Origin of the sequence: Streptomyces sp. NPDC046759, assembly GCF_040645475.1 — a bacterium.
Taxonomy (GTDB): Bacteria; Actinomycetota; Actinomycetes; order Streptomycetales; family Streptomycetaceae; genus Streptomyces.
Genome location: NZ_JBEYYJ010000013.1, coordinates 171,848 through 226,276 on the forward strand (window position 1 = coordinate 171,848; position 54,429 = coordinate 226,276).

Here is a 54,429-nt window from a genome sequence, read left to right on the forward strand (position 1 = left end):
TGCTCTGCAGCGGACTGTCCCAGCCGAAGCCGTAGGTGGCCAGGTAGAGCACGCCGTTCTCGATCACCAGGCCGATGGCGCTGAAGAAGAGGAAGAGGGTCAGCTCCCTGGTGCGGCCGTTCTTGTCGCGGTCCCGGTACGTCCAGTAACGGAACCCGACGTAGTTGAAGACGATCGCGACCACCGTCGCGATGATGCTGGCGCGCACCACCGGAAGGTCGGAGACGTGTCGGACCAGGTTGAAAACGCCGAGATTGACAAAGATCCCGACGCCACCCACGACGCCGAACTTGGCCACCTCGCGTACGAGCCGTTGCAGCCCCGAGGAACGAGGTTCCATGGCTGTGCAGCTCCCGTCGGTAGGTTTTGTCAGCCCAGCCATGCTATCCAGGTGAACCGGTCGCCGCCTGCCCACTGGACGAAGGCCGGGAAACAGGTCGGGAAGAGGGTGGAAAGCGACGGGTAAGAGATCGTGAGAGGGATGCGATCCGGTCGCCCCGGCGTGGCCGATACGCTATAGGTGTGACGTTCCCGGTAGTCGGCATGGTCGGCGGGGGGCAGCTCGCGCGTATGACGCACGAGGCGGGCATCCCGTTGGGCATCAGGTTCAAGCTCCTCAGTGACACTCCTCAGGATTCCGCGGCGCAGGTCGTGAACGATGTCGTCATCGGCGACTATCGCGACCTGGACACGCTGCGTGAGTTCGCGCGCGGTTGCGATGTGATCACCTTCGATCACGAACACGTACCCACCGAGCACCTCAGAGCCCTGGAGGCGGACGGCATCCCCGTGCGTCCAGGGCCCGACGCGCTGGTGCACGCCCAGGACAAGGGGGTGATGCGCGCCAGACTCGACTCGATCGGCATCCCGTGCCCCCGGCACCGGCTCGTCGCCGATCCGCAGGACGTCGCTGCCTTCGCGGCGGAGGGCGACGGCTTCCCGGTCGTCCTGAAGACCGTCCGCGGTGGCTACGACGGCAAGGGCGTGTGGGTCGTCGACTCCGCCGAAGAGGCCGCCGAGCCGTTCAAGGCCGGCGTGCCCGTCCTCGCCGAGGAGAAGGTCGACTACGTCCGCGAGCTCGCCGCGAACGTCGTCCGCTCCCCGCACGGCCAGGCCGTCGCCTACCCGGTGGTGGAGTCCCAGCAGGTGAACGGCGTCTGCGACACGGTCATAGCCCCGGCCCCCGACCTGGACGAGGACCTCGCGCTCAGGGCGGAGGAGATGGCCCTGACCATCGCCAAGGAGCTCGGCGTCGTCGGGCACCTCGCCGTGGAGCTGTTCCAGACCCGCGACGGCCGCATCCTCGTCAACGAGCTGGCCATGCGCCCGCACAACTCCGGCCACTGGACCCAGGACGGCGCGATCACCTCGCAGTTCGCCAACCACGTCCGCGCCGTCCTCGACCTCCCGCTCGGCGACCCGCGCCCGCGTGCCAGGTGGACCGTGATGGTCAACGTCCTCGGCGGCGACTACCCGGACATGTACTCCGCCTACTTGCACTGCATGGCCCGCGACCCCAAGCTCAAGATCCACATGTACGGCAAGGACGTGAAGCCCGGCCGCAAGGTCGGACACGTCAACACCTACGGCGACGACCTGGACGACGTGCTGGAGCGCGCCCGTCACGCAGCCGGCTATCTGAGAGGCACGATCACCGAATGAGCCCCGTTGTTGGCATCGTCATGGGTTCGGACTCCGACTGGCCCGTCATGGAGGCCGCCGCCAAGGCCCTGGACGAGTTCGAGATCGCCTACGAGGTCGACGTCCTCTCCGCGCACCGCATGCCCCGCGAGATGATCACGTACGGCGAGCAGGCCGCCGACCGCGGCCTGAAGGTGATCATCGCGGGGGCCGGGGGCGCCGCCCATCTGCCGGGCATGCTCGCCTCCGTCACCCCGCTGCCGGTCATCGGCGTGCCGGTGCCGCTGAAGTACCTCGACGGCATGGACTCCCTGCTGTCGATCGTGCAGATGCCGGCCGGTGTCCCGGTCGCCACCGTCTCCGTCGCCGGTGCCCGCAACGCCGGTCTGCTCGCGGCCCGCATCCTCGCCGCGCACGACGAGGACCTGCTGCACAGGATGCGCGACTTCCAGCAGGACCTCAACGACCAGGCCACCGAGAAGGGCAAGCGGCTGCGCTCCAAGGTCGAGAGCCAGGGCCACTTCGGCTTCGGGAAGTGACGTCCGTGACCTCGCTGGACGAAGTCCGCGCGCTGCTGCGGGAGTTCCCGGTGGTCGACGGCCACAACGACCTGCCGTGGGCGCTGCGCAAGGCGGCGGGCTACGACCTGGACAAGCTGGACATCGCCGGGCACCAGGGCGCGCACCTGCACACCGACCTGCCGCGGCTGCGTGAGGGCGGGGTGGGCGCCCAGTACTGGTCGGTGTACGTGCCGGCCGAGCAGCCCGAGCCGGTGGCGGCGACGCTGGAGCAGATCGACTGCGTACGGCAGATGCTGGCCCGCTATGCGAAGGAGCTGGCCCCGGCCCTGACGGCCGCCGACATGGAGGGGGCCCGCCGGGACGGCCGTATCGCCTCGCTGATGGGCGCCGAGGGCGGCCACTCCATCGCCAACTCGCTGGGCACCCTGCGCGGCCTGTACGCGCTCGGCGTGCGCTACATGACGCTCACCCACAACTCCAACGTGGACTGGGCGGACTCCGCGACCGACGAGCCGAGGGCGGGCGGCCTGACCGCGTTCGGCCGTGAGGTCGTCCACGAGATGAACCGGCTCGGCATGCTGGTCGACCTCTCGCACGTGGCGGCGACGACCATGCGGGACGCGCTGGACGCGACCGACGCGCCGGTGGTCTTCTCGCACTCCTCGGCCCGCGCGGTCTGCGACCACCCCCGCAACATCCCGGACGACGTCCTCGAACGCCTCCCCGCCAACGGCGGCGTGGCCATGGTGACGTTCGTGCCCAAGTTCGTCCTCCAGGCGGCCGTCGACTGGACGGCCGCGGCGGACGACAACCTGCGCGCGCACGGCCTGCACCACCTGGACACCAGCCCGGAGGCGATGGCGCTGCACCGTGCCTTCGAGGAGCGCACCCCGCGCCCGATCGCCACGGTGTCGACGGTGGCGGACCATCTGGACCACATGCGCGAGGTGGCCGGCATCGACCACCTGGGCATCGGCGGTGACTACGACGGCACGGCGTTCACCCCGGACGGCCTGAACGACGTCTCCGGCTACCCCAACCTGCTCGCCGAACTGCTCGACCGCGGCTGGTCCAGGTCCGACCTGGCCAAGCTGACCTGGCAGAACGCGGTACGGGTACTGGGCGCGGCCGAGGACGTGGCCCGTGACCTGCAGGCGACCCGTCCGGCCTCCCACGCCACCATCGAGTCGCTCGACGGCTGAGCGCGCGGCCCGGCGGGGCGGGCCGGCCGGTGTGACCGTTCGTTCCGCCTGGGTTGTCAGGTGCCGGTACCGGACCGGCTGAGGGGTGCGCCGAGGACCAGCCGCCCGGCCGGCTCCGGCCTGCCGAACGCAACCAGGTCGGCGCCGGCCGCCCGTGTCCCCGTCCCCCAGGTCGACCGTCCGGTGTCCCCGTCCCCCCGGGGCCGGCCGTCCGGGGGCCTGGCCCGGCCCGCCGAGGGGCACCGCATCGGCCGCGTGACCGGCGGCGCGAGGCGGTCCCGGAAGCCCCTGGACCAGGCCATCCGTACCACCCGGGAGGCCCGATCGGTCGTACCCCCGAACGCCCCACTCACCAGGAAGCCCTCGTCCCCTCCGTGCGACCGTGGCGATACGCGCCACCACGACGTAGCTCACGACCGACGTAAGCGACGACGACGTACGGAGCCCGCCATGGCCGACCTCCAGGACGACAGCCCCATCACGACCGAGGCCGGCGAGGGCGACGGACTGCCGGACGACCCCTTCCCCCAGGAGCCGACGTTCCTGGAGCGGGCCCACACGCTGCTCGCCGCCCACCCGGTCGCCGACGGCTACAGCGGACTGCCCTGGGCCCTGCGCCATCTGCCCTGGTACGACCTGGAGCTGGGGGAAGCGGCCGTCGACACCGACGTCCCGCGGCTGCGCGAGGGTCACGTCGGCGCGCTGTTCTGGTCGCTGCACCTGCCCGAGGGCCCCGGCGGCGGCCGGGCGATGACCGCGACCCTGGAACAGCTGGACCTGGTGCACTCGGTGATCGAGGCCCATCCGGAGGGCCTACGCCTGGTGCGCACCGCCGGACAGATCATCGACGCCCGCAACCACGGCCGGGTCGCCGTGCTGCTGGGCCCCGCCCACGCCACCGCGCTCGACGACTCCCTGCGCATCCTGCGCATCCTGCACACCCTGGGCCTGCGGGTGCTCACGCTCGCGGGCACGGCCTGGGCGGGGGAGAAGGGGCTCACCCGGTTCGGTGAGGAGGCGGTGCGCGAGATGAACCGGCTGGGCGTGCTCGCCGATGTCTCCGGCGCCTCCCCGGCCACCGCCCGACGCGCCCTCGCGCTGTCCAAGGTCCCGGTGCTGTGCACCCGCTCCGCCGCCCGGGCCCTGCGCCCACACCCCGCCAACCTCTCCGACGAGCTGCTCGCCGCGCTGGGTTCGGCGAAGGGCCTGTGCATGGTGCCGCTGACCGCCGAGCAGACCGGGCCGACCGTCCATGACGTAGCCGACCACCTAGACCATGTGCGGGACGTGGCCGGTCCTGAGTGCGTCGGCCTGTCCGGCACCTACGACTCCGGCGCCGTCCACCCCCGCGACCTCGCCGACGCCTCCCGCTACCCGCACCTGATCGCCGAACTGCTCCGGCGTGGCTGGTCCGAGACCGAGCTGGCCCTGCTGACCTGGGGCAACGTCCAACGGGTGCTGCGCAGCGCGGACTTCACCGCCCGGGCCGCACAGCACCGCAGGGAGGCCTCCAACGCCAAGATCGCGGAGCTGGACAACTCCTGACCGGCCGCTCGGCGCCTCACGGACGATCGATCCGGCACAGGCAGAACGGATGCCCGGCCGGATCGGCGTACACCTGGAAGTCCTTCTTCTCGCGGTCCTCCAGGTCCAGCGGCCGGCCGCCCAGCGCGAGCACCCGCTCATGGGCCGCGTCGACCTCCGCCCAGGTCCGGCCGGCGTCGAAGTCGAGATGGAACTGCTGGCCGTTGCGGTCCGCGCGCGGCCACTCCGGCGGGGTGTGCCCCTCGGCCCGCTGGAAGGCCAGCCGCGGCCCGTCCGGCACCTGCAGCACCACCCAGTCGTCGTCCTCCCCCTCAGCGGCGCCTTCCCCGGAGGGGGTACCCCCGGCCACGGCCGCGTAGAAGCCGGCCAGCGCCCAGGGATCGGGACAGTCGAGCACGACGGAACGGAAACGGGCCACGGATGCCATGGGATCCTCCCTGGTTTCAGCAGGCGCACAGGCAGAACGGGTGCCCTGCCGGGTCGGCGTACACACGGAAGGTCCGCTCGCGGTCCTGTGCGTCCAAGGGCTTGGCGCCCAGCTCCAGCACGCCCTTCTCCGCCGCGTCGAGGTCCTCCACCACCAGGTCGAGGTGGAACTGCTGCGAGGCGTCCGGTGCGGGCCACTGCGGCGGCACGAACCCCGGTGCCCGCTGGAAGGCCAGTGCCGGGCCGCCGGGCACCTTCAGGTCCACCCAGTCGCCCTCGTCCTGGACGGTGCCGCCCAGCACCTGGGCGTAGAAGCCGGCGAGCGCGCGCGGGTCGGGACAGTCCAGCACCACGACGCCGAGCCTGGCGAGAGCCATGACTACCTCCTTGTGTCACGGACAGCGTTACCCCTAAGGACGGGTAACCGGTAACGGTTACTGCATGCTCCCCCATAGGAGGTAACGTCGCAAGCATGAATGACAGATCGGCCGCTCCCGGAGCCCTGGCGCTGGTCGAGTCCCTGGTCAACACGCTGGACATGGAGACCGGCGCCGACACGCTGGACACGGCGGAGGGCCGGGGGCGCTTCGGGATCGCCGAGGACGGGCTGGAGGAAGCGCGACAAGTGCGGGAGTCGCTGCGGGCCGTGCTGCTCGCGCACGCCGGCCACCGGCCGCACGACGACGTGACCCCGCTCGGCGAACTGCTGGCCCGTGCCCCGCTGTACGTCGCCGTCGACGAGCGGGACGGCTCCGCGTCCCTCACCCCCGCCCTTGACGGGCCGCTGCTCTCCCGCGTCGCCGCGGCCGTCGCCGAGGGGCTGGCGGAAGGCACGTGGATGCGGCTGAAGGCATGCGAGGCCGACGACTGCCACTGGGCCTACTACGACCGCAGCCCCGCCGGGCGGGGCCGCTGGTGCTCGATGCAGGTGTGCGGGGCGCGGGCGAAGATGCGCCGTTACCGGGCCAAGGAGGGGTAAGACACAGGCAGTTCAGCGGCCACGTATGTGTGCGGTGGTGCAGAATGCGAAAAGACGCCGGTTCGGCCGACTGAGCCTCGGCCGAACCGGCGTCACCTTCCGGCTGCTCACGCCGTCGGGCGGCCCATCGCCCGGAACGTCCAGCCCGCCCGCCGCCACTGCTCCGGGTCGAGCGCGTTGCGGCCGTCCAGGATCGTGCGGGCCGCCGCGACCTCGCCGAGCGCCGCCGCGTCCAGCTCCCGGAACTCCCGCCACTCGGTGAGGTGCAGGACGACATCGGCGCCCCGCACGGCCTCCAGCGCCGTACCGGCATAGCCCAGGGTGGGGAAGACCTTGCGGGCGTTGTCCATGCCCTTCGGGTCGTACACGGTGACCTGGCCGCCCTGGAGATGGATCTGGCCGGCCACGTTCAGCGCGGGCGAGTCGCGCACGTCGTCCGAGTCGGGCTTGAACGTCGCGCCGAGCACCGCGACCCGCTTGCCGAGGAAGGAGCCGCCGCCGAGCGCCTCCCGGGTCATCTCGACCATCTGGCCGCGCCGGCGCATGTTGATGGAGTCGATCTCGCGCAGGAAGGTCAGCGCCTGGTCCGCGCCCAGCTCACCGGCCCGCGCCATGAAGGCCCGGATGTCCTTCGGCAGACAGCCGCCGCCGAAGCCGATCCCCGCGCGCAGGAACTTCTTCCCGATCCGGTCGTCGTGCCCGATGGCCTCCGCCAGCTTCGCCACGTCACCGCCCGCGGCCTCGCAGACCTCCGCCATCGCGTTGATGAACGAGATCTTCGTCGCGAGGAAGGAGTTCGCGGCCGTCTTCACCAGCTCGGCCGTCGGGAAGTCGGTCACGACGAACGGCGTGCCCTCGCCGACCGGGGTCGCGTACACCTCCCGCAGCAGCTTCTCGGCCCGCTCGCTGCGCACGCCCACCACGATCCGGTCCGGGTGCAGGGTGTCCCGCACGGCGAAGCCCTCGCGCAGGAACTCCGGGTTCCAGGCCAGCTCCGCGTCGCCGCCCGCCGGGGCGTGCTCGGCGAGATGGCGGGCCAGCCGCTCGGCCGACCCCACCGGCACGGTCGACTTGCCGACGACCAGCGCCGGGCCGTGCAGATGCGGGGCGAGGGAGGAGACCGCGGAGTCGACGTAACTCATGTCGCAGGCGTACTCGCCGTGCTTCTGCGGGGTGTTCACACACACGAAGTGCACATCGCCGAACGCCCCGACCTCGGCCCAGTCGGTGGTGAACCGCAGCCGCCCGGTGGAGCCCTCGATACCCGCGACGTGCCGGCGCAGCAGCTCTTCGAGACCCGGCTCGTACATCGGGGTCTCGCCGCGCTCCAGCATGGCGATCTTCTCCGGTACGACGTCGAGCCCCAGCACCTCGAAGCCGAGCTCGGCCATGGCCGCGGCGTGTGTGGCGCCGAGATAGCCGGTGCCGATCACAGTGATCTTCAGGCTCATGGGTGCGCTCCAGCTAGGGGACTCTCTCGTGCGGTGCCCGAGCATAGCCGGGCCGGTCACGGGGCAATTTCCCCGCTGTCGCGTAGCTCACGTAGGCGTCCCACGGACGGCCCTCTAAAATTTGAGTTACTTAACGGTAATTAGCGTCAGTATCACTGCGTCTTTGGAGCGTGAGAGACCGTGGCCGGATCGGCTGACTTCGACCTGTACCGCCCGTCCGAGGAGCACGACATGCTCCGCGACGCCGTCCGTTCCCTGGTCGAGGCGAAGATCGCGCCGTACGCCGCGGCGGTGGACGAGGAGGCCCGCTTCCCGCAGGAGGCCCTCGACGCCCTCGTCGCGGGCGACCTGCACGCGGTGCACGTCCCCGAGGAGTACGGCGGCGCCGGTGCCGACGCGCTCGCCACGGTCATCGTGATCGAGGAGGTCGCCCGCGCCTGCGTCTCCTCCTCCCTGATCCCCGCCGTGAACAAGCTCGGCTCCCTCCCGGTGATCCTCTCCGGCGGCGAGGAGCTGAAGAAGAAGTACCTGACCCCGCTCGCCAAGGGCGACGCGATGTTCTCGTACTGCCTCTCCGAGCCGGAGGCGGGCTCGGACGCCGGCGGCATGAAGACGAAGGCGGTCCGCGACGGCGACCACTGGGTCCTCAACGGCGTCAAGCGCTGGATCACCAACGCGGGCGTCTCCGAGTACTACACGGTCATGGCCGTGACGGACCCGGGCAAGCGCACCAAGGGCATCTCCGCCTTCGTGGTCGAGAAGTCCGACGAGGGCGTCTCCTTCGGCGCCCCGGAGAAGAAGCTCGGCATCAAGGGCTCCCCGACCCGCGAGGTCTACTTCGACAACGTCCGCATCCCCGCCGACCGCATGATCGGCGAGGAGGGCACCGGTTTCGCCACCGCGATGAAGACCCTGGACCACACCCGCATCACCATCGCCGCCCAGGCCCTCGGCTGCGCCCAGGGCGCCCTCGACTACGCCAAGGGCTACGTCCAGGAGCGCAAGCAGTTCGGCAAGCCGATCGCCGACTTCCAGGGCATCCAGTTCATGCTCGCCGACATGGCGATGAAGATCTCGGCGGCCCGTGCCCTCACCTACCAGGCCGCCGCCGCCTCCGAGCGCGGCGACGCCGACCTCACCTACCTGGGCGCCGCCGCCAAGTGCTTCGCCTCGGACGTGGCGATGGAGGTCACCACGGACGCCGTCCAGCTGCTCGGCGGCTACGGCTACACCCGCGACTACCCGGTCGAGCGCATGATGCGCGACGCCAAGATCACTCAGATTTATGAGGGCACGAACCAGGTCCAGCGGATCGTCATGGCCCGCAACCTGCCGTAACGGTCCGGGTCCGCAGGCTCTTGCGTGAAGGCGCCCCCGGGGGGCGCCTTCGTGCTTTCCGGCGCCTTCGCGTTTCCTCGGGGCACCTTACGACCGGTCGGTCACATGCGGGCCCGGCCGGGCCGTCGTAGGACGGAAGCACACGGGACCCGCCCCGGGCCCCCGCTCCGAGGAGGAGCCATGACCCAGTCCCAGATGATGCCTGCCCTCACGCAGCAGATGCAGGACTGCATCGAGGCCTGCATGAACTGCCACAGCATGTGCGAGGAGGCCATGAGCTCCTGCATGCAGAAGGGCGGCCAGCCGCAGATGCAGGTCATGCGCGCCCTGATGGACTGCTCCGAGATGACCCGCATGTGTGCCGACATGATGATGCGGCGCTCGCGCATGTCCGCCGAGATGTGCACGCTCTGCGCCAAGGTCTGCGAGATGTGCGCCGAGGCATGTATGTCCATGCCGGACGACCAGCAGATGATGCGCTGCGCGGAGGCGTGTCGCCGCTGCGCGGAGACCTGCCGGGCCATGGCGGGCGCCGGCATGTGAGGCCCCGTCCGGCATAGTGCCGTACCGCGCGTACGGGTTCAGTCCTTGGTCATCCAGACCCAGGGGAAGCCGAATCCGTATGCGCGGTCCATCACTTCGTTCACCGACTGGTGTGGCGTGCCGGCGAACCACCGGACCTCCCGGCGGACGGTCAGCGCACCCGCTTCCGGAACGGCCAGGGCGATCGCACAGCCGTTCACTCCACCGGGGGAGTCGTCCAGGGCGATGCGGAACCCTCCGGACGGCGCGGTGACCGTGGCGACGGCACCGAGGCTGCGGAAGTCCACGGCACCGTCGTAGACGTACACGTAGAAGAGCAGCCGGCGGAAGTGCTCCCGCCGGCCGAGGTTGACGCGGACCGTCTCCCCGTCGGAGGAGGCGCCCGTGCGGTCGTCCTGGTCCAGCTCCACGTACGGCCACTGGCCCAGGGAGCCGAACGCCCTGCCGAGCGGTTGTACGGCCACGCCCCTCCCGTCGGTGCACGAGACCATGCAGCCCAGGTCCAGGTCGGCCCCGGCCGACTCCGGCCAGTTGAGGTTCACCTGCAGGATGCCGCGGCCCGTGACCCGGGCCCGGGGAGCCTGGCGGGTGAGCACGGCGTCCCCGGGCGGGACGCGGCGCGGCCGGGCGTCCGGCCGGAGATCCGGGAGGGGTGCAGTATCGGGTGCCGTCCCGGGCGCCGTACCGGGCTTCAGGCGGATCGTGCCCCGGCGGCGGTTGTCGTTGCTCAACGTCCCCTCCTCGGACCGCCGTTCGCACCTCCGGCGTGATCCCCGAGTGTATGACGGGCCGTGGGATTCTGGAGTACGCTCGGTTGCCTTGGTCACACGTACGGTGCGTGGGACCGTCGGGGGCGGGGCACGCCGTCAGGGTGGGGATCCACGCGTGCCGCCGATGAGCCCCCCGGGTACGTCGCGCGGTGGGGGTGGGTATGCCGGCTGGCGCCCTGATGGACCGTCATGTAGTCGCCAAGAGTCTGAGAGACATGGCCGAGCTGCCCGGACTGGGCGCCCGGCGCGAGGAGTTGACCGCCCTTGCGGACGCCCTGGGCGCGCGGGATCTCGCCGCGCTCGAGCCCTGGGCGGAGCTGGACCTCCTGGCCGCCTACGCGCGGCCCGAGAGCCTGCGGCAGGCCGGGAGCGGCGCCGCGCCCGAGCACCGGGCCTGGTCCTACGCGGAGGCGGCGCTGGGCGCACTCGTCTTCCTGCCGCTCATGCTCACCTGGTACGGCCTGACCAAGGCCTCGAGTGCCTACGGGGCACTGACCGGGGACGACCCGAAGGCCGCCTCCCGGCCGTTCCTGCAGCTGTGGCAGTCCGGCTTCGAAGGGCACCTCACCGGCGCCTTCACCTTCGGGCACGTGGCGATGAGCGCTACGGCGGCCATCACCGTGCTCTTCACCCTGGTTCTCGTGCACGGCGTCCGCCGGGCCACCCTCACCCGCCGCGAGGAAGCGGCCGGCCGCTGCGCCGAGGACCTCATGGCCCGGCTCGTCCCCGTACTGACCCGGGCCCAACTGGTGCTGAACGAGCAGCGCCGCAGTTCCCCGCAGCGGTTCACCGCCGAGCTCACCGAGGCGGCCACCACCCTCAACAAACTCGGCAACAACGCCGTACGCGCCCACAAGCAGCTCACGTCGGCCGCCGGCGTGGTCTCCGACGCCGTGGAGGCCGCGGAGCGCCGGCTGGCCGGCGTGGACGGCGCCGTGCAGCCCCTCGAAGCGGCGGCGGCCCGGATCGAGACGGCCGTCCAGGACGGCGCGGCACGGGTCGGCGGCGCCCTCGACGACGTCCGCGGCGCCCACGGGGACATCCGGGAGGCCGTGCAGGGCGCGGGCGACCGGGTCGAGGAGTCGGTGACGGTGCTCGCGGCGTCCCAGCGGGCCTACACCACGGGCATCGAGGTGGCCGCCGATGTCGTCACCCGGCTGCTGGACTCCGTCGGTGAGATCACCGACAGCACCGCCCGCGCCGTGGCCGAGTCCCAGCAGGCGGCACGCGAGATGAGGGCGCAGACCGAGGCCCTGCGCTCGGCGGCCGAGCGGTTCGCGAGCCTCGCGGACGGGCTCAGGAGCGTGCGCACGGCCGACCGGCCGGGGGAGCACCCCGTCGACGGTCCTCCCGGGGATGGGCGTCGAGCGCCGGACGGCCACCGCGCCGAGGGCGCCCCACGAGCCGAGGACGCCCCACGAGCCGGAACGGAGCGCGAACCGGGTCCGGTGCCGTCGGCGCTGAACGAGGCGCTGTGAAGACCCGCAGCCGGTTCCAGCCGCTGCACCTCGCGGGCTGGCTGTTCGCCGACCTGCTGCTGGTGCTCGCCCTGGTGGCCATGGGCGACCAGGGCGACCCCCTGGCGGCGCGGCCCCATGCCCCCACCCCGTCCCCCTCGGCCGGGCATCCGAAGCCCCGGCACAAGGGGCCGCGTGCCGTCGTCCGCACCCCGGTGAAGATCGCGCTGGACGCGGCGCCCGGCGACGAGGACGCCATCGTGCGGGGCCTGCGCAGTGCGACGAAACGGTACGACGGGCGGCAGGCCGCCTTCGTGCTGACGTTCGGGCGCAACACCGACCCCGGCGCGGGCGGTGCCTATGCCCACCAGGTCAACACCCTGCTGGACAAGGCCAGTCCGGACATGTTCCGCGGCGCCACCACACGTGACTTCTGGAAGGGCGGGGCCTCCACCGGCCACGCCGACCTCGAGATCTACTTCTACACCTACTGAGCGACCAGGCGGGCGCTCCCCCGTGGAGCGCCTCGTCCGCGCACTTCGTCCGCGCACTTCACCGGAGGTACCACCTTGCAGATCCTTCCCTTCTACCTGCTGTGCGACGAATCCGGGTCGATGATCGGCGAGCCCATCGACTCCATCAACGGCGCGCTGCCGGGTCTGCACCACGAGATCAGCACCAACCCGACCGTCGCCGACAAGACGCGGTTCTGCCTCATCGGCTTCTCGGACACCGCGACCGTCCTGCAGCCGCTGGTGGACCTCAGCGACATCGAGGAGGTGCCCGCGCTGGCCGCCGGCGGGCTCACCTCGTACGGCGAGGCGTTCCGCACCCTGAAGCGCTGCATCGAGGACGACGTGGCGGCGCTGAAGGCGCAGGGGCACGAGGTCTACCGCCCGGTGGCCTTCTTCCTCTCCGACGGCATCCCGACCGACGAGGACTGGGAGCAGGCCTACAAGGAGCTGAGCCAGTCCAGGTTCTGCCCGAAGATCATCTCCTTCGGTATCGGCGACGCCGAGGAGGCGACGATCGCGCACGTCGCGAACTTCCGCGCGTTCATGCAGAAGGACTCGAGCGTGACGCCCTCGCAGGCGCTGCGCGAGTTCGCCACGAGCCTCACCCGGTCGATCGTCCGGTCCGCAGCCAGCATCGCCGCGGACGGCGGCAACGGGTTCACGCTGGCCGTGGACGACACCGTGCCGGGTTTCTCCACCGTCTCCCTCGACAAGCTGTGAGCGGTGCGATGCGCCGGAAGACGAGGACGGAAGGAGCGCCGCGCCCATGAACACCGGACCGTTCCAGTCCGACACCGCTGACGCGCAGTGGCCCGAGTCACGGCCGTCCGGCCACCGGGAGGCCTCCGATCCGCTGGACGAGACATGGCGGACGGCCGACCAGGTGGTGTCCGGGCGACCGGACCCCGCGCCGCCGCAGCCGGAGACCACATCGGTTCGGCCGACGACGCCCGTACAGGACACGGCGGTTGAGCCCACGCCGGTCGAGCCTCCGCAGGGCCGGCCTGCGCCGGTCCAGCCTCCGCAGGACCGGCCCATGACGGTCCACCCCGTACCGGTTCAGCCTCCGCAGGGCCGGCCTGCGCCGGTTCAGGCTCCGCAGAGCCAGGCCGTACCGGCTCAGCCTCCGCAGGTCCAGCCCGTACCGGTCCAGCCTCCGCAGGACCGGCCCACGCCGATACAGCCCACGCCGATACAGCCCATACCGGCCCAGCCTCCGCAGGGCCCGCCCGCGCAGGTGCAGCCGGAGTCGGCGGAGCCCGCTCCGGCCGGGCCCCGGCCGGTGCAGACCGCGCCCGTCCACTCCCCGCCGGTCACCGTGGTCCCGGTCCGGCAGGCACCGGTGCCACCCTCGACACCCGACGCGCCCCCGGCGCAGCACGTCCCGTCGTCCCCGGAGCCGCTCGCGCCGGAGCCGACCGCGCCGGCACCGCACCTGCCCGCACCGGATCGGCAGCCCCCGCACGCCCAGGACCCGGCGGGCTCCGACGGGCCCCCCGTCACCACTCTCGGCGTGCCCCCGCACTCCGGCAGCAAGCCCCCGCTGTATCCCCCGGAACCCGCGGGGACGCCCGCCGTCCGGTCCGATCCGTCGGCCGCGCTGATCCCCGACATGGTGGTGGACGGCGCCGCCCACGGGCCCCTCACCGTGCGCGCGGCCTCCGTGCGCGGCGACTCGCACCGCTACCAGAGCGAGCCGCGCCAGGACTCGCTCGCCGTGACCCGTATCGGCGCACCCGGCGACGAGCTGCTGCTCCTCGCCGTGGCGGACGGCGTGGGATCCGCGGCGCGCTCGCACGTAGGCTCCCAGCAGGCCTGCCAGCTGGCGGCCACCAGTCTCGACGCGATGGCCGAGCAGCTCGCTGCGGCCCTGCGCGCGAGCGATCACGCCGGCTTCGCCGAGCTCGCCGACCGCGCCGTGCACCGGATGGCGACCGTCCTCGCGCACGACGCGCAGCAGCGTGGGGTCGACCCCGCCGCCTACGCGACCACCCTGCGGGTGCTGCTCGTGCCCCTGGACCCGGCGGTGCGGATCCGCGGGTTCCTCGCCGTCGGTGACGGGGGCACGGCGCTGCTGCGGGAGGGCCGGTGGTACACGGAGATCACCGAACCGGACCAGCCGCAGCACGGGATGATCGACACCCGTACGGCCGCGCTGCCGTACAGCCACACCGCGCAGACCGTGCTGGTCGGCCCCGCCCGCCCAGGGGACGTGTGGGTGCTGTGCACCGACGGCCTGTCCACGCCGCTGTCGGGCGACGCGGGGATGCGGGACTTCCTGGGCCGGGCCTGGGGCGGCCCGCAAGCGCCGGCCCCGGCGGACTTCCTGTGGCAGGTGCAGTACCGGGTGAAGTCGTACGACGACGACCGCACCGCCGTCGTCCTGTGGGAGGGCCCGCGGTGAGCGCGCACGACGGCGCCGACGTCCCGCTCGGCACCCTGCGCCTGGGCGACAAGGTCGGGGACGGCGGCCAGGGCGAGGTCTTCGAGGTCGGCGGTGGCGAACGGCTCCTCTACAAGAGCTACCGCCAGCCGCACATGGTCGACGGTGACGAACTCGCCGGCCTGGTCGCCCTGCGCCAGGGGCTCGGCGCCGCCGAGCGGGCCCGGCTGGAGCAGGAGACGGCGTGGCCCCTGTGCCGGGTGGTGGACGGCGGCCGGGTGTCCGGTTTCCTGATGCACCGCGCGCCCGACTCCATGACCTGGCGGACGTCTCGCGGTGACACTCGTCTGACGGAGCTGTCGTACCTGTTGCGCCCGCCCAAGGCCGCCTGGCAGGCCGTACCGCAGCCGACGCCGGCCGAGCGCTTCGCCCTGGTCCTCGCCATGGTGGAGCTGTTCAGCCGGCTGCACGCGCTGGGACTGGTCGTGGGGGACGTGTCGCAGGCGAACGTGCTGTGGACCGTGCGACCCGCACCGGCGGTGTATCTGCTGGACTGCGACGGGGCCCGGCTGGCCGGGCGGGCCCCGGTGCTGGACCAGGCGGACACCCCCGACTGGCTCGACCCGCTGGCCCCGCCGGGAGTCGTCACGGTGGACAGCGACCGCTACAAGGTGGCCCTGGTCGTCGGCAGGGTGCTCGGCCAGGATCCCTACGCGGCACCCGGCGCGGCACTGCCCCTGCTGCCGGGGGTGCTCGACGAGCGGCGGGAGCGGGCGGTGCTGTCCCTGTGGGAACAAGCGGCCGGCCCGCGCGGCGGCCGGCCCCACCTCGGACAGTGGCGCACCGCCCTCGCGGGCCGCGAGACGATCAAGCTGATGGCCGCCGAGCCCGCCCCGAAGCCGGTCGTGGACCGTTCGAAGTTCGACGGTCCACGCCGGCGGGGGCGGATCAGCCTGCGGGACTGACGGCCGGGTCAGTTGCCGGAGACGGTGACCTGCTGGTCGTTGTTCAGCTCGTCCACCAGCGTCTTGACCTTGGCCTTGTCCCAGACGAGGTTGCCGCCGACGGAGCCGGAGATCGGCATGTTCATGGACTTGCCGTCGCCGCCGCTGACGCCCTTCATCGCCCAGAACATGGAGGCCAGGTCCCACAGGGACATGTCCTTGTCGACGATCAGGGAGTCCAGGCCCGCGCCCATGGTCGGGTAGAACTTGAAGGGGTTGAGGATCGTGGACGGGGTGGCCACCTGGTGGGCCAGCGCCGACAGGAACTTCTGCTGGTTCTTGGTGCGCTGCAGGTCGGACGCGGCGAACGCGTGCCGGGTACGGACGAAGGCGAGGGCCTGCTGGCCGTTCAGGGTCTGCTTGCCCGCCTTGAAGTCGGCGCCCGAGTACTTGTCCTTGAAGCCCTTGTCGATGTCGATGGTGACACCGCCGACCGCGTCCACGATCTTGGCGAAGCCCTGGAAGCCGATCTCCACGTAGTGGTCGATGTGCAGACCGGTGTTGGCCTCGATCGTGCGGACCAGCAGCGTCGGCCCGTCCTCGGCGTAGGCGGCGTTCAGCTTCTCCTGCCGGCCCCTGGCCGGGTAGACCTTCCCGGACGTCGAGCCCTTGTACGACGGGATCGTGACGTTGGAGTCGCGCGGCAGCGAGACCAGCGTGTCGCCGTTGTCGCCGACGTGCAGGATCATCATCGAGTCCGTGCGCTTGCCCTCGGCGGCGCCGGTGTGCAGCTGCTTCTCCTCCGCCTTGGTCATGCCCTCGCGGCTGTCCGAGCCGACGATCAGGTAGTTCGTGCCGGACCCCGCCGCCGGACGGTCGATGACCTTCGACAGGTCGACCTCGCGGCGCAGCTTGGAGTCGGCCCAGAAGTAGGTCGCGACGGACGTGACGACCAGCACGGTCGCCAACGTGATCGCGGTCCACTTGATCCGGCGCCGCCAGTTCGGGCGCGGCCGGTACCGGTCGAGTTCCGGGTCCTGGTCGTTGTCGTTGGGTACGAAGCCGCCGCCGCGGTGCCCGCCGCCGTACACCTGGCCGGTGTTGTAGCCGCTGTCGTAGTCGCCGTGGCCGGCGCCCTCGTCGTATCCCCGGCCGTCCACGTACGACGGCTGCTGCGGGACACCGGCCCCGTACGGCGGCGCCGCCGGGCCGGGGTCGCCGTAGGAGCGCTGGCCGGGCGGTACCGCCGGGCCGCGCCGCACCTGACGCATCACGCGGGCGCTCTCCGGCTGCGCGCCGCCACTGCCGCGTCCGTACCGCGGGCCGCGGTTGTCGTCGGACCATCCCTCGGGCCAGTCATTCATGCGCCCCAGTGTGCAGGGCGCCGCCGTGTGCCTTACAAGGGCTGTCGGAAAATAAGGGCGGCGCTGTTGCGAAGCTGACACAAATTCCGCGATTGTCACTTCGGCATAAGGTGGAGGGCATGACAGACCAGGCCACGGACGTGAATCCGGACACCGAACCGGAGATTCCGGGCAAGCCGACGTCCGCCTCGCGCACCACGCTCAGCCACATCATGACCCACAACGACACCAACCTGCTGGGAACGGTGCACGGCGGGGTGATCATGAAGCTGGTCGACGACGCGGCGGGCGCCGTGGCCGGCCGGCACTCCGGCGGCCCCGCCGTCACCGCGTCCATGGACGAGATGGCGTTCCTCGAGCCGGTGCGCGTCGGCGACCTGGTGCATGTGAAGGCACAGGTGAACTGGACCGGCCGTACCTCCATGGAGGTCGGCGTCCGGGTCCTCGCCGAGCGCTGGAACGAGTCGGCCCCGGCGACCCAGGTCGGCTCGGCCTACCTGGTCTTCGCCGCCGTCGACGCCGACGGCAAGCCGCGCCGGGTGCCGCCGGTCATCCCGGAGACCGACCGCGACCGCCGCCGCTGCCAGGAGGCCCAGATCCGCCGTACCCACCGGCTGGCCCGCCGCCGGGCGATCCGCGAGCTGCGCGAGAAGCGGGCGGCTGAGGGCTTCGAGGACTAGCAACTCCCTTGTTCTGCCGGAGGGTTGTACGGCAGTGGGAAAGGTCACGAAGCGTTATCCGGCGGTGATCTGTGTGGATACTGTAATGGCGTGGACATACCAAGCCCAGGCCCTGAGGGCGGCATCGACCCGGCGGACCGGTGGGTGCGCGATCCGCACACCGGGGAGTACGAGCTGCGCGCCGCCCCGCCCGCCGGGCGGCCGGCCGTGCCCGGGCCCCGCCAGGAGTCCGTCGTCCCCCGGGCCCGGGAGGGGCGCCGACGCGCCGCGGGCCGGGACCGGCGCAAGGAGGGCAAGGGGAAGTCCACCGGAAAAAGGATTCTGCTGTGGACCGCCGGCACGCTCACCTTTGTCCTCGTGGTGACCGCCGTCGGCGGCTATCTCTACCTCAGGCATCTCGACGGCAACATCAGCACCACCGACACCGCAGGTGCCACCAGTGACTCCTTCAGCAAGGACAAGGCGTTCAACATCCTGCTGATCGGCACCGACAAACGGCAGGGCAAGGGCGACACCGGCTACGGCGACGCCGAAGACGGTCTCGGGCACGCGGACACCGACATCCTGCTGCACGTCTCTCAGGACCGGACGAACGCGACCGCACTCAGCATCCCGCGCGACCTGATCACCGACATACCTGACTGCCCGACCAGGCAGCCCGACGGCACGATCAAGACCATCCCGGGCACGCGCCACACGAAGTTCAACGAGAGCCTCGGCCAGCTCGGCCGCGACCCCGGCTGCACCGTCCGCACCGTGGAGCGGCTCGCCGGGGGCATGAAGGTCGACCACTTCATGATGGCCGACTTCAACGCGGTGAAGACACTGACGACGGCCGTCCACGGGGTCCAGATCTGCCTGGCGCACGCCGTGAAGGACAAGGAGTCGCACCTGGACCTGCCCGCCGGGCCGTCGACGGTCCAGGGCGAGCAGGCGCTGGCCTTCGTCCGCACCCGGCACAGCTGGGCCCACGAGAGTGACCTGGACCGCATCCAGGCCCAGCAGCAGTTCCTCGGCTCCCTCTTCCGCAGGATGAAGTCCGACTCCACGCTCACCAGTCCGACCACGCTGCTGGACCTCGCGGAGGCGGCGACCAAGGCACTCACGGTGGACAAGGGCATCGGGCACATCAGCACGCTCAAGGACGTGGCCCTGGAGCTGAAGAAGGTGCCGACGAAGAACATCAGCTTCGGCACCCTGCCGGTGCTGGACAACCCCGCCGACGGCCCGGTCCACCAGACGGTCGTCCTCAACGAGGGTCCCGCCCAGCAGGCCTTCTCCATGATCAAGAACGATCTCTCCTTCACCGAGGTGAAGAAGAAGCAGAAGGCGCAGGAGGCGGCCAGGCTCAAGGGCCCGCGCTCGGCACCCGGTGACGTCCGCGTCGACCTCTACAACGCGGGCGCGCCCTCCGGCTCCGCCCAGACCGCCCTGGCCTGGCTGCAGACCGAGAAGGGCGTGACCAGGTCCAGCCAGCTCGGCAACACCGGCACCCACCAGCCGAGGACCACCCTGGAGTACGCCGCCGCCCAGGCCGACCAGGCCCGCGAGCTGGCCGACCTCATGGGGCTGCCGGCCGCCGCGCTCAAGCCGGGCAGGAGCGAGAAGAACGCGCAGGGCCTCCCCGCGATCGTGCTGCGCCTCGGCGCCGACTTCCAGGGCGCGGGCGTCCCCCTCACCGGCCCGGCCAAGACCCCCGACGTCCAGAAACACACGGCCGACCAGGTCAAGTGCGCCTCGTGAGCCAGTGCTGCGACCGGACTAGGTGCCCGCGCAGGTCACCTCGTTGCCGCGCACCACGGTCTGCTGCGGCTGGTTCGGGTCCTCGAAGCGCACCTTGTGGACGTCCTTGAAATCGGGACCGGCGGTCACCTTCAGCAAGGGCCCCTGGCCCGGTGCCACGCGCAGCTCGGCGCCCGGAAGGGCGGCCGCCAGGGCACGGGCCGAGCGGTCCCAGCGGGGGTCGTAGGAGATGACCGTGCGCGGCACATGGGCGGGGGCGGTCACCGGCCGGTGGGTCGTGGCGAAACCGGTCGCCGCGAGCGCCGCGTCGAGCCGTTTGCCGAGCCCGACGGTTGCGGTGCCGTTCGCCACCAGGACGCGGACCTGCCGGGGATCCACCTCCACCGGCGCCGGGGCGGGGCCGTGGCCGCGGTCCGGGTGGTCCGCGGTGAGCGGCTTGTCGTCGCGCACGGCCGCGAACAGCTGGTCGGCCTTGGCCTGGTCCCACTTCAGGGTCGAGCCGAGGCCCTTGACCTCGTAGTTCACCTGCGCGACGGGCACGGTGGTGAACTCGGAGGAGGACGGGGAGAAGTTCCGCATGGCCCGGCCGAGGTCGAGCAGCTCGTCGGTGCCGAAGCCCTTGTCGGCACGGACCGAGCCGAGCACCGCGCGGGTCACGTCCCTGAACCGCATCGGGTTCAGCAGAACCCCGGACGAGGTGGTCCTCTCGATCAGCGCGGCCAGGAACCGCTGCTGCCGCTTCATCCGGCCCAGGTCGCTCGCCGCGTCGACGTGCCGGGCCCGCACGTACTGCAGGGCCTGCCCGCCGTTGAGGACGTGCGTGCCGGGCGCGAGGTCGAGACCGGTGTACGAGTCCTTCAGCGGGGTGGGTGTGCAGACGCTCACCCCGCCGAGGACGTCCACGGTCTTCATGAAGCTGGTGAAGTCGACCTCCAGATAGTGGTCGATCTTCACATGGGTCATGTTCTCGACCATGCGGATGGTCAGCTGGGGGCCGCCCTCGGCGTAGGCCGCGTTGAGCTTGATCGGGTGGGCTCCCAGCTGCTGCCCGGTCCTCTGGTCGGTGCGCGCGGGCACCTCGGCGTAGGAGTCGCGCGGCAGGCTCACCACGGTGGCCCGGTCCCGGTTGTCCGAGACGTGCACGATCATCATCGTGTCGGTGCAGTGGCAGGGCGCCCCGCCCAGCCGGTACTTCCGCCGCTCCTGCTCGGTGATCCTGTCGCGGCCGTCGGTGCCGACCAGCAGGATGTTCGTGCCGTTGCCGGCGCGAGGCCGGTTCTTCATGTCCTTGAAGGCGTCGATCCGGGTGATCCCCGCGTCCAGGCTGCTGATCACCGCGTGCCCGATCCCGGCCGAGGCGAGCACCACGACCGACAGCGTGGTCACCGCCCGCATGGCCCAGCGGGGCCGCCTGGGCGGCCGCACGGACCGCACGGGACGCTCGGGCTGGCGCGGCACACGGCGGGGCGGCTGCGGTCGGCGCTGCGGACGAGCGGGGGACCGGGGCGGGCTGGACAAGGAGGACACCTCCGGACGAGGCCGTACGTGGGATCCGTGAGCACCGTAGGCCGATACGATCTCCAGCCCGGCTCTGCGCCCCGGCGGCGCGCACCGGTGTCCCCCGTTCGCGGTAACGTGAGCGTCCTATGAACGCCAAGCCCGACGTGCGACACCCCGCCGTTTCTGTGATCATGCCTGTCCTCAACGAGGAGCGGCATCTGCGCGGGGCCGTCCAAGCGATCCTCGCGCAGGAGTACGCCGGCGAGCTGGAGGTCGTGATCGCCCTCGGTCCGTCCACGGACCGCACGGACGAGATCGCCGCCGAGCTCGTGGCGGAAACCGCCCGCGATGCAAACAAGCGTGTGCACACCGTCCCGAACCCGACCGGCCGCACGCCCGCGGCGCTGAACGCGGCGATCAAGGCCTCCCGGCATCCGATCGTGGTCCGCGTCGACGGCCACGGCATGCTCTCGCCGAACTACATCGCCAACGCCGTGCGGCTCCTCGAGGAGACCGGCGCGCAGAACGTCGGCGGCATCATGCACGCCGAGGGCGAGAACGACTGGGAGCGCGCGGTCGCCGCCGCGATGACCTCGAAGATCGGCGTCGGCAACGCGGCCTTCCACACCGGTGGCGAGGCCGGCCCCGCAGAGACGGTGTACCTCGGCGTCTTCCGCCGTGCGGCACTGGAGCAACAGGGCGGCTACAACGAGGAGTTCATCCGCGCCCAGGACTGGGAGCTGAACTTCCGGATCAGGGAAGCGGGCGGGCTGATCTGGTTCTCGCCCGAGCTGAAGGTGTCGTACCGCCCGCGGCCCTCCGTCCGGGCGCTCGCCAAGCAGTACAAGGACTACGGCCGCTGGCGGCACGTCGTGGCCCGCTACCACTCGGGCTCCATCAACCTGCGCTACCTCGCCCCGCCGACGGCGGTGTGCGCGATCGCGGCGGGCGTGGTCGTGGGCGCGCTGCTGACCCCCGTGGGTTTCGTGATCCCGGCGGGCTACCTCGCGGCGATCGCCCTCGGATCCGTCCCCGCGGGCAGGGGCCTGCCGCTGAAAGCCCGGCTGCAGATCCCGGTGGCGCTCGCCACCATGCACATGTCGTGGGGCTGGGGCTTCCTGACCAGCCCGAAGTCCCTGGCCAAGCGGGTCATCGCGTCACGGCGGCCGGCGGTTCTCGCCTCGCACTGAACCAGGGTGCGCGGGGGGCCCGCTGCCCGGGCAGCGGGCCCCCCGCGTGTCGGTGCCGTCACCGGGCCGGCGTGTCGGTCACCACTGGTAGGGCTTGTACACGTCCATGCACTTGCTGGTGTCGGCACCGTTGATCGAGTCGGTGTTGCCCGGCATGTCCCCGGCCTTCGGCGGGGCCTGCTGGGGATAGGCCGCGCCGGTGCGCCAGTCCGCGCCCACGACCACCGTGACGCCCGAGACGTCGGTCGACTGCCGCACCGCGCTCATCGGGATGCCGAGCGCCTTCGCCACGGCCTGCGCGTCACCCTGCAGATCCGCGCTCGGGTACTGCACGACCGTGCTGTCCTCGGACAGCGTCTCCGAGGTGTCGGCGGTCGCCTGGGCGTAGCCCTTCTGCGCCAGCACCTGGCTGATGTCGTTCGCCCGGCCGCCGACCGCGCTCTGCGTGGAGGTCCGGGTGGCGTTGCGCACCAGCACCCCCAGCCGGTTCGGGTCCGTGGAGGGCGAGTTGGTCGCCGGGGTCCTGTTCACGATCGGCTTCGTGGCCGACGCCTTGCCGTTCTTGTCGAACGGCACGTCGTCGCGGAGCATCTCCCACACCTTGGCGGCGTTGGCCGTGTCCGGCACGACGTGCTCGCTGTTCTGCGGGTCGTCGAGGTGCGGCATGGTCATCGACGTGATGCGGTTCGTCGGCACCGACTTCAGCTCCATGGCCAGGTCGTACAGCTTCTTGACCGAGCCGATCTCCTCGGAGACCTGCAGCGACTTGGTGGCCGCCTCGGCCAGGTCCATCAGCCGCCCGCTGTCGGTGAAGACGTTCTGGTGCTTCAGGGTGCGGACCATCGAGTTGAGGTACATGTGCTGGGCGCGGGCCCGCATCAGGTCGCTGCCCCAGGCGTGCCGCGTGCGCAGCCACTGCAGGGCCTGCTCGTGGTAGATCTTCTGCGTCCCGGCCTTCAGCTTCAGCCCGGAGCCGCCGGGCTGGGCCGGCGTCGGGTGGTCCCAGACGTTCTGCTTCACACAGACCTCGACACCGCCGATGGCGTCGGCCATGTTCACGACACCCGCGAAGTCGATCATCATCCAGTGATCGATGTAGACACCGGTGAGCTCCTCCCAGGTGGCCAGCGTGCAGCCGGCCCCGCCCCGGGCCAGGGTGACGTTGATGATGTCGTCGGTCTCCGGATACTGCTTCCCGGTCTTGGGGTCCGTGCACTTGGGGATGTGCACGCGGGTGTCGCGGGGGATGCTCACCATGGCGGCGCTCTTGCGGTCCGCGGACAGGTGGATGAGCATCTGCACGTCGGCGAGCGGAGGCGCGCCGACGCTCTGCCGGTGCCCGCCGAGCTTCAGGTCCTCGGGCGTGTTGCGGCTGTCGGAGCCGATCAGCAGGATGTTCATCGGCGTCTGCCCGGCCGCGTTCGCCGGCGTCTTGTACGCCTTGGAGTCGTCGGCGCTGCTGCGCTGACCCTTGCGGATGTTGCCGTTCAGGTGCTGGTAGTACAGAAAGCCGGCGCTCGCGGCGCCAAGTATGACCACCGTCAGCACGGTCGCCGACCAGCGCAGGGCGCGCCGTCTGCGCCGTGGTCGCTCGGCCTGGGAACCGCCTCTGCGCCGCCCCCCGCCGTGCCGTCCGGGCCCCTCCGGCGACTTCCGGTCCCGCGCCATCATGTCGTCGACCGCAGGACCCTGCCCCCGCACGTCACTCTGCGCCAATCTTCCTGCCCTCCCCACCCTTGCGCCATGAACGGGCCCGTCCCGCGTCCGGTTAGACGCACGACGGGCCCGTTGGGTTACCTACGAGGCGCACTTCACCTTGTCTGCCGTGGACTTGTCGACCGTCGGCGCCTTCGACGGAGCGGTCAGGGAGACCCCCGCGCCCTTGAAGTCCTTGCCCAGGGTCAGCGTCATCGCCGGCAGCCCCTGGGAGTTGGTCACGCTCTTGCCCGGCTTGAGCGCCGAGCCCGGCAGACCCATGAGATGGGCCAGCTCCCGGGCCTGCGCCGCCTGGTCGGGCGCGTACTCGAGCGTGGTCCTGCCCAGCTCCGCCGGGGCGTTGCCCGCGTTCTCCGACTTCAGCACGCCCTCCTGGTTCTGCAGCCAGTCGAGGGTCTCCTGCGCGCTGCCGGCCTGGGCGCCGCCGTTGAGGATGCGCACCCGCACGTCGGACGGCGCGGACGTGCTGCCCTTGAGCCGCGCGGCCTCCGCGTCCTTCTGCGCCTTCTGCTTCTTCTTGACCTCGGTGAAGGAGACGTCGCTGTTGATCGCGTCGAACACCTGCGGGGCGAGGGCCGGGTCGACGATCACCGTCTTGTGGACGACACCGTCGGCCGGGTTGTCCTTCACCGGCACGGTGAGGAAGCTGATGTTCTTCGTGGGCACCTTCTTCAGCTCCAGCGCGATGTCCTTGAGCGTGCTCACGGAGCCGATGCCCTTGTCGACGGTCAGCGCCTTCGTGGCGGCCTCGGCGAGGTCGATCAGCTTGCTCGGGCTCGTCAGGGTGTCGCTGGAGGACATCTTGCGCATCAGCGAGGCCATGAACTGCTGCTGGACCTTGATGCGGTCCAGGTCGCCCGCGTTGCCCCAGCTGTGCCGGGTCCGCACGAAGGCCAGGGCCTGCTCACCCTCGATCTTGTGCTCGCCGGCGGACAGTTTCAGATGCGACTGCTTGTCGTTCACCGCGTGGGCGAGGCACACGTTCACCCCGTCGACCGCCGTCGTCAGCGTCTTCACGGCGTTGAAGTCCACCATCATGAAGTGGTCCGGCTGGATGCCGGTGACTTCCTTCACGGTGCGCATGGTGCAGCCCGGGTCCCGGCCGTCCTGACCGAGGCTGGTGTTGAAACGCACGTTCTGCGTGCCGGGGATGACCTTGGTCGAGCCGTCGGGCTGCTTGGTCGGGCAGTCGGGCACGTTCACGATCAGGTCGCGCGGAATGCTCAGCGCGGTCGCGTTCGTCCGGTCCTTGGAGACGTGCAGCAGGATGTTGGTGTCGGCGTGCCCGACGCTGCCCGTGTCGCCGTAGCCCGTGTTGCCCTTGCCGGTGCGCTTGTCGGTGCCGATGATCAGGATGTTGAAGGCGTCGTCCTTGCTGAAGCCGTCCTTGGCGGCGCCCTCGACGTCCGTCGTGGTGACGTTGCCCTCGAGGTGCTTGAGGTACAGATAGCCGGCCGTGCCGACGGCGACCAGCACGAACGCCGTGCCGCCGGCCGTCCAGGCCAGGACCTTCTTGACCCTCGACTTCTTCTTCACCGGCCGCCGGGTGGCCCGCCGGCCCGGAGGGGTCTCCGGCTCGCCGCCCCGGCGCCGGCCCGACCGCGGCGGCGGTACGTCGCCGCCGCGCACCTGGCCCCTCTCACGGGTCCCGCCCGGTGCCGAGTCGTTACGGCGGCGCGGCGCCCCGGCGTTGTCCCGGGCTCTGCGCGGACCGGGAACCGCCGACTGCGGTGCGGAATCGCCCAGTCGCAGTTCGTATTCGCCGGTGTTCGGATTGAGTACCCACTGGTCTGCGGGGTCGATGTTGTCCGCCCGCCCACGGCCTTGCGCGTCCACGGTTGTCCGAATCCTCCGTTGGGGCCACGCGGCGCCTTCCCCCTCAAAGGCGCTCGGGTCTCGGTGAATCAGTGCACGCCCCCAGGACGGACCTCGCGGCCAGGTGCACCGGATCGCTCACACTATCCGCCCAGTTCAGCGTCAAGCGACGTCGGTGACAAATTCCGCCTTCCTACAACTGGGCAATCCGGCTCATTTCCTGGACGGAAGTTCGGCGTCTTGATGTGCCCATTACTCACAGGTGTGTTCGGCGGCGGTGTTTCCGCGGAACGTGGGCACCGGTGAGGGACCGCCGGGACCGGGGGAGGGATCACCCTTGCCGTCGGGCTGCGAGAAATCCGCCGGCGTCTCCCGCGGCGGATTCTGGGCCACCGCCAAGGGCTGATCGGCCCGCAGCCGCGCGAACAGCTTCTCGGCCTCCGGCTCCACGAGTTGGTCACGGTTGGAGTCGTAGACGTACGACTCCCTCGGCACCGTCAGGAACTGCACCCGTTCGATGGGGATGTTACGCAGGCCGCGCACCAACTGGTACAAGCCGTGGAGGCTGGCCAGCTCCGGATCCGTGGTCAGCGAGGAGGTCGCCGCGTCCAGCACCGGATAGAGCTTCACCGGGTTCAGCAGGACGTCGCTGCTCTGCATCTTGTCGACGAGTGCGCCGAGGAACCGCTGCTGGCGTTCCATCCGTTCGGTGTCGCTGCCGTCGCCGATCGACTTGCGGGCGCGCACATAGCCGAGCGCCTGCTCCCCGTCGAGCATGACCTTCCCCGCGGGCAGCTTCAGCTTGGCGTCCTTGTCGTCGACGGGCTCCTTCAGGCAGACCTGCACGCCGTCGACGGCGTCCACCATCTCCTTGAACCCGCTGAAGTCCACGACCACGTGATGGTCGACCCGGATGTCCGTCAGCTTCTCCACGGTGCGGATCGTGCACGCCGAACCGCCGAGCAGGAAGGCGTGGTTGAACATCGCGAACACCGGCTCGCTGTGACCGCCGTCCGCCTGCCGGCATCCGGGGATGTCCACCATCAGATCCCTCGGCAGGGACACGGCGGTGGCGCTGCGCCGGTCGGCGGCCAGATGCAGCAGGATCGTGGTGTCCGACCGCTCGCTGCCCAGATCGCGTCCGTACGCGCTGTTGCCCCGCCCGGCGCGCGTGTCCGACCCGATCAGCAGGATGTTCTGTGCGCCCCGCACCAGTTCGGTGGGCCGTTCCCGCTCGTACCGGGCCAGTTCGCGGGCGGCGGCGTCGTCCGGGGTGATGTTCGCGCTGAGCCTGGCGTAGAGGGCCCAGCCGGTACCCGCGGCCGCCGTGAAGAACACGGCGAGCCCGAGCGCGGTCCCCCTCACCATCCGTCGCCGACGCCGCCGCACCAGTCCGTCCCCGGTGGCCGAGGCCCCGAGACCGGGACCGAGGGCCTTGCCTGCGGAGTCGGTCACGGGCGGGGCACCCCCTCATGGCGTACGAGCGTCGCGTCCTGCTCCTACGACCATGGCGGGGAAGCGCGGGGGAAGCGCCCTGTGCTACTCCGACCGGGGGAACTGCGGCTCCTCGGGGGCGCGGGGGACTGCTCGGGGACGCGGGGGACTGCGCGAGAAGCCACCCCGTGCCGCCCCCGCCGTCCGACCGGCGCCTCCCCCCTCCTCGGCGGTGCGTTCAGCGGCGCACCGCGGTCACCCTCTCGCTCTCGATCCGCTGGGTGAGGGCCTCCTCGCCCAGCCGGTCCAGATGCCGGCAGAGCACGACGGACCCCCCGACGGCCAACGGCGCGTACAACCCCGCGCTGACCCCTTCCCAGGTGCCGTACGGCAACCCCGACAGCAGCCTCGAACCCGGCCCGCTGAGATCCAGCCCCGGCGCGTCGCCCAAGGCCCGCCGGACCACCTCCGCGCCGCTGAGTTCCGTCCCCGCGACGATCAGAGCGGGTTCCTCCGCGTCGACCGGCGTGAAAGGAACGAACCGGTCCCCCTGGCCCGGCACCTCCACGGCGTAGTCGGCGAAGCCGGCCGGCGTCCGCGGGAACCGGCCGCCCAGCGGCCGCAGCGCGAGCGCCACCCGCTCCCCCCGGCAGGCCCGTGCCGCATCGAGCGAGTCCGGGCCGCTGACGACCACGTCGGCCGTGGCCGGGTCACCGCCGAGATCCGCCACCGCGCCCACCGAGGAACAGGCCAGCAGCCACACCGCCGTCTGCCAGTGCGCGGGCAGCAGCAGCGCGACCCGGTCGCCCGGGCCGGCGGCCAGATCGCCCTGGAGGAGATTCGCGGTCTTGGCCACCCAATTGGCGAAGGTGGCCACGGACAGTTCGACGCGTTCGCCCGTGGCGTCGTCGTAGAAGGTCACCAGGGGACGGCCGGGGTCCGCGGCGAGCGCGGAAGCCAGCAGGTCGGCAGGGGTGCGATCGGTGGCGTTCATCCGGAAAAGGGTACGCGCGGGCGTGCGTGCGCCGCGTGCGGCGGCGCCACCGGTTCGGCGGAACGGCTCCCGACGGCCCGTCAGTTCACGTCCGTGCCACCGATGGACAGATTTGTATGACTATGTCCAAGATCATGACCATGCGTGGATTCCTCACTACCTGCATCGGTGTCACCTGCGCCACGGTCCTCGCCTTTCCGCTGCCGACCCTGTCCGCGACCGCCGCACCCGCACGACCGTCCGAGGCCGGCGTCCCGGGCAGCACCCACTCCCTGCCCCTCGCCCCCCTCTCCCGCGCACGCGTCCTCGGGACGGCCCCGGAGCAGGGCCTGTACCGGCCCGGCGGTGAGCACTTCTCGCTGGTCGGGATCGTCTGGGACGACCCGCACGCCGAAGTGCACGGCCAGGTACGGGTGCGGACCCGGTCGGCGCGGACGGGGAGCTGGTCCGGCTGGCAGGACGTCGAGACGCACAACGCCGACCAGGGCGCCGACCCGGCCTCGGCACCACGGGACGCGCGGCGCCTGCGCGGGGCGACGGCCCCGCTGTGGGTGGGCGAGTCGGCCGGCGTGGACGTCCGGGTGCACTCCGACGGCACGGGCACCCGGAACAGCGGTACGGGCCGGCCGCGGCCCCCGCTGCCGTCGGGGCTGCGCCTTCAACTCGTCGACCCGGGCAAGGAGGCGCCGCACGGGAGCACGCCCGACGACCCCTCGCGCACCGCACCGCGCACGGACGCGACAAGCGCGGCCTCCGCCGCCGACACCGACATCGCCCGCTTCGGCGCCCTGGACATCCCGGAGCTGGGCAAGCGGGCCACCGAGCGGGAACTCGTCCGTCTGAAGGGGCCGGTGACCGAGCCGTACATCGGGCCGCGCCCGCGGATCGTCACCCGCCGTGGCTGGGGCGCCGACGAGTCACTGCGCGAACCGGGGTTCGCCTACACAAAGAAGATCAAGGCGGTGTTCGTGCACCACACGGCCTCGGGCGACACCTACACCTGCGCCCAGGCACCCTCCGTCATCCGCAGTATCTACCGCTACCACGTCGAGAGCATGGGCTGGCGGGACATCGGCTACAACTTCCTCGTCGACAAGTGCGGAACCCTCTACGAGGGCCGGGCCGGCGGTGCGGCGAAGGCGGTCCTCGGCGCACACACCCCCGGCTTCAACGGCGACACCATGGGCATCGCCGTGATCGGCACGTACGGCGCCACGAAGCCGCCCCGCGCCGCCGTCACGGCCGTCGCCCGGCTCGCCGCGTGGAAGCTCGGGCTCTACGACGCCGATCCGCGCGGCAGCACATACCTCACGTCGGGCGGTGGCAACCTCTACCCCAGAGGTAAGAAGGTACGACTGAACGTGATCTCCGGTCATCGGGACGGATTCGCCACCGAGTGCCCGGGCAAGTCGCTTTACGCCAGGCTCGGTACGGCCCGTTCCGGCGCGGCGCGCTACCAGGGGCGCTGACACGGTCGGGGCGCGCGTTCGGTGCCGTTGTCGGGGGCCCCGCCGGTCTCACACCGTCCTCTCACCGATCTCGCGGGAAACCGCGCGGTTGTCAAGGGCGCCGCCGCTACGGTCTGCATACACTGACCGGCCGAAACGAGTGAAACGAGTAGTTCGGCCGGTCCCGGCAGGAAGCAGAGACGACAGGTGACAGAAGCGATCCTCCTGGTCGGCGGCAAAGGCACCCGACTGCGTCCGCTCACGGTGCACACGCCCAAGCCCATGGTCCCCGCCGCCGGGGTGCCGTTCCTCACGCACCAGCTGGCGCGCGCCCAGGCGGCGGGTGTGGACCACATCGTCCTCGCCACCAGCTATCTGGCCGAGGTCTTCGAGCCGTACTTCGGTGACGGCTCCGCCCTCGGGCTGCACATCGAGTACGTGACGGAGGAGGAGCCCCTCGGCACGGGCGGCGCCATCCGCAACGTCGCCTCGCGCCTGCACTCCGGCCCCGACGACCCGGTGCTGATCTTCAACGGCGACATCCTGACGGGCCTGGACATCAGGGCGCTGGTCGACACGCACGAGTCGACGGGCGCGGACGTCTCCCTGCACCTGACGAAGGTGACGGATCCGAGGGCGTACGGGCTGGTCCCCACGGACGAGTCGGGACGGGTGCTCGCCTTCCTGGAAAAGCCGCAGACGCCGGAGGAGATCGTCACCGACCAGATCAACGCGGGGGCGTACGTCTTCCGGCGCTCGGTCATCGACACGATCCCGGTGGGCAGGCCGGTGTCGGTGGAACGCGAGACGTTCCCGGACCTCCTGGCGGCCGGCGCCCATCTGCAGGGCATGGTCGACTCCACGTACTGGCTGGACCTCGGCACCCCGGCCGCGTTCGTCCGCGGCTCGGCCGACCTGGTCCTCGGCCGTGCGCCGTCCCCGGCGGTCCCGGGCCGCTGCGGCGACCGTCTGGTCCTCCCTACGGCGCAGGTGGCGCCGGACGCCAAGCTGACGGGCGGCACGGTGGTGGGCGAGGGCGCGTTCGTGGCGGAGGGCGCGAGGGTCTTCGGCTCCACGATCCTTCCCGGTGCCGTCATCGAACCGGGCGCCGTCATCACCGACTCCCTCATCGGCAGCAGGGCCCGCGTGGGCGAGCGCACGGTCCTCACCGGCACGGTCATCGGTGACGGCGCGGTCGTCGGCGCCGACAACGAGCTCCGCGAGGGGGTACGGGTGTGGTGCGATGCCCGCATCCCCGCGGGGGCGCTCCGCTTCTCTTCCGACCAGTAGCCCGGCTCCGGTCAGCAGCCCGGCCGGGGGCGCGGTCACGGGGGCTGCGCCCCCATCCGCCCGTGGTTCAGGGGCGGACCGGCCCGGACGTCCCCATCGGGCGCGTGGGGGTCGCTCGCACGGTTGCCCCCGCCCCTTCGGGGCGCTCATGGCTGGGGCCGGCCGTGCCCGCCGGGGGCCGTGCCCGTCCGGCAGTGCCGGGACCCACGCAGCTGGGACAGTCGTGCCGCCGGGGCGGCACGGGTGGGCGCAGCGGCACCCCGTGAGCGCGGGCGAGCCGGGCCGGCACCCGCCCGGCCGCGGCCCGCGGGCCTCACAGCAGGCCGATGTCCACCCGAGGCATCTTCGGCGCCCGCCGGGCCGGGACATGCCCGCTCAGCAGGATGAGCCGGACCGCCCGATGCCGCTGCCCGGCATACGGCTCCAGCAGGCGCAGCATCGCCGCGTCGTCGGCATGCCGGTCACCGGCCAACGCCCACCCCACGATGCCGGGCAGATGCAGGTCCCCCACGGTCACCGCATCCGCCGCCCCGTGACTGCGCTGCACGACCTCCGCCGACGTCCACGGCCCCACCCCCGGCACGACCTCCAGCCGCGCTTGGGCCTCGGCCGCCGGCATCCCCACCGCCTGCTCCAGCCGCGCAGCGACCCGCACGGCCCGCAGAATCGTGGACGCCCGCTTGTCGTCGACCCCGGCCCGATGCCACTCCCAGGAGGGAATCAACGCCCAGGTCCGCGCCGCCGGCATCACGGACATCGGCCGCTCGCCCGCACCCGCGGGTCCCGGCGCCGGCTCCCCGAACCTGCGCACCAGCAGCCGCCACGCGCGGTACGCCTCGTCGGTGGTGACCTTCTGCTCCAGCACCGACGGGATCAACGACTCCAGCACCAGCCCGGTCCGCGTCAGCCGCAGGCCCGGCCGCCGGTGTCGCGCCAGCGCCACCACCCGGTGCCGGGGCACGAATGCCTCCGGCTCGTCGGCCGCGCCGCACCACTCGGGCAACCGGTCCAGCAGCCACTCCGCGCCGGGCCCCCACGCCTCGCCCAGCACCTCACCGCCGTACGCCCGCACCCGCAGCGTGCCCGGCCCGGCCGGCGTACGGCTGGTGCGCCACACGGAGCCGTCGGCGGTGGCCCGGAAGGTGGGATCGGCGGGCCCGCGCCGCAGCGGTCCGAGCACCAGCCCGAGATCGAGCGGCCCGTCCGGCACCCAGCGCCGTACCCGGGCGGGAGCCGTCGCCTGCCGCGGTATCCCGGCAGCGGCGCCCGCGGGCACGCCGACATGGCCGCCGCGCACGGTCGTGCGGGTGGGGCGCTGAGCGAAACGTCCTGCCACGAGTGAGGTCCTGGGGGAGCCGGTGCCGTCCTATGAGCCTAGGCGGTCGTACGAGTGCTACGGCCGCGTACGCCGAACTCACCGCACCCGGACGAACGCCTCCGCGTCCCGCCCCGGCCGCGGCCCCGGCTCCTCGGCCGGGTGCCCGACCGCCACCGCGCCCATCGGCTCCCAGTCCGCGGGCAGCCGGAGCACCTCGCGCACCACGTCCCGGCAGAACATCGTGGACGACACCCACGCCGAGCCCAGCCGCTCCCCGGCCAGCGCGACCAGCAGGTTCTGCACGCCCGCGCCCATCGCGACGACGAACATCTCCCGCTCGGCACCGTCCCGCCGGGCGTCCCCGTAGTGGTGCGAGCCGTCCATGACGAGGCAGGGCACCACCAGGTAGGGGGCGTTGCGCAGGACGTCGCCGCGGCGCACGCGCCTGGCGATGGACTCCTCGCTCTTGCCGTCCCGGCGCAGATCCGCGACCCAGGCGTCCCGCATCGCGTCCAGCAGCCGGGTCCGGGACTCGGCCGACTCCAGCAGCACGAACCGCCAGGGTGTGGTGTGGTGCGGGGCCGGTGCCGTCACCGCCGCCGCCACCGCGCGCCGTACCGCGCCGGGGTCCACGGGCTCGTCGGTGAAGGCCCGGACCGTGCGCCGCTGGGTCACCGCCTCGCGGACCGCCTCGGACGTGCCGAGCCGGAACATGTCGTCCCGCGCGGTCCGCACCAGCGCCCGCGCGCCCTCGCCGTCCGCCCCGTCGAGGACGTGCGGCAGGCCGCGCACCACGGCCACCGGCCGGCCGGCCGCCTTCCCCTTCACCAGGTCGCCGGCGGCGGCCAGTTCGTCCGCCGTGGCGACGACCGTCGCGCTCAGCGGGTTGCCGTGCGCGTCCGTGCCGCCGCGCAGGTCGTCGAGCACACGCACGCCCGCGGCGCCGATCGCCACGTCCGTGAGCCCCGAGCGCCAGGGCCGCCCGAACGTGTCGGTGACGACGACACCGACGTCGACGCCGAGGGCCTCGCGCAGGCCCGCGCGGATCGCCCGCGCGGACGCGTCCGGGTCCTCGGGCAGCAACAGCACGGTGCCGGCGGGGGTGTTGGAGGCGTCGACCCCGGCGGCGGCCATGACCAGCCCCTGGCGGTTCTCCACGATGCGCAGCGCGCCGCGCCGGGCCACGACCCGGACGGTCTCGGTGTCGATGGCCGCCTCCCGGTCGGCCGCCCGCACGACGCGGCCCTCCGCCTTGGAGACGATCTTGGAGGTGACGAGCAGCACGTCCCCGTCGGCCAGGCCCGGCTCGGCCGCCGCGATCAGCTTGGCGAGGTCGTCGCCCGGCTGCACCTCGGGGATGCCCGACAGGGCGCGGACCGTGTACTCCGGGCGCTCCTCGCTCACGCTCCCCGCACCTCCTCGGCGAGCGCCAGCGCCTCCCGCGCCATCTGCGCGGCCGCGTCGACGTCGGTCATCAGCAGCGGTACGGCCCGGCAGCGGATCCCGTCCGCCTCGACCCGCTCGACCGCGGCCGCGTCCACGGGGTCGACCAGCCAGCCGTCCAGCAGGCCGGAGCCGTAGTGCTCGGCGACCGCCGCCGCCGTGGACTCCACGCCGACCGCGGCGAGCACCTTGTCGGCCATACCGCGCACCGGCGCGTCCCCGATGATGGGGGACAGGCCGACCACCGGCACGCCCGCGTCCGCGATCGCCTCCCGGATGCCCGGCACGGCGAGAATGGTGCCGATGGACACGACCGGGTTGGACGGCGGGAACAGGATGACGTCCGCCTCGGCGATGGCCTCCAGCACGCCGGGCGCCGGCTTGGACTGCTCGGCGCCGACCGGCACGACCGCCGCGGCCGGGACGGAGGCGCGCAGCTTCACCCAGTACTCCTGGAAGTGGATCGCCTTGCGCTCGCCGTCCATCTCGACGGCCACATGCGTCTCGACGCGGTCGTCGGTCATCGGGATCAGCTTCACGCCCGGCTCCCAGCGGTCGCACAGCGCCTCGGTGACGGCGCTGAGCGGATAGCCCGCGCCGAGCATCTGCGTGCGCACGATGTGCGTGGCGAAGTCCCGGTCACCGAGCCCGAACCACTTCGGCCCCACCCCGTAGGCCGCCAGTTCCTCCTTGAGGTGGAAGGTCTCGTCGGCCCGCCCCCAGCCCTGCTCCTCGTTGATGCCGCCGCCCAGCGTGTACATCACCGTGTCCAGATCCGGGCAGACCTTCAGCCCGAAGAGGTGGATGTCGTCGCCGGTGTTGCCGATCACCGTGACGTCCGCGTCCGGCGCGGCCTGCTTCAGACCGCGCAGGAACCGGGCACCACCGATGCCGCCTGCCAGAACCACAATGCGCATGGGCCAAGTCTTGCAGGCGGGTGGGACAACGTGTCAGGCAGTCACCGGACGCGGTGCGGGGCGTGCCTCGCAGTGCGGGGAGGTGTGCATCGGCATCTCGGTCAGACCCGGGTGGTAGACGTGCAGGCTGACCGCCGGCTCCAGGGCGTCGTTGACGACCTCGTGCACGTAACCCGGCGCGAACACCCGCTGCGCGCCCGCCGCCAACGCGCGCGTGCCGCGCTCGGTGCGCTCGGTGAGGGCGCCCTCCAGGACGGTCAGCACACCGGAGGAGCGGCCGTGGTCGTGCAGCCCGCTGCCCTGTCCCGGCACCCAGGACAGCAGCCACACCTCGTAGCCGGGACCCGTGCGCAGCCGGTGGTACCAGCGGGTGGTCGCGTCGTAGCGGACGAGATGCGCCCACTGGGAGCGGTCGGCGGCGATCGAGCGGGCGAGTCCCGCGAACTCGGCGACGGTGGCCGGGTGCTCGCGCGGCGGCTGGAGCAGGTGCGGGACTTCGAGGATGTCGCCGGCGATCTGGAGGTCGTTGTCGCTGTTCATGGGGTGTGGTTCCTCGGCGGAAGAGTGGGGGCCCGGAGAGGGAGGGTGCCGCTGAGCGGGTTCTGCGAAGGAGCGAACGCCCGAGTCGGCTGGGAGGACTCGGTGACAGCCGGAGCGAGAGAGACGGCTCAACAGCTGGAACAGCAACAACAGCTACAGCGAGACCGGGCAGCACCGTGGGACCCGGCGGTGCGGGTCGAGGTGAGTGCCAAGTTCGCGAGCATGCCCACTAGGACATCGGTTCACACCAGGACTGTCAACTCGGCGCCCGGCATGTGGGACACGTTTCACCTCATCCGGTTCATCTGTCAGGTGAAAGGTTTGTTCACCGGGAACCCGGGACACATGGGGCGACAACCGCGCGCGCAAGCCTCGTGCAACGCGATCGAACACGAGGGCGTCCTTCTTCGTACAGAGGTCCGTACGAGGTCCGACCGCCCGGGGGCCTCGCCTGCGTGTCAAGGTTTATGGCGATTTGAACACTTTCCGCACGGCCTTGGTTCCGCAGAGTGAATAACGGGCTCAATAGCAGATCTCGGCTTGACTCGCCCGGAGCAGCACACTTGTAATTTCACTCGTGTCGTTCAGCCGAAATCGGTAACGGCAACGCACACGGGGACGCGAAAGACAGACGAGGGGCGCACATGACCGAGCTGGTGCAGCAACTGCTGGTCGACGACGCGGACGAGGAACTCGGCTGGCAGGAGCGCGCGCTGTGCGCCCAGACCGACCCCGAGTCCTTCTTCCCCGAGAAGGGCGGCTCCACCAGAGAGGCGAAAAAGGTCTGCCTCGCCTGCGAGGTCCGCTCCGAGTGCCTCGAGTACGCCCTCGCCAACGACGAGCGCTTCGGCATCTGGGGCGGCCTGTCCGAGCGGGAACGGCGCCGGCTGAAGAAGGCCGCCATCTGACCGCGCACACGCACACCGATTCACACCAAAACGTCACGAACGGCCCGTCGCCGGTGGGTTATCCACAGGCGGCGGGCCGTCGTCGTGGCCAGCCGATAGTGTGGTCGCTCGTCCGAGACGCCCCGCTGTCCCCTCGGCCCCCGAGAGGGCGCAGGCGTCCACCGCAGTCCATCGAACCGGGGCCCGCACCTCGATGTCCGTGCACAGCCATACGGCAGCCCAAGACGCCGCCGCCACACCTGAGTTCCCGCGTCATGTGGTGACCGCGGTCCTCGTCTCCCACGACGGCGCCCGCTGGCTGCCCGACGCCCTCGCAGGGCTGCTCGGCCAGGAGCGCCCCGTCCAGCACGCGGTGGCCGCCGACACCGGCAGCGCGGACGACTCCGCCCGGCTGCTCGCCGACGCCCTCGGCGACGCGAACGTCGTGCACCTCGCCCGCCGCACCGGATTCGGCCAGGCCGTCGAGGAGGCGAGCCGCACCGCCCCGGTGCTCACCCCGGAAGAGCTGCCGTACCTCAGGCGCCCCAGCGGCTGGGACCCCGTCACGCGCACGTGGCGCGACGACGCCTACGACATGCCCGAACTGCCGTACGGCGAGCCCGTCCACTGGCTCTGGCTGCTGCACGACGACTGCGCCCCCGAACCCGAGGCCCTCGCCGAACTGCTCAGGGTCGTCGACAACGAACTGGAACTGGGCCGTGACGACGTGGCGGTCGTCGGCCCGAAGCTGCGCGGCTGGTACGACCGGCGCCAGCTGCTGGAGGTCGGCGTCTCCATCGCCAACTCCGGCCGCCGCTGGACCGGCCTGGACCGCCGCGAACAGGACCAGGGCCAGCACGACCACGTACGCACCGTGCTGTCCGTCTCCACCGCCGGCATGCTCGTCCGCCGCGACGTCTTCGAACAGCTCGGCGGCTTCGACCGCCGGCTGCCCCTGATGCGCGACGACCTCGACCTGTGCTGGCGCGCCCACACCGCCGGCCACCGCGTCCTGATCGCTCCCGACGCCGTCGTACGACACGCCGAGGCCGCCTCCCGCGAGCGCCGCACCGTCGACTGCGTCGGACGCACCGCCGCCTCCCCGCACAAGGTCGACAAGGCAGGCGCCGTCTACACCCTGCTCGTCAACGCCCGCGGCGCCGTGCTGCCCTGGGTGCTGCTGCGGCTCGTCCTGGGCACCGTGCTGCGGACCTTCGCCTATCTCGTGGGCAAGGTGCCCGGCCAGGCCGTCGACGAGATCCGCGGTCTGCTCGGCACCCTGCTGCGCCCGGAGCGGATCATCGCCGGACGGCGCCGCCGCGGACGCCCGCAGATCGACAAGGGCGAACTGCGCAGGCTCTTCCCGCCCCCGGGAGCCACCGTCCGCGCCACCGTGGAACAGCTCGCCGCCAACTTCTCGAGCGGCACCGACAGCGACACCGCCTCGGCCGGCCGGCACGGCGGCGCCGTGGAGTCCGGGCCCGGCGGCGACGACGCCGACTTCCTGGAGGTCGAGCAGTTCGCCCGGCTCAAGCGGATCGCCCGCAAACCCGGCCCCGTGCTCTTCCTCGCCCTGCTGGTCATCTCCCTGGTCGCCTGCCGCGCCCTGCTCGGCGGCGGCGCGCTCGGCGGCGGCGCCCTGCTGCCCGCCCCGGCAGGCGCCGGCGACCTGTGGTCCCGCTTCGCCGACAGCTGGCAACCCGTCGGCGCGGGCGGCACCCCGTCCGCCCCGCCCTATCTCGCGATCGTCGCGACGCTCGCCACCATCCTGTTCGGCTCCACCGGACTCGCCGTCACCGTCCTGCTGGCGGCCTCCGTACCGCTGGCCGGATGCACCGCCTACTTCGCCTCCCGGCCGCTCGTCACCTCCCGGCTGCTGCGCGCCTGGACGGCCATCGCCTACGCCTTCCTGCCCGCCACCACCGGAGCCCTGGCCGGCGGCCGCATCGGCACCGCCGTCCTCGCCGTGCTGCTGCCGCTCATCGCGCGCGCCGGCATCGCCGCGAGCGGCCTCGCGAACCGTTCCGGCGCACGCGGAAGTTGGCGCGCCACCTGGGCGTACGCGCTGCTGCTGACGATCACCACCGCCTTCACGCCGATCGTGTGGCCCATCGCGCTGCTCCTCGGCATCGGTGTACTCGTGCTGCGCCGCGGGGACCTCGTCGCCCACGCCCTGCGCTTCCTCGCCCAGCTCGGCACCCCGTTGCTGGTCCTGGCCCCCTGGTCGCTGACCCTGCTCCCGACGGGCTTCTTCAAGGAGGCCGGCCTGCCGTACGGCGCCTCCGCCGCCTCCGCGCTCGACCTCCTCGGCGTCAGCCCCGGCGGTCCCGGCACCGTGCACGGCCTGATCCTCATCGGCTTCGTCCTCGCCGCCCTCGCCGCGCTGCTGCGCTCCGAGCGGCAGCTGGGCATCCGCACCGCCTGGGCGGTCGCCCTGGTGGGCCTCGTCTTCGCCGTGGTGTCCAACCGGTCCGTCTGGGCCGGCCCGGCCACCCTCGTCTACGGCATCGCCCTGCTGGCCGCCGCCGCCCTCGGTGCCGACGGCGCACGCTCGCGCGTGGCCGAGCAGAGCTTCGGGTGGCGCCAGCCCGTCGCCGCCCTGATCGCCCTCGCCTGCGCCGCCGGTCCGCTGCTCGTCGCCGCCGGCTGGATGCTCGGCGGCGCCGACGGCCCCCTGAAGCGCCGCGACCCGACCCAGGTGCCCGCCTTCGTCGCCGAGGACTCCAGCACCGGCGACCGGGCCCGCACCCTTATCCTGGACAGCGACTCCACCGCGCAGGTGCGCTACACCCTGGTCCGCGGCTCCGGCGCCCGCATGGGAGACGCCGAAGCCGGCGCCGCCGACGGCGAGAACACCCGGCTGGACAAGGTCGTCGCCAGCCTCGTCGCCGGCTCCGGCGCCGACCAGGCCGACGAACTCGGCGGCTTCGCCGTGCGCTACGTCCTCGTCCACAAGGGAGCGCCCCGCGACATCACCCGCGTCCTGGACACCACCCCCGGCCTGACCCGGCTCAGCCAGCAGAACGGCAGCGCTCTGTACCGCGTCGACCAGGAGGTCTCCCGCGCCACCATCGTCCCCGCCGGCGGCTCGGGCACCGCCCAGCCGGTCAGCGCCGGACCGGTGGAGATCCACACGACCGTGCCCGCCGGCCCGGGCGGCCGCGTCCTGCGCCTCGCCGACACCGCCTCCGGCGGCTGGACGGCCACCCTGAACGGCAGGCCGCTCACCCGCACCACGGTCGACGGCTGGGCCCAGGGCTTCCAACTGCCCGACGGGGGCGGCAGGCTGGACGTCACCTACGCCGACCCCATCACCCACACCGCATGGCTGTGGGCTCAGGGCGTGCTCGCCGTCGTCCTGGTCGTCCTCGCCCTGCCCGGCCGCCGCCGTGACGTCGACGACGACATGCCCGAGGAGGAGCCGCTGCCCGCCCAGGCCGCCGCCGGCGAGGGCCGCCGCGCCCGCCGCCTGCGCGCCCAGGCCGAGGAGCAGGCCGCCGCCGAGCAGCCGGGCGACGAGCAGCCCGCCGCGCCACCGCTGCCGGAGGAGCCCCCGGCCGCAGTGCCGCACCAGCAGTCCTACGACGACTGGGACCAGGGCGCTTCGTATGCGAACGCGGGATACCCGGGCTACGGCGGCGACCAGTACCAGACCGGCGGCCAGTACCCGCCCTCCGGCTACGACCCGCAGGCCTACCCGGCCGCCGACCCGTACCAGCAGACGGGCCAGTACGACCCGTACGCGTACGGCGGCTCGGCCGACCGGATGCCCTACGACCCGACGGTCTACCAGCAGGGCTACGACCCGGCGTACGACCCCGCCCAGCAGGGCTACGACCCGGCCCAGCACCCCCACGGCACCGGCAGCGAGCGCCCCGACGGGAGCCAGCAGTGAACCGCACCACCCTGTCCCTCATCGCCGCCGTCACGGCAGTGGCCGCCGTCACCGCGTTCGCCGCGGTCGACGGTCCGTCGGTCTCCGGGGCCTCCGCCCCCAGGGCGGCCGCGAACCTGCCGGTGCAGCGCACCAGCCTGTTGTGCCCGGCGCCGAGCATCTCGGACATCGCCGACACGTCGTACACGTCGTTCACACCGGTCACCCAGGGCACGGCGAGCAGCGGCAAGGCCCAATTGCAGGCGGCCGGCGAGCAGTCGGCGGACGGCACGGGAAGCTCCCAGACCGGCAAGGACACCAAGGGATCCAAGGGGGCGAAGGGCGGGAAAAAGCCCGCCGGCCAGCCGGTGCTCACTCCTAAGGCCCCCGGCACCCCGGTCACCGGCGACACCTCCGGCGCCGACGGGCCGGCGCTCATCGGCACCGCCGACGGCAGGTTCGCGCCCGGCTGGACCGTCCAGGAGACCACCGAGGTCGCCGCCGGCACCGGCCGGGGCCTGCAGGGCGTCAACTGCACGGCGGCGGACACGGATTTCTGGTTCCCGGGCGCCAGCACGGCAGCCACCCGTACCGACTACGTCCACCTGACCAACCCCGACGACTCCGCAGCGGTCGTCGACATCGAGCTCTACGGCAAGGACGGCGCGATCAAGTCCCCGCTCGGGGAGAACCTCACCGTCCCGCCGCACGCGAGCAAGCCGATTCTGCTCTCCACGCTCACCGACGAACGGCAGGCCGACCTCACCCTGCACGTCAGCGTGCGCAGCGGCCGGGTCGGCGCGACCGTGCAGGCCCTGGACGCCAAGGTGGGCGGCGACTGGCTGGCGGCGGCCGCGGACCCGGCCGGCAGCCTGGTCCTCCCCGGCATCCCGAAGGACGCCACCGACGTCCGGCTGATCGCCTTCACCCCGGGCGGCGACGACGCCGACCTGAAGGTCCGCCTGGCCTCGCCGGACGGCCTGATCACCCCGGCGGGCAACGAGACCCTGCACGTGAAGTCGGGCATGACGACCACCTCCGACCTGGGCGCGGTGACCCGCGGCGAGGCCGGCTCCCTGGTGCTGACCCCCACGGACCAGTCGGTCCCGGTCGTGGCAGCGCTCCAGGTCATCCGCGGCAAGGGCGACAAGCAGGAGACGGCCTTCATCCCGGCGACCGCTCCCGTCGGCACACGCGCGACCTCGGCCGACAACAGCGCCAAGGGCACGACCCTCGCCCTGGCCGCGCCCACCGCCACCGCCACGGTCAGGGTCACCGCCTCGGCGGGCAGCGAGGGCGGCACCGCGACGACGAAGACGTACACGATCAAGTCCGGTGCCACCGAGGACGTCCCGGTGCCCGTCCCCTCCGGCCTCAAGGGCACCTACGCCCTCACCGTCGAGACGGTCTCCGGCGGTCCGGTCTACGCCTCCCGCACCCTCGCCGCCACCGAGTCCGGCATCCCTGGCTTCACCATCCAGACCCTCCCGAACGACCGGGGGATGGTGGCGGTACCGAAGACGACGGAGGATCTGTCGGTGCTGCAGAAGTGAGGGCGCTGCAGAGGTGAGGGTGCTGCAGAGGTGAAGGTGACGTTCCGGGGCGCGGGTGGCGTCCGGCCGAGGGTCCGCCGTGGCCGCCCGCGCGGTTCCCCGTGCCCGGCCGGCCGCCGGTGGCGGCGGTCAGCCGTGCCGCTCGAACGGCGTCGGCCCGGCAGCAGCCGTACCCTCCCGCTGCGGGCAAGCCGCCGGCGCAGGACGCCCCCCACGCCGTAGCCCATCGGCTTCCTAGTCCTCCCCGTAGCGGGGATCCACCGTCTCCGGAGTCAGCCCGAGCAACTCGGCCACCTGCTCCACGACCACCTCGTGCACCAGGGCGGCCCGCTCGTCGCGCCCCTTGGTCCGGATCTCCACCGGACGCCGGTACACGACCACCCGCGCACGCCGTCCGTCCCGCGCGGGAACGACCCCGCCCAATGGCACGGCCTCGTCGCTCCACGCCTGCTCACCCCGCCCGTCGAGCCGGGGCACCTCCAGCACGAGGAAGTCGATGTCGGCGAGCTGCGGCCACCGCCGCTCGAGACGCTCCACGGAGTCCTGCACCAGGTCAGCGAACACATCGGCACGGCTCGCCGCCAGCGGCACCTGCGGCGGCGCGATCGGCCCACGCATGCCCCGCCCGTGACGATCACGGCGGCGGGGCCCGGGGCCGGCGGCACGGGGCGGTACACGGTTGTCCATCACTGGGGAAGCGTAGTCCCCGCGCGCTCCCCCCGCCCGGTCCCCACACGGCGACGCACCCCCCACCCCACCCCGCCTCCCACCCCACCCCGCGCACCCCGCCCCGACGGCCGTGCCCGGGCCGGCCACCGCCCTCGGCCGACCGTGCGCCGGCCGGCCACGGCCCCCGCCGATCGGCCCGCCCCCGATCGGCCTCAACCGACTCCGACCGGCTGTCTCCACCTCTTGTCGCTGATTGACCGTTCCAGCCAACGTCTGGCTCGTTTCCGTAACCCTCCAAGACCGCCGAACTCAGGGCAATTGACGGTGTTTGTGCCGACTCATGACCGTATCCAGTCGTGCACAAAACCTGCCCGGAACCCGTCCACGCAGGTCAACAGGGCCTCCCCGAAGGGGTGTGTGGGGCGTTTCACAGCACGACACGGTGGAGTGACCTGGTGGAGAGTCGTCGCGGCCCGCTCAAGAGTGCGGTACCGTCCAACGTCGTGAGCCCTGTACGTCGCTGTTCGCGCACCGCCTGCGGCCGACCCGCCGTCGCGACGCTGACGTACGTCTACGCCGACTCGACCGCGGTCCTCGGCCCGCTGGCCACCTACGCCGAGCCGCACTGCTACGACCTGTGCGCCGAGCACTCCGAGCGCCTCACCGCCCCCCGTGGCTGGGAGGTCGTCCGCCTCCTCGACGGCTCCGCCCCCGCGCGGCCCAGCGGAGACGATCTGGAAGCGCTTGCCAACGCTGTGCGCGAGGCCGCCCGCCCCCAGGAGCGCGCGGCCGAGGCGGCCGGCGGCGGAGGGCGCACAGCGGATCCCATGGAGGTCGCCCGCCGCGGCCACCTGCGAGTCCTGCGCTCCCCGGACAACTGAGGCTCGGCGCCGCCGGGCCGGTCCACCGCACACCACCCCGCCTCAAGGCCCCGTGTCCGGTTACGACTGGGCGTCCACCTGGTGTCCGCACACCAGGCCCTTACCCCCGCCGGGTAGTTTGTGGGCACCCATAGGACTTTCAGGAGGGATGGCCGTGACTGCTGATCTGTCGCAGATCGTGAAGGCGTACGACGTACGCGGAGTGGTCCCGGACCAGTGGGACGAGACACTGGCCGGACTCTTCGGCGCCGCCTTCGCGGAGGTGACGGGTGCGGCGGCGATCGTCGTCGGACACGACATGCGGCCCTCCTCCCCGGCCCTGTCCCGCGCGTTCGCGCGTGGCGCCGCGGACCGCGGTGTGGACGTCACCGAGATCGGCCTGTGCTCCACGGACCAGCTCTACTACGCCTCGGGCGCGCTGAACCTGCCCGGTGCCATGTTCACCGCCTCCCACAACCCGGCCCAGTACAACGGCATCAAGATGTGCCGTGCGGGCGCCGCCCCCGTCGGTCAGGACACCGGCCTCGCGCAGATCCGCGAACTGGCCGAGCGCTGGCTGGAGTCGGGAGCCCCCGAGCCGGTCGCCCAGCCGGGAACCCTGAGCAGCCGCGAGACGTTGGACGACTACGCGCAGTACCTCCGATCCCTGGTCGACCTCACCTCCGTCCGCCCCCTGAAGGTCGTGGTCGACGCCGGCAACGGCATGGGCGGCCACACGGTCCCCTCGGTCTTCGCCGGCCTGCCCCTGACGCTCGTCCCGATGTACTTCGAACTGGACGGCACCTTCCCGAACCACGAGGCCAACCCGCTCGATCCGGCCAACCTCGTGGACCTGCAGAAGCGGGTCCCGGCGGAGGGCGCCGACCTCGGCATCGCCTTCGACGGCGACGCCGACCGCTGCTTCGTCGTGGACGAGCACGGCGACCCGGTCTCCCCGTCCGCGATCACCGCGCTGGTCGCCGCGCGCGAACTCGCCCGCAACGGCGGCAAGGGCACGATCATCCACAACCTGATCACGTCCCGCACGGTCCCCGAGGTCGTGAAGGAGAAGGGCGGCACCCCGGCCCGCACCCGCGTCGGCCACTCCTTCATCAAGGCGGAGATGGCCCGCACCGGTGCGATCTTCGGCGGCGAGCACTCCGCCCACTACTACTTCAAGGACTTCTGGAACGCCGACACGGGCATGCTGGCCGCCCTGCACGTGCTCGCGGCCCTCGGCGGCCAGGACGGCCCCCTGTCCTCCCTCGTCGCCCAGTACGACCGCTACACCGGCTCCGGCGAGATCAACTCCACCGTCGCCGACCAGGCCGCCCGCCTGGCCGCGATCCGCTCCGCGTACGAGGGCCGCGCCGACGTCACCCTCGACGACCTCGACGGCCTCACCGTCGCCGCCCCCGACTGGTGGTTCAACGTCCGCCCCTCCAACACCGAGCCCCTCCTCCGGCTGAACGCGGAGGCGAAGGACGAGGCCACGATGACCAAGATCAGGGACGAGGCCCTGGCGATCATCAGGGCCTGACTTCGCCGCCGGCCCACGCGCCGGACAGCGACAGGGCGGGCAGAGCGGAGGTCCGGGGGGCGCAGCCCCGACGGACGGTGCCGACAGCCCGCCCAGCCCGTCCACCGGCGGTACGCTGACCAGGCACATCCACAGACCGACGCCCGCCCCCGAAGGGACACCCCATGCCGCTCGAAGCCGGCCTCCTGGAGATCCTCGCCTGCCCGGCCTGCCACGCCCCCCTCAAGGAGCAGGACTCCGAGCTGATCTGCACCGGCCAGGGCTGCAACCTCGCCTACCCGGTCCGCGACGGCATCCCGGTCCTGCTCGTCGACGAGGCCCGCCGCCCCGCGTAACGACGCGGCACCCACCCCCTGCCAACGGCTCCGCACAGGACCCCGGCGATCGGAGGCACCCGCCCATGCTGGACGAATCGCTGCTCGACACCCCGGAGGGCCTCGCCGAGGCCGACCGCCGAGGCCTGCTGCGCGGTGCCGCCGAGGCCGGCGCCCGCGTCCGTACCGCCGCCCGGCACGCCGCCGAGGCCGGCATCGGCGACCTCAAACCCGACGGTCGCCCCCGCGCCGTCCTCATCGCAGGCCCCGGCGCCGCCGCCACCCACACCGCCGACCTCCTCGGCACCCTGGCCGGCGTCGGCAGCCCCGTGGTCCGTCTGGCTCCGACCGGCGTGGCCCCGGCCGCGGGCGCGCTGCGCTGGGAACTGCCGGGCTGGGCCGGTTCCGTCGACCTGCTTCTGATCGCCACTCCGGACGGCACCGAACCCAGCCTCTCCCTCCTCGCCGACCAGGCCTATCGGCGCGGCTGCTCGGTCGTCGCCGTGGCCCCGGCCGGCACCCCCCTCGCCGAGGCGGTCACCGGCGCCCACGGCCTGTTCGTACCGATGGCGACGGCGCCGTACGACCAGGAGGAACCGCTCGCCGCGTCCTCCTCGGGCGTCTTCTGGGCGCTGCTCACCCCGCTGCTGGCAGTGCTCGACCGCGTCGGGCTGATCAGCGCTCCGCCGGAGGCCCTGGAGAAGGCCGCCGACCGTCTGGACCACATCGCCGAGCGATGCGGCCCCGCCATCGCGACCTACAGCAACCCGGCCAAGACCCTGGCCGCCGAACTCGCCGACGCGCTCCCCGTCGTGTGGACGGAGGGACCCTCGGCGGGCCCCGCCGGGCGCCGTTTCGCCGCTGCCCTCGCCGAACTCGCCGGCCGCCCCGCACTCGTCGCCGAACTCCCCGAGGCGCTGTCCGCGCACAGCGCCCTGCTGGCCGGTCCGCTGGCCGCCAGCGCCGACCCCGATGACTTCTTCCGCGACCGTGTCGAGGAGCCGGCCGCACTGCACGCACGCGTGGTGCTGCTCCGCGACCGCCCGATCAGCGGCCTCACCGCCGCCTCCGCCGCCCGTGACGTGGCCCTCAGTCACGACACGCCGATCAGCGAACTGGAACCGGAGGAGGGCGGCGACCTGGAAGCCCTCGCGGAACTGATCGCCGTCACGGATTTCGCCGCTGTTTACCTGGCGGTCGCTTCGGAGGCCTGATCTTTGCTCCGGGCCCGGTGACCCGCGCCCACCCCCAGGCCGGCCATCGGCACCGCCACGGGCACCGCCACCGGCACGGCCGTCGGCACGCTCGCCGACACCGGCCGAGCCGCGTACGTACGGAGACAGAGAAGACACATGGACCGCCTCGACAACACCATCCGCCCCTACGCCTGGGGTTCCACCACCGCCATCCCGCACCTCCTCGGCGTCGAGCCGACCGGTGAGCCGCAGGCGGAGATGTGGATGGGCGCGCACCCGGGAGCTCCCTCCCGCACCCTGCGCGGGACGCTGGCCGACCTCATCGACGCCGACCCGGAGCGCGAGCTGGGCGCCGAGGCGGTCGCGAAGTTCGGCCCGCGGCTGCCGTTCCTGCTGAAGCTCCTCGCCGCCGGCGCGCCCCTCTCCCTCCAGGTGCACCCCGACCTGGCACAGGCCCGGGAGGGTTACGCCGACGAGGAGCGCCGCGGCATCCCGGTCGACGCCCCGCACCGCAACTACAAGGACGCCAACCACAAGCCCGAACTGATCTGCGCGCTCACCGAGTTCGACGGCCTGTGCGGCTTCCGCGACCCGGTCCAGGCCGCCGACCTGCTCGCCGGACTCGGCGTCGACTCTCTCAAGCCGTACGTCGACCTGCTGCAGGCCCGCCCCGAGGACGCGGCCCTGCGCGAGGTCCTCACCGCGATCCTCACCGCCGACCCGCAGGAGATGGCGCAGACGGTCGCCGAGGCCACCGCCGCCTGCACCCGCCTCGGCGGCGACCACGCCCCCTACGCGGTTCTCGCCCAGCACTACCCGGGTGACCCCGGCGTCATCGCGGCCATGCTGCTCAACCACGTCCGGCTGCAGCCCGGTGAGGCCCTGTTCCTCGGCGCCGGCGTCCCGCACGCCTACATCAGCGGCCTCGGCGTCGAGATCATGGCCAACTCCGACAACGTCCTGCGCTGCGGCCTGACCCCGAAACACGTCGACGTGCCCGAACTCCTGCGCGTGGTCCGGTTCGAGGCCGGCGACCCCGGTGTGCTGCGCCCGGAGGCCTCCCCGGACGGCGAGGAGGTCTACGAGACGCCCATCGACGAGTTCCGCCTCTCCCGGTACGTCCTCCCCGAGAACGGCACCGCCCACGACCTCGCCCTCGGCACCCCGCAGATCCTGCTCTGCACGGCCGGCTCCGTGCGTGCGGGGGAGTACGAGCTGAGCCCCGGTCAGTCGGTCTTCGTGCCCGCCGGGGAGAAGGCCGAGATCTCGGGCGCGGGCACGGTCTTCCGTGCCACTGTGCTCGTATGAGCCGCTGTGATCGTATGACCGGGCTTGTGGATACCTGACGCGGCAGGGCCCGGCCGGGCTGCAACAATGGCCCACCGGCAAAGGCCGGGCAAAGCCGGGCCACGCCTGACGGTGTGGCGCCGAAGGCGACGACAAGGGCGAAGGGACAACGCGAACACATGAGCGCGTCAGGCGGTACCAGGGCGATCGTGGCGGCACTCGGCGCCAACCTCGCGATCGCGGCATCGAAGTTCGTGGCGTTCGCGTTCAGCGGCTCCTCCTCGATGCTCGCCGAGGGCGTCCACTCGCTCGCCGACTCCGGCAACCAGTTCCTGCTGCTCATCGGCGGCAAGAAGGCCCAGCGCGAAGCGACCCCGCAGCACCCCTTCGGCTACGGCCGCGAGCGTTTCATCTACGCCTTCCTGGTTTCGATCGTCCTCTTCTCCATCGGCGGCATGTTCGCCGTCTACGAGGGCTTCGAGAAGATCAGCCACCCGCACGAACTGGAGCACTGGTACTGGCCGGTGGGCGTCCTGGTCTTCGCCGTCATCGCCGAGGGCTTCTCCTTCCGCACGGCCATCAAGGAGTCCGCGGAACTGCGCGGCTCGCTCTCCTGGGCACAGTTCATCCGCCGCGCCAAGGCACCCGAACTGCCCGTCGTCCTGCTGGAGGACTTCGGCGCGCTCATCGGCCTCGTCCTCGCCCTTCTCGGCGTCGGCCTGTCCGTGCTCACCGGGGACGCCGTCTGGGACGGCATCGGCACGGTCTGCATCGGTGTCCTGCTCGTCTGCATCGCCCTGGTCCTGGCCGCCGAGACCAAGTCGCTGCTGCTCGGCGAGGCCGCAGGCCTCGATGTGATCAAGAAGATCGAGGAGGCGACCGTCGACGGCGAGACGGTCACGGGCGTCATCCACATGCGCACGCTCCACCTCGGTCCCGAGGAACTGCTGATCGCCGCCAAGATCGCCGTCCAGCACGACGACACGGCCGCCGAGGTCGCGAACGCCATCAACGCCGCCGAGACCCGCATCCGCGCCGCGGTCCCCATCGCCCGCGTCATCTATCTCGAACCGGACATCTACAGCGAGGCCGAGGCCGCCAAGGGCCCGGACCCGGAGGCGACCCCCGGCGGCCCGAACCCGCACGCCGCCGGGCACTGAACCCGGCCTCAGCTCCCGTTCGGCTGCATCGGCCACGGCATCGGCGGCATCGGCGGTACCGGCGGCGCCTTCCGCCGCCGTACGGCGAGGAAACCGATGCCCAGACCGACGCCCACGAGTAGCATGACGACGCCGAGGAGCAAGCCCGTCACCAGCAGACCCGGGACCGTACGATCATTCGTCACCCGGCCCCGCACCGCGTCCGCGGACACCGTCCCGCCCTGCTCGTCCAGGTGGAAACGTGCGTCATTGGAGTTCGCGCGATAGTCGCCGAGCAGGAACAGCCGCCCCTCGGGCACCTTCACGTCATACGGCCGGTGCGCGCCGTCCGCGTCGCCGCCGTACACGTACGGCTCCTCGATCGGCTTTCCGTTCACGGTCACCCGCTCCCGCGAGCCCACCGGCGTGCAGCACCTCACCCGGTCCCCACCGACGCCGACGACCCGCTTCATCAGGGGTCCGTCGAAACCGTAGGACCGGGGCGGCGTGAACAGCACGACGTCTCCGCGCCGCACCTCGCTCCCGTCGACGCGCCGCCAGACGACCAGGTCCCCCCGCTCGTACGTCGGCTTCATGCTGTCGCCCCCCACCGTCGAGGTCCCGTACGCACTCCGCACGGAGGCGAAGGCGCCGATCGCCAGCACCAGACCCAGCAGCCCCACCACGAGCGCCGAGATCCCCAGCCCCCGTCCCCGCCTTCTGTCCGCCATGTCCCGTCCTCCCCTAGCGGCCCGCATCGAGTCGCGGAGAATATCGGCACCCTGTGAACGCTCGGTACCGCGGGGTGCCTGCACCTTCGGCCGACGCCGCCCGCGGCCGCGCCGGGGACGGCTCGAACCTTGCGGGTGCGGACTGGGGCCGACCGGGTGGTCCGGTGTAGCTTGGGACGGAGCCAGACGTCGCTGCTGATGGCGGTCGGGCGGTCCAGCAGGGACCGACCGAGGGAGAGAGGGCCTCCGACGGACTGCGCTGCGCGTATGTGGGCATGCCAGTGTCCTCTTCTCGGGCACTCGTGTGTCCGCCGCCGCGCAGACCAGCCGTACCCACCTCGACCCGATACCGAGGAGCAGCTCGTAATGACGACTGTCGACAACCGACAGGACTACAAGGTCGCCGACCTCTCGCTGGCCGAGTTCGGTCGCAAGGAGATCACCCTCGCCGAGCACGAGATGCCGGGCCTGATGGCGATCCGCAAGGAATACGCCGAGGCACAGCCTCTCGCCGGCGCCCGCGTCACCGGCTCCCTGCACATGACCGTGCAGACCGCCGTCCTGATCGAGACCCTGGTCGCACTCGGCGCCCGGGTCCGCTGGGCGTCCTGCAACATCTTCTCCACCCAGGACCACGCGGCCGCCGCCATCGCCGTCGGCCCGAACGGCACCCCGGACGACCCGCAGGGTGTGCCGGTCTTCGCCTGGAAGGGCGAGACCCTGGAGGAGTACTGGTGGTGCACGGAGCAGGCGCTGACCTGGCCGGACAGCCCCACCGGCGGCCCGAACATGATCCTGGACGACGGCGGCGACGCCACCCTCCTCGTCCACAAGGGCGTCGAGTACGAGAAGGCCGGCGAGGTCCCCGCCGTGGAGACCGCCGAGTCCGACGAGCACCGCGTCATCCTTCAGCTGCTGCACCGCACGCTGGGCGAGAACGCCCAGAAGTGGACGCAGCTGGCTTCGGAGATCCGCGGTGTGACCGAGGAGACCACCACGGGTGTCCACCGCCTGTACGAGATGCAGCGCGACGGCCTCCTCCTCTTCCCGGCGATCAACGTCAACGACTCCGTCACCAAGTCGAAGTTCGACAACAAGTACGGCTGCCGGCACTCCCTGGTGGACGGCATCAACCGCGCCACCGACGTGCTGATCGGCGGCAAGACGGCCGTCGTGTGCGGGTACGGCGACGTCGGCAAGGGCTGCGCTGAGTCCCTGCGCGGCCAGGGCGCCCGCGTGATCATCACCGAGATCGACCCGATCTGCGCGCTGCAGGCGGCGATGGACGGCTACCAGGTCACCACCCTGGACGAGGTCGTCGAGACCGCCGACATCTTCGTCACCACCACCGGCAACAAGGACATCATCCTTGCGTCGGACATGGCGAAGATGAAGCACCAGGCGATCGTCGGCAACATCGGCCACTTCGACAACGAGATCGACATGGCCGGCCTCGCCAAGATCCCCGGCATCGTCAAGGACGAGGTCAAGCCGCAGGTCCACACCTGGACGTTCCCCGACGGCAAGGTGATCATCGTGCTGTCCGAGGGCCGTCTGCTGAACCTCGGCAACGCCACCGGTCACCCGTCGTTCGTGATGTCCAACTCCTTCGCGGACCAGACCCTGGCCCAGATCGAGCTGTTCACCAAGCCCGACGAGTACCCGACCGGCGTCTACGTGCTGCCCAAGCACCTCGACGAGAAGGTCGCCCGCCTCCACCTGGACGCCCTCGGCGTCAAGCTGACCAAGCTCCGCCCGGAGCAGGCCGCGTACATCGGCGTGGAGGTCGACGGCCCGTTCAAGGCGGACCACTACCGCTACTGAACCGGCGTTCCAGCAGCCCCGCCCGCCGGGGAGCACATCGGTGCACCGCCGTGCTCCCCGGCAGCAGGTCTCCCGAGGCAGGCCCCCGCACCCCCGTGCCGGGGGCCTGCCCCTTTGTCCGGTCCGGCGCGGACCGCACCGGAGAAACCGGCAGTACGGCCGGACCGTCAGCCCGTCGAAGACCCAGGACCCCCATGCCCCGCGGCCGATATTCGCTCCACGATCCGCACGATCACACCCCCCTCGGCGAAGAACACTTCCAGTGCGCCCCCGGCCCGTCCGGCTGGCGCTATGTCTCCCGGCTGACCGGTCCCGCAGGCGATTACCGCGGCTCGGTCGACCTCGCCCTCGACGACCTCGGCCGCCCCATCCGCCTCGAACTCCACGCGGGAGAATGGCAGGTGCGCGGTGCCGCCCTCGACGGCGTCACCTGGGTCCGCACCGATCCCACCGGAGCCCATGCCACCGAAGGCAATGTGCGCGCCCACGCCTTCACCGGTACGTCCCCCGCGTTCCTCGTCGCCACCGCTCGTCTGCTGCGCCTCACCCCCTCGTCCGACGCGACCCGCGTACGCCTGGTCGCCTTCACGGACCCGGTCCTCGCCCCCCGCACCGTGGACCAGTCCTGGGCCTTGGTGAACAGCGAAGCACACGCCACTGACAACGGCCCCCTGAGCGTGGACGAATACCAGGTCACAGCCCTGGACACCGGCGAACGGCACACCGTTCACATCGCCGGCGACGTCGTCCTGGCCGCACCGGGAATCGAGTTGGAGGACCTTCAGTCACCGCCGTCGACGTTCGACTGAACGCCGGGACCGGCAGGACCGTGAAGGCCGAACGCCGGGACCGGCAGGACCGTGAAGGCCGCAGGAACAGGGCCCGACCAGGGGCAGGAAGAAGCCGGAAAGAAGGACCCGGCGGAGCCGGTCTACGCCGGCGGTGCGAATCCGCTCGGCGGGCGGTCTGCCGGTGGCTCGTCCCGCGGAGGGGCGGCCGACGCCGGAAGCGAAGACAGCGTCTGCCCGTCCCACACCTGGGACCCGTCGGACTGTGCCAGGCTCTGCGGCCGGGCCGCCGCCGTATCGGGTGGCTGATACGAAGCGGGTGCGGCAGGCGGGGACACCGGCGTAGTGACACCCCCGGCACCGAACGCCCGGCGGGCCTCGCGCGACTGGCGCTCGTGCACCACCGCCGCCAGGAAGGCGGCCGCCGGCAGATCATGCGGCACCGAGGCGCCCGTGCGCACCACCAGGTCGGCCGCCAACCGTTCGGCCATCTCTCCCGAAACCTGCGGATCCAGCTGTCCCATACGGGTCAGGTACTGCCGGACAGCGAGCCACAGCCCGTCCGGCACCGCCGACAGGTCCAGCTCGGCGAACCGTCCCGCGAGCCCAGGCGGAGGAGGCGGAATGAAGCCGGCCTGACCAGCCGGTATTCGCTCACGCACGACCAAGGTCCCCGCGAACACGTCCCCGAGCCGCCGGCCTCGCGCCGACACCAGGGAGGCGATGCAGGCGACCACGCCGAACGTCAGCAGGATCTCGACCACCCCGATCGCACCCCGCACCAGCGCGTGCCGGAACCGGATCGGCCCGCCGTCGTCCCGCACCACCCGCAGCCCGAACGCCAGCTTCCCCAGCGAACGCCCATGACTGAGCGTCTCCACGGCGATCGGCCCGCCGACCAGCACCAGCAGAAACGTCGCGATCGACAGTGCCACTTGCGCCGCCTCGTCCAGCGAGGCCGTCGACACCACCACCGCGAGGGTGACGACGGTGTACGCGACCACGGTCACCACGAGGTCGAGCAACACAGCCAGCGCCCTGCTCGGCAACTTCGCCGGCCGCAGTTCGAGCGCCACCGCCTCGCCCGTCACCAGCTCACTCACGCCCGCCGTCCTCCCTGATCTGCCCCCGGAAGCGCAAGTCTGCCAAGCTGTGGGCACATCGCGCTTCAGTACTACAACCTGACCACGATCGAGACCCTTCACGACGGCATGCACGACGAGCGGTCGACGACCAGCCGAGGAGCAGGCAGACCCGATGGACCTGGACGTCTTCGTCTCCGTACACCGAGCCGAATGGGACCGCCTCGACGCCCTGCTCCGCCGCCGACGCCGCCTCAACGGCGCCGAGGCCGACGAGCTCGTCGCCCTCTACCAGCGGACCGCCACCCATCTCTCCCTCATCCAGTCCATCGCTCCGGACCCGCAGCTGACAGGCCGGCTCAGCCAACTGGTGGCACGCGCGCGTAGCGCCGTCACCGGCACCCGCCGCGCCTCCTGGCGTGATGTCACGCGCTTCCTGACCCAGGGCTTCCCGGCCGCCGTCTACCGCGCTCGCCACTGGTGGGTGCCCACGGCACTGGTCTCGACGGTCATCGCGGTCCTCCTGGGCTGGTGGATCGGCACCCACCCGGACGTTCAGTCGTCCATCGCGGCGCCCGGCCAGCTGCGCCGGCTGACCCGCCCCGGCGGTGAGTACGAGACGTACTACTCCAGTCACCCGGCGGCGGCCTTCGCCGCCCAGGTGTGGACGAACAACGCCCAGGCCGCCGCCATGTGCCTGGTCCTGGGCGTCTTCCTGGGCCTGCCTGTCCTCTGGATCCTTTTCGAGAACATGCTCAACCTCGGCGTCGGCTTCGGCCTGATGTCCTCCGCCGGCCGACTCGACACGTTCCTGGGACTGGTCCTCCCGCACGGCCTGCTCGAACTGACCGCCGTCTTCGTGGCCGCCGGTACGGGACTGCGCCTGGGCTGGACACTCATAGACCCCGGACCCCGTACCCGGCGCACCGCTCTCGCGGAGGAGGGCCGCGCGGCGGTCGGCATGGCGATCGGCCTGGCTCTGGTCCTGTTCGTATCCGGAGCCATCGAAGGCTTTGTCACCCCGTCCGGCCTGCCCACCTGGGCACGGATCGGAATCGGCATCCTGGCCGAGCTCGCATTCCTGACGTACGTCTACGTCCTCGGCGGCCGAGCCGCACGTGCAGGCGAGACCGGCGACCTCGACACGGCCGACCGCAGCGCCTCGGTCCCGACTGCCGTCTGATGTGCGTTCGACCCCTGTGAGCTGCTAGTCTCCTCTTCGCCCCGCGAGAGCCGTTGACACGGATGGAGCGGGGAGGTAGATTCAAACAGTTGCCTGGAACTGGACAAGTTCATCGGCGAGCGTTAGACTCTACGAGCTTCCAGAGAAGTCGAAAGGCATCTCAGAGAAGCCACCTCCCGATTACTCGGAAATGAGCGGCCGGTCAGACCGGCCAAGAACTTCTGATAAAGTCGGAACCGCCGGAAAGGGAAACGCGAGAGCGAGAACCTGGAAAGCACCGAGGAAATCGGATCGAAAAGATCTGATAGAGTCGGAAACACCGAAGGGAAGCCCGGAGGAAAGCCCGAGAGGGTGAGTACAAAGGAAGCGACCGTTCCTTGAGAACTCAACAGCGT

47 protein-coding genes (1 of these 47 running past the window's edge) are annotated in these 54,429 nt (G+C 71.8%); 29 read left to right on the plus strand and 18 right to left on the minus strand.

Features of this window, described 5'->3' with window-relative positions; translation table 11 throughout:
- Window positions 1-340, minus strand: the 5' portion of a protein-coding gene (locus tag ABZ919_RS19615; protein WP_361249118.1) for a GtrA family protein. 161 nt of this gene lie to the left of the window's left edge; 340 of the gene's 501 nt are visible here — the first part of the coding sequence; it begins with the start codon at window positions 338-340; its stop codon lies beyond the left edge, outside the window.
- Window positions 341-522: 182 nt separating this feature from the next.
- On the opposite strand from ABZ919_RS19615, the gene ABZ919_RS19620 reads away from it, so the two are divergent.
- The 4 genes from ABZ919_RS19620 to ABZ919_RS19635 all read left to right on the plus strand — a co-directional run bounded on the left by ABZ919_RS19620 (window position 523) and on the right by ABZ919_RS19635 (window position 4,909).
- Window positions 523-1,662 carry a 5-(carboxyamino)imidazole ribonucleotide synthase gene (locus tag ABZ919_RS19620; RefSeq protein ID WP_361249121.1) on the plus strand — a complete coding sequence of 380 codons (1,140 nt, stop codon included), beginning with the start codon at window positions 523-525 and terminating at the stop codon, window positions 1,660-1,662.
- Window positions 1,659-2,180 carry a 5-(carboxyamino)imidazole ribonucleotide mutase gene (gene purE / locus ABZ919_RS19625; RefSeq protein ID WP_361249124.1) on the plus strand — a complete coding sequence of 174 codons (522 nt, stop codon included), beginning with the start codon at window positions 1,659-1,661 and terminating at the stop codon, window positions 2,178-2,180. Before ABZ919_RS19620 ends, purE begins: the two co-directional genes overlap by 4 nt.
- Before the next feature lie 5 nt (window positions 2,181-2,185).
- Window positions 2,186-3,364 (plus strand): dipeptidase, encoded by a 1,179-nt coding sequence (locus ABZ919_RS19630; RefSeq protein WP_361249126.1) that lies wholly within the window; start codon window positions 2,186-2,188, stop codon window positions 3,362-3,364.
- A 450-nt stretch (window positions 3,365-3,814) separates the two neighbouring features.
- Entirely contained in the window at window positions 3,815-4,909 is a 1,095-nt protein-coding gene (locus tag ABZ919_RS19635) for a dipeptidase (protein ID WP_361249129.1), read from the plus strand.
- Between the two features lie 16 nt (window positions 4,910-4,925).
- Here the strand turns inward: ABZ919_RS19635 and ABZ919_RS19640 are convergent, their stop codons facing one another.
- Window positions 4,926-5,336 carry a VOC family protein gene (locus ABZ919_RS19640; RefSeq protein WP_361249132.1) on the minus strand — a complete coding sequence of 137 codons (411 nt, stop codon included), beginning with the start codon at window positions 5,334-5,336 and terminating at the stop codon, window positions 4,926-4,928.
- 16 nt (window positions 5,337-5,352) lie between these two features.
- Window positions 5,353-5,712, minus strand: coding sequence for a VOC family protein (locus ABZ919_RS19645; RefSeq protein ID WP_361249135.1), 360 nt, complete (start codon window positions 5,710-5,712; stop codon window positions 5,353-5,355).
- Between the two features lie 95 nt (window positions 5,713-5,807).
- Between ABZ919_RS19645 and ABZ919_RS19650 the strand changes: the two genes are divergently transcribed.
- Window positions 5,808-6,314 (plus strand): CGNR zinc finger domain-containing protein, encoded by a 507-nt coding sequence (locus ABZ919_RS19650; RefSeq protein WP_361249137.1) that lies wholly within the window; start codon window positions 5,808-5,810, stop codon window positions 6,312-6,314.
- Between the two features lie 107 nt (window positions 6,315-6,421).
- On the opposite strand, the gene ABZ919_RS19655 is transcribed toward ABZ919_RS19650, so the two are convergent.
- On the minus strand, window positions 6,422-7,765 hold the full coding sequence (locus tag ABZ919_RS19655) for a UDP-glucose/GDP-mannose dehydrogenase family protein (protein WP_361249139.1): 1,344 nt from the start codon (window positions 7,763-7,765) through the stop codon (window positions 6,422-6,424).
- Between the two features lie 180 nt (window positions 7,766-7,945).
- Between ABZ919_RS19655 and ABZ919_RS19660 the strand changes: the two genes are divergently transcribed.
- Both ABZ919_RS19660 and ABZ919_RS19665 read left to right on the plus strand, forming a co-directional pair.
- The gene (locus ABZ919_RS19660) at window positions 7,946-9,103 is read left to right on the plus strand and encodes an acyl-CoA dehydrogenase family protein (protein WP_361249141.1); all 1,158 of its coding nucleotides are present in this window, start codon (window positions 7,946-7,948) and stop codon (window positions 9,101-9,103) included.
- Window positions 9,104-9,283: 180 nt separating this feature from the next.
- Window positions 9,284-9,646 carry a four-helix bundle copper-binding protein gene (locus ABZ919_RS19665; RefSeq protein WP_361249144.1) on the plus strand — a complete coding sequence of 121 codons (363 nt, stop codon included), beginning with the start codon at window positions 9,284-9,286 and terminating at the stop codon, window positions 9,644-9,646.
- A gap of 38 nt (window positions 9,647-9,684) precedes the next feature.
- Here the strand turns inward: ABZ919_RS19665 and ABZ919_RS19670 are convergent, their stop codons facing one another.
- A complete protein-coding gene (locus tag ABZ919_RS19670; protein ID WP_361249147.1) occupies window positions 9,685-10,377 on the minus strand; it encodes a tellurium resistance protein in 693 nt (230 codons plus the stop codon).
- 254 nt (window positions 10,378-10,631) lie between these two features.
- Here ABZ919_RS19670 and ABZ919_RS19675 point away from each other — a divergent pair, with 254 nt between their 5' ends.
- The 5 genes from ABZ919_RS19675 (at window position 10,632) to ABZ919_RS19695 (ending at window position 15,736) form a co-directional block, all read left to right on the plus strand.
- Window positions 10,632-11,894 carry a methyl-accepting chemotaxis protein gene (locus ABZ919_RS19675; RefSeq protein WP_361249150.1) on the plus strand — a complete coding sequence of 421 codons (1,263 nt, stop codon included), beginning with the start codon at window positions 10,632-10,634 and terminating at the stop codon, window positions 11,892-11,894.
- Window positions 11,891-12,367, plus strand: coding sequence for a hypothetical protein (locus ABZ919_RS19680; protein ID WP_361249153.1), 477 nt, complete (start codon window positions 11,891-11,893; stop codon window positions 12,365-12,367). The genes ABZ919_RS19675 and ABZ919_RS19680 overlap by 4 nt, the downstream gene beginning before the upstream one ends.
- A 75-nt stretch (window positions 12,368-12,442) precedes the next feature.
- The gene (locus tag ABZ919_RS19685) at window positions 12,443-13,108 is read left to right on the plus strand and encodes a VWA domain-containing protein (RefSeq protein ID WP_361249156.1); all 666 of its coding nucleotides are present in this window, start codon (window positions 12,443-12,445) and stop codon (window positions 13,106-13,108) included.
- Window positions 13,109-13,154: 46 nt separating this feature from the next.
- Window positions 13,155-14,792, plus strand: a complete 1,638-nt coding sequence (locus tag ABZ919_RS19690; protein ID WP_361249159.1) for a protein phosphatase 2C domain-containing protein — start codon at window positions 13,155-13,157, stop codon at window positions 14,790-14,792.
- The gene (locus ABZ919_RS19695; RefSeq protein WP_361249162.1) at window positions 14,789-15,736 is read left to right on the plus strand and encodes a hypothetical protein; all 948 of its coding nucleotides are present in this window, start codon (window positions 14,789-14,791) and stop codon (window positions 15,734-15,736) included. Before ABZ919_RS19690 ends, ABZ919_RS19695 begins: the two co-directional genes overlap by 4 nt.
- Before the next feature lie 8 nt (window positions 15,737-15,744).
- Here the strand turns inward: ABZ919_RS19695 and ABZ919_RS19700 are convergent, their stop codons facing one another.
- Complete coding sequence (locus ABZ919_RS19700) at window positions 15,745-17,079, minus strand: LCP family protein (protein ID WP_361249165.1); 1,335 nt, start codon at window positions 17,077-17,079, stop codon at window positions 15,745-15,747.
- A gap of 119 nt (window positions 17,080-17,198) precedes the next feature.
- Between ABZ919_RS19700 and ABZ919_RS19705 the strand changes: the two genes are divergently transcribed.
- Together ABZ919_RS19705 and ABZ919_RS19710 are read left to right on the plus strand one after the other, a co-directional pair.
- Window positions 17,199-17,759, plus strand: coding sequence for an acyl-CoA thioesterase (locus tag ABZ919_RS19705; RefSeq protein ID WP_361249167.1), 561 nt, complete (start codon window positions 17,199-17,201; stop codon window positions 17,757-17,759).
- Between the two features lie 90 nt (window positions 17,760-17,849).
- Entirely contained in the window at window positions 17,850-19,502 is a 1,653-nt protein-coding gene (locus tag ABZ919_RS19710) for an LCP family protein (protein ID WP_361249170.1), read from the plus strand.
- Window positions 19,503-19,520: 18 nt separating this feature from the next.
- Here the strand turns inward: ABZ919_RS19710 and ABZ919_RS19715 are convergent, their stop codons facing one another.
- The gene (locus ABZ919_RS19715) at window positions 19,521-20,897 is read right to left on the minus strand and encodes an LCP family protein (RefSeq protein WP_361249242.1); all 1,377 of its coding nucleotides are present in this window, start codon (window positions 20,895-20,897) and stop codon (window positions 19,521-19,523) included.
- Window positions 20,898-21,148: 251 nt separating this feature from the next.
- On the opposite strand from ABZ919_RS19715, the gene ABZ919_RS19720 reads away from it, so the two are divergent.
- Window positions 21,149-22,192, plus strand: coding sequence for a glycosyltransferase family 2 protein (locus ABZ919_RS19720; RefSeq protein WP_361249173.1), 1,044 nt, complete (start codon window positions 21,149-21,151; stop codon window positions 22,190-22,192).
- Window positions 22,193-22,270: 78 nt separating this feature from the next.
- Here ABZ919_RS19720 and ABZ919_RS19725 read toward each other — a convergent pair whose 3' ends face one another.
- From ABZ919_RS19725 to ABZ919_RS19740, 4 genes are all read right to left on the minus strand, one after another.
- Complete coding sequence (locus tag ABZ919_RS19725) at window positions 22,271-23,860, minus strand: LCP family protein (RefSeq protein ID WP_361249245.1); 1,590 nt, start codon at window positions 23,858-23,860, stop codon at window positions 22,271-22,273.
- A 129-nt stretch (window positions 23,861-23,989) separates the two neighbouring features.
- Window positions 23,990-25,744: an LCP family protein gene (locus ABZ919_RS19730; RefSeq protein ID WP_361249175.1), complete on the minus strand. Its 1,755-nt coding sequence runs from the start codon at window positions 25,742-25,744 to the stop codon at window positions 23,990-23,992.
- A gap of 231 nt (window positions 25,745-25,975) precedes the next feature.
- On the minus strand, window positions 25,976-27,178 hold the full coding sequence (locus ABZ919_RS19735; protein ID WP_361249178.1) for an LCP family protein: 1,203 nt from the start codon (window positions 27,176-27,178) through the stop codon (window positions 25,976-25,978).
- A 217-nt stretch (window positions 27,179-27,395) separates the two neighbouring features.
- On the minus strand, window positions 27,396-28,151 hold the full coding sequence (locus ABZ919_RS19740; protein ID WP_361249181.1) for a TIGR03089 family protein: 756 nt from the start codon (window positions 28,149-28,151) through the stop codon (window positions 27,396-27,398).
- Window positions 28,152-28,273: 122 nt separating this feature from the next.
- On the opposite strand from ABZ919_RS19740, the gene ABZ919_RS19745 reads away from it, so the two are divergent.
- Window positions 28,274-29,620, plus strand: a complete 1,347-nt coding sequence (locus ABZ919_RS19745; protein ID WP_361249248.1) for a peptidoglycan recognition protein — start codon at window positions 28,274-28,276, stop codon at window positions 29,618-29,620.
- A 186-nt stretch (window positions 29,621-29,806) separates the two neighbouring features.
- On the plus strand, window positions 29,807-30,889 hold the full coding sequence (locus ABZ919_RS19750) for an NDP-sugar synthase (RefSeq protein ID WP_361249183.1): 1,083 nt from the start codon (window positions 29,807-29,809) through the stop codon (window positions 30,887-30,889).
- Window positions 30,890-31,202: 313 nt separating this feature from the next.
- Here ABZ919_RS19750 and ABZ919_RS19755 read toward each other — a convergent pair whose 3' ends face one another.
- The 4 genes from ABZ919_RS19755 to ABZ919_RS19770 form a co-directional block, all read right to left on the minus strand.
- Window positions 31,203-32,225, minus strand: coding sequence for a DNA-3-methyladenine glycosylase 2 family protein (locus ABZ919_RS19755; RefSeq protein ID WP_361249186.1), 1,023 nt, complete (start codon window positions 32,223-32,225; stop codon window positions 31,203-31,205).
- 78 nt (window positions 32,226-32,303) lie between these two features.
- Entirely contained in the window at window positions 32,304-33,611 is a 1,308-nt protein-coding gene (locus ABZ919_RS19760) for a coenzyme F420-0:L-glutamate ligase (RefSeq protein ID WP_361249189.1), read from the minus strand.
- Entirely contained in the window at window positions 33,608-34,567 is a 960-nt protein-coding gene (cofD, locus tag ABZ919_RS19765; RefSeq protein ID WP_361249192.1) for a 2-phospho-L-lactate transferase, read from the minus strand. Before cofD ends, ABZ919_RS19760 begins: the two co-directional genes overlap by 4 nt.
- Window positions 34,568-34,600: 33 nt before the next feature.
- Window positions 34,601-35,107 carry a cysteine dioxygenase family protein gene (locus ABZ919_RS19770; protein WP_361249195.1) on the minus strand — a complete coding sequence of 169 codons (507 nt, stop codon included), beginning with the start codon at window positions 35,105-35,107 and terminating at the stop codon, window positions 34,601-34,603.
- A 644-nt stretch (window positions 35,108-35,751) separates the two neighbouring features.
- Between ABZ919_RS19770 and ABZ919_RS19775 the strand changes: the two genes are divergently transcribed.
- From ABZ919_RS19775 to ABZ919_RS19785, 3 genes are all read left to right on the plus strand, one after another.
- A complete protein-coding gene (locus ABZ919_RS19775) occupies window positions 35,752-36,015 on the plus strand; it encodes a WhiB family transcriptional regulator (protein ID WP_010986447.1) in 264 nt (87 codons plus the stop codon).
- Between the two features lie 256 nt (window positions 36,016-36,271).
- Complete coding sequence (locus tag ABZ919_RS19780) at window positions 36,272-39,889, plus strand: glycosyltransferase (RefSeq protein ID WP_361249251.1); 3,618 nt, start codon at window positions 36,272-36,274, stop codon at window positions 39,887-39,889.
- Entirely contained in the window at window positions 39,886-41,421 is a 1,536-nt protein-coding gene (locus ABZ919_RS19785) for a DUF5719 family protein (RefSeq protein ID WP_361249199.1), read from the plus strand. Before ABZ919_RS19780 ends, ABZ919_RS19785 begins: the two co-directional genes overlap by 4 nt.
- A gap of 234 nt (window positions 41,422-41,655) precedes the next feature.
- Here the strand turns inward: ABZ919_RS19785 and ABZ919_RS19790 are convergent, their stop codons facing one another.
- Window positions 41,656-42,108: a metallopeptidase family protein gene (locus ABZ919_RS19790; RefSeq protein WP_361249254.1), complete on the minus strand. Its 453-nt coding sequence runs from the start codon at window positions 42,106-42,108 to the stop codon at window positions 41,656-41,658.
- A gap of 437 nt (window positions 42,109-42,545) precedes the next feature.
- Here ABZ919_RS19790 and ABZ919_RS19795 point away from each other — a divergent pair, with 437 nt between their 5' ends.
- The 6 genes from ABZ919_RS19795 (at window position 42,546) to ABZ919_RS19820 (ending at window position 48,447) form a co-directional block, all read left to right on the plus strand.
- Entirely contained in the window at window positions 42,546-42,971 is a 426-nt protein-coding gene (locus tag ABZ919_RS19795; RefSeq protein WP_361249201.1) for a DUF3499 domain-containing protein, read from the plus strand.
- A 154-nt stretch (window positions 42,972-43,125) separates the two neighbouring features.
- Complete coding sequence (locus ABZ919_RS19800) at window positions 43,126-44,490, plus strand: phosphomannomutase/phosphoglucomutase (protein ID WP_361249203.1); 1,365 nt, start codon at window positions 43,126-43,128, stop codon at window positions 44,488-44,490.
- Window positions 44,491-44,654: 164 nt separating this feature from the next.
- Window positions 44,655-44,825, plus strand: a complete 171-nt coding sequence (locus ABZ919_RS19805; protein ID WP_361249206.1) for a Trm112 family protein — start codon at window positions 44,655-44,657, stop codon at window positions 44,823-44,825.
- A 65-nt stretch (window positions 44,826-44,890) separates the two neighbouring features.
- Window positions 44,891-46,018 carry an SIS domain-containing protein gene (locus tag ABZ919_RS19810; protein ID WP_361249209.1) on the plus strand — a complete coding sequence of 376 codons (1,128 nt, stop codon included), beginning with the start codon at window positions 44,891-44,893 and terminating at the stop codon, window positions 46,016-46,018.
- Window positions 46,019-46,156: 138 nt separating this feature from the next.
- Complete coding sequence (manA, locus tag ABZ919_RS19815; RefSeq protein WP_361249212.1) at window positions 46,157-47,308, plus strand: mannose-6-phosphate isomerase, class I; 1,152 nt, start codon at window positions 46,157-46,159, stop codon at window positions 47,306-47,308.
- Between the two features lie 158 nt (window positions 47,309-47,466).
- On the plus strand, window positions 47,467-48,447 hold the full coding sequence (locus ABZ919_RS19820; RefSeq protein WP_361249215.1) for a cation diffusion facilitator family transporter: 981 nt from the start codon (window positions 47,467-47,469) through the stop codon (window positions 48,445-48,447).
- Between the two features lie 8 nt (window positions 48,448-48,455).
- Here ABZ919_RS19820 and lepB read toward each other — a convergent pair whose 3' ends face one another.
- The gene (gene lepB, locus ABZ919_RS19825) at window positions 48,456-49,157 is read right to left on the minus strand and encodes a signal peptidase I (RefSeq protein WP_361249217.1); all 702 of its coding nucleotides are present in this window, start codon (window positions 49,155-49,157) and stop codon (window positions 48,456-48,458) included.
- Window positions 49,158-49,523: 366 nt separating this feature from the next.
- Between lepB and ahcY the strand changes: the two genes are divergently transcribed.
- Window positions 49,524-50,981, plus strand: coding sequence for an adenosylhomocysteinase (ahcY, locus tag ABZ919_RS19830; protein WP_361249219.1), 1,458 nt, complete (start codon window positions 49,524-49,526; stop codon window positions 50,979-50,981).
- A gap of 194 nt (window positions 50,982-51,175) precedes the next feature.
- The gene (locus tag ABZ919_RS19835) at window positions 51,176-51,790 is read left to right on the plus strand and encodes a hypothetical protein (protein WP_361249222.1); all 615 of its coding nucleotides are present in this window, start codon (window positions 51,176-51,178) and stop codon (window positions 51,788-51,790) included.
- A 122-nt stretch (window positions 51,791-51,912) separates the two neighbouring features.
- Here ABZ919_RS19835 and ABZ919_RS19840 read toward each other — a convergent pair whose 3' ends face one another.
- A complete protein-coding gene (locus ABZ919_RS19840) occupies window positions 51,913-52,872 on the minus strand; it encodes an RDD family protein (protein ID WP_361249256.1) in 960 nt (319 codons plus the stop codon).
- 154 nt (window positions 52,873-53,026) lie between these two features.
- On the opposite strand from ABZ919_RS19840, the gene ABZ919_RS19845 reads away from it, so the two are divergent.
- Complete coding sequence (locus ABZ919_RS19845) at window positions 53,027-54,034, plus strand: stage II sporulation protein M (protein ID WP_361249225.1); 1,008 nt, start codon at window positions 53,027-53,029, stop codon at window positions 54,032-54,034.
- Window positions 54,035-54,429: the final 395 nt, after the last annotated feature.

What these genes read in the sequence shown, in the direction of transcription:
- purE (WP_361249124.1), top strand. Translation starts at nt 1,659, where the DNA reads ATGAGCCCCGTTGTTGGCATCGTCATGGGTTCGGACTCCGACTGGCCC.
- ABZ919_RS19635 (WP_361249129.1), top strand. Translation starts at nt 3,815, where the DNA reads ATGGCCGACCTCCAGGACGACAGCCCCATCACGACCGAGGCCGGCGAG.
- ABZ919_RS19640 (WP_361249132.1), bottom strand. Translation starts at nt 5,336, where the DNA reads ATGGCATCCGTGGCCCGTTTCCGTTCCGTCGTGCTCGACTGTCCCGAT.
- ABZ919_RS19645 (WP_361249135.1), bottom strand. Translation starts at nt 5,712, where the DNA reads ATGGCTCTCGCCAGGCTCGGCGTCGTGGTGCTGGACTGTCCCGACCCG.
- ABZ919_RS19650 (WP_361249137.1), top strand. Translation starts at nt 5,808, where the DNA reads ATGAATGACAGATCGGCCGCTCCCGGAGCCCTGGCGCTGGTCGAGTCC.
- ABZ919_RS19655 (WP_361249139.1), bottom strand. Translation starts at nt 7,765, where the DNA reads ATGAGCCTGAAGATCACTGTGATCGGCACCGGCTATCTCGGCGCCACA.
- ABZ919_RS19665 (WP_361249144.1), top strand. Translation starts at nt 9,284, where the DNA reads ATGACCCAGTCCCAGATGATGCCTGCCCTCACGCAGCAGATGCAGGAC.
- ABZ919_RS19675 (WP_361249150.1), top strand. Translation starts at nt 10,632, where the DNA reads ATGGCCGAGCTGCCCGGACTGGGCGCCCGGCGCGAGGAGTTGACCGCC.
- ABZ919_RS19690 (WP_361249159.1), top strand. Translation starts at nt 13,155, where the DNA reads ATGAACACCGGACCGTTCCAGTCCGACACCGCTGACGCGCAGTGGCCC.
- ABZ919_RS19700 (WP_361249165.1), bottom strand. Translation starts at nt 17,079, where the DNA reads ATGAATGACTGGCCCGAGGGATGGTCCGACGACAACCGCGGCCCGCGG.
- ABZ919_RS19705 (WP_361249167.1), top strand. Translation starts at nt 17,199, where the DNA reads ATGACAGACCAGGCCACGGACGTGAATCCGGACACCGAACCGGAGATT.
- ABZ919_RS19715 (WP_361249242.1), bottom strand. Translation starts at nt 20,897, where the DNA reads ATGCGGGCGGTGACCACGCTGTCGGTCGTGGTGCTCGCCTCGGCCGGG.
- ABZ919_RS19720 (WP_361249173.1), top strand. Translation starts at nt 21,149, where the DNA reads ATGAACGCCAAGCCCGACGTGCGACACCCCGCCGTTTCTGTGATCATG.
- ABZ919_RS19725 (WP_361249245.1), bottom strand. Translation starts at nt 23,860, where the DNA reads ATGGCGCGGGACCGGAAGTCGCCGGAGGGGCCCGGACGGCACGGCGGG.
- ABZ919_RS19740 (WP_361249181.1), bottom strand. Translation starts at nt 28,151, where the DNA reads ATGAACGCCACCGATCGCACCCCTGCCGACCTGCTGGCTTCCGCGCTC.
- ABZ919_RS19745 (WP_361249248.1), top strand. Translation starts at nt 28,274, where the DNA reads ATGTCCAAGATCATGACCATGCGTGGATTCCTCACTACCTGCATCGGT.
- cofD (WP_361249192.1), bottom strand. Translation starts at nt 34,567, where the DNA reads ATGCGCATTGTGGTTCTGGCAGGCGGCATCGGTGGTGCCCGGTTCCTG.
- ABZ919_RS19770 (WP_361249195.1), bottom strand. Translation starts at nt 35,107, where the DNA reads ATGAACAGCGACAACGACCTCCAGATCGCCGGCGACATCCTCGAAGTC.
- ABZ919_RS19775 (WP_010986447.1), top strand. Translation starts at nt 35,752, where the DNA reads ATGACCGAGCTGGTGCAGCAACTGCTGGTCGACGACGCGGACGAGGAA.
- ABZ919_RS19790 (WP_361249254.1), bottom strand. Translation starts at nt 42,108, where the DNA reads ATGGACAACCGTGTACCGCCCCGTGCCGCCGGCCCCGGGCCCCGCCGC.
- ABZ919_RS19805 (WP_361249206.1), top strand. Translation starts at nt 44,655, where the DNA reads ATGCCGCTCGAAGCCGGCCTCCTGGAGATCCTCGCCTGCCCGGCCTGC.
- ABZ919_RS19810 (WP_361249209.1), top strand. Translation starts at nt 44,891, where the DNA reads ATGCTGGACGAATCGCTGCTCGACACCCCGGAGGGCCTCGCCGAGGCC.
- manA (WP_361249212.1), top strand. Translation starts at nt 46,157, where the DNA reads ATGGACCGCCTCGACAACACCATCCGCCCCTACGCCTGGGGTTCCACC.
- ABZ919_RS19820 (WP_361249215.1), top strand. Translation starts at nt 47,467, where the DNA reads ATGAGCGCGTCAGGCGGTACCAGGGCGATCGTGGCGGCACTCGGCGCC.
- lepB (WP_361249217.1), bottom strand. Translation starts at nt 49,157, where the DNA reads ATGGCGGACAGAAGGCGGGGACGGGGGCTGGGGATCTCGGCGCTCGTG.
- ahcY (WP_361249219.1), top strand. Translation starts at nt 49,524, where the DNA reads ATGACGACTGTCGACAACCGACAGGACTACAAGGTCGCCGACCTCTCG.
- ABZ919_RS19835 (WP_361249222.1), top strand. Translation starts at nt 51,176, where the DNA reads ATGCCCCGCGGCCGATATTCGCTCCACGATCCGCACGATCACACCCCC.
- ABZ919_RS19845 (WP_361249225.1), top strand. Translation starts at nt 53,027, where the DNA reads ATGGACCTGGACGTCTTCGTCTCCGTACACCGAGCCGAATGGGACCGC.